The following is a 44,883-nucleotide window of genomic DNA, read 5'->3' as shown; positions in this document are numbered from 1 at the left end:
CTCCTTCCCCCCTCTCCTCCTCTCCTCTTTTTTGTTTTTTTCTTTTTTTTTTTTTCCCCCCCCCCCCCCCCCCCCCCCCCCCCGAACCCACGGACACGCGAGGGCGATCGCCTCAACGCGCGCTGGCGGCATACTGCCTTCGTCCCGTACGGATGGCCTGTCGGTCCTTCTCACTCGTACCGCCCCACACCCCGTACTCCTGACCGGAGTTCATGGCCCACCCCAGGCACTGTTCCATGACGGGGCAACGACGGCACACGGACTTGGCGTCCTCGGTCTGCGTGACGGCGGGGCCCGTGGTGCCGACGGGGAAGAACAGGTCGGGGTCCTCTTCCCGGCAGGCGGCGTCTTGTCGCCAGTTCACGTGGCAACTCCCTCGGTCGCGGTCGGATCGGCTTCTTCCTCTTCGCGTTGCCGGGAAGCCCCGGCGTATTCCTCATCCCGGGCGCCGACCGCGAACCGGGGGCGTCAGCCGTCCAGCAGACGACGCACCACCCTGCCGAAGATCAGCCGGCCCGAGCAGGCGATCAGTGGGTCGAACAGCCGCGGCAACCCATGGATGCGGAGGTCTTCTTCCCAGACCACCCGCGAACCCCCGCCGTGCGCGCGTACCTCCAGCTCGGCCCAGCCGGTGACCACCGAACCCCGCTTCTCCAGCCGGCAGCGGCCGGGGACGGCGGCGGAGGGGAGCTGCCAGCGGACGACGTCCATGGTGTCGTCGAAGCCGACGGGTCCCACCCCCGTCCGGGCCACGAACCTCGTCCCCACCCCGAGCCGGTGCGGCGTCACCACCACGATCCGCGTGCACGGGACATGCGCCGCGTGGTCCTCCCAGCGGGTGAGCCGGCGCCACGCGGCGTCAACGGACAACCGTGACTGGCGTTCGATCAGGAACGTGGCCATGACGGCATCGTAGGCGGCCACACCACGGCGGGCCGCCGGCCACCGCGGGCGAGTCCGGCGCCGAGGCGGAGGGACGGCCACGGGGTGCCCGCGTCAGCCGACGGCGGACTCCACCACGATCGCGACGGTCAGCAGCACCCCGAAGAAGACCGTCACGCCCCCGCAGCCGCCGAACAGCACCGTGCGCGCCCGCAGCCGCCGCCCCTCGGCGGCGCGGCGCCGGGCGAGCCGGGCCAGCAGACCGGCGGGGACGATGAGAGCCGTCACCGCGAGCCACCACCACAGGTAGACGTGCGGCGCCGCCACGTTCCCGCACCACCCGGCCCACGACCCCACGACGGCGATCACGGCTGCCGACACCACCGAGGCCGCGGCGGGTACCCACCACCAGGCCCCCGCTCCACCCCACCGCCCGCCCGCCAGGCGGGCCAACGCGACCGTGGGCATCACCAAAGTCAGCGCGAGGACCAGGGCCACCCCGGCCACGACCGGCAGAAGGACGGGCAGGACCGCGACGACGACCAGAGCACCGCTGTCCTCCCCGGGCCCGGGGTGGGCCGCTCCCCAGGACCACAGGGCGGCGGCCGCGAACCCCAGCTCGGCCAGCAACGCCGAAACCGTCACCCCGAGCCCATACGACTCGTGTCCGCCGATGCCCGCTGTCCCTGTCCGCACACCCCGATCATCCCCCGCCCCCGATCGCGCGTAGGTGCGGGGGCCGGGGCGCGGTGGTTCGATGTCAGCGTCGGGCCGAGGTATTCGCCTCCAGGTGCCGATCATGTAATGTTGTCGGCTCCAGTACGGAACGACCCAGGAGGTGAGACCCATTACCGCTGTAGCAGGCTGGGTGCTCTCATCTCACGGCTGTACGGTCCACTTGACACAGTGACCGGGAGAGCGCCCTTCGGTATCCCGAAAGGCTTCCCATGTCGGTCTCCCCGTCATCGCTCTCCCCTCTCTCCGGTCTTACCGATCTTTCCGGTCTCTCCCGCTCGGTCATCATCACCAGGCTCCGCGCCGGCGGCTGTGTCTTCGCCGAGGACGAGGCGGAACTGCTTCTCTCCACGGCACGGACCTCCGCCGACCTCGCCGCCATGGTGGACCGCCGGGTCGCCGGCCTTCCCCTCGAACACGTCCTGGGCTGGGCGGAGTTCCACGGCCTGCGCATAGCCGTCGACCCCGGCGTCTTCGTACCCCGCCGCCGCACCGAGTTCCTCGCCGAACAGGCCGTGGCCCTCGCCCGGCAGGCCACGGCCACCGCCGCCGGGACCGCCCACGGGGGCCGGGACCACAACCGTCCGCGCGCCGTCGTCGTCGATCTGTGCTGCGGCTCGGGCGCGGTCGGCGCCGCGGTGGGCGCGGCCCTGGACGAGGTCGAGTTGCACGCCGCCGACATCGACCCCGCCGCCGTGCGCTGCGCCCGCGGCAACCTCGCCGCGTCCGGTGGCCGGGTCTACGAAGGCGACCTCTACGACGCCCTGCCCACCACCCTGCGGGGCCGCGTCGACGTCCTCGTGGCGAACGCGCCCTACGTACCGACCGAGGCGATCGGCCTGCTGCCCCCGGAAGCCCGCCTGTACGAGCCCCTCGTGTCGCTCGACGGCGGCGCGGACGGGCTGGACGTCCAACGACGGGTGACCGCGGCGGCACCGCTGTGGCTGGCATTGGGCGGTCACCTGCTGATCGAGACGAGCGAGCGTCAGGCACCGCGAACCGTCGAAGCCTTCGCCGCCAACGGCCTGGTCCCACGCGTGGTCGACTGCGACGACCTCGACGCCACCGTCGTCATCGGAACCAGGCCCACCACCGCGTCCACGGAGGAGCGACGGCCCCGGTAGGCGTACCGGGGCCGTACCGCCCCACGAGCCGACCGGTACGGCCCCGGCCTCCGGTGGGTCAACCGCCGCTGCGGGCGCCACGGGCCCGCAGTGGCCTACCGCAACTCACCCGCGGGGCCGGCGGCGCCAGGCGCCGGTCAGTTGGGCGCCGACGTAGAGCGCCGAGAGGGTCGCGAGCAGCGGGCGCAGGAACATCACGTCGTCCGACGTCCAGCCCCAGACCGCCATCGTGATGCAGAGCGGCAGGAACAGCAGGCGCGGCGTCCACCAGTGCCAGGGCTTGCGCACGGTGTAGACGCGGTGGGGTGCCTGGCCGTCGGTGGCGGCCTTCTCCCAGTCGCCCATCGCGCCGGGGCGGGTGAGGATCCGGGCGTCGGGCAGCTCGGTGAGCGCCTCCGCGCGGGACCCGAAGGCCGCGGGCAGAGGCGGTATGCGCAGGGCCGTGAGGAGGTCCGCCTCGCGGCGCGGGGCGTCGTCGGAGCCGCGCAGCAGGGCGATGAGCGGACGGACGTCCGCGAGGTCGTAGGTGGTGGCCAACGCCTGGGCCGTGGCCGTCACCCGGTCGAGGTCGGGGACGGGGGCGGCCGGGTCCCAGTGGTGTTCGGCCAGTCGCTTGCCCTGGTGCACCAGGGTGAAGCCGTGCCGGTCTCCCGACCGGTGGACTATCAGGGCGGGCCACCGCTCCCGGGTGGTGAAGGTGCCCGCCGCGGTGAAGAGCCGGTCCCGGGTGTGTGGTGAGCCGCGGCGCGCGGGGTCGGGATGGAGCGCTATCTCCACCAGGGTGTGCCAGCCGTTGGCCGCCGTGGCCACGCGCAGGGGCGGCCCCGAGCTGAGGTTCGCCTCGGCGACCGTGTCGAGGGTCGCGGAGACCACGGCGAGGGAGCGGTGTTCCGCCGACGGGTAGGACCCGTCGGCGGTCCGCGTCCCGGCGGTCATCGCACCGGCCGGGCCGGGGGCGGGCACCGCGGCCGGCTGCGGGGGCCGGCCGAAGAACGGGGTGGCTCCCGCGACCCGCATCCGTACCCCGGTGCGGAATTCCAGGAACTCCTGACGCGGGTCCCCCACATAGGCCCAGGGAAACTCGGTGGCGTGCACGCCGATGGCCCGGAACTGCTCGAGCGACTCCGCCCAACGGCCCGCGTTCGCCAGCATCAGGGCCAGGTGGTTGCGCACGTCGGCGACCTCCGGGTCCCCCGCCTCGTAGTGCGCGACCATCTCCAGGGCCCGTTGGATCGCGGCGTCGATCCGGGCCGGGGCGATCGGCCCGTCCGCGACGGCGGAGGCCACGACGACGTACTCGACGGCTGCTTGCAGCGGCAGCGATCTCAGCTTGGACGGGGGCAGTGCCTGATCGGCCGCGCGCTCGGCGAACGCGAACATCTCCTCGTGCGAGCCGTACCACTTGTCGCACAGGTACTGCAGGGCCGTCGAGTGGCAGCCGAAGTGATGGGGGGAGCGGGCCGTGGCCTCCTCCCAGTAGCTGTCGAAGATCTCACGCGGGGCCTGGCAGCCGCGCGCGTGCGTGAGCGCGACCCGCCAGGGAACCGGGTCGGCGGGGTTGAGTTCGACGGCCGCCCCGATCACCGGGACGGCGTCCTCCAGCAGTGCGAAGAAGCCGCGGAACCGGTCCTCGCTCACCTCGTCGGCCCGCGCCGAGCTGCGGATCTCCCACGCCTGCTGGACGCACAGGTCCGCCTTCACCAGCATGGCGTCCGGGTCCCCGGGCACCGCCGTCAGCCAGGCGTCCAGCCAGCCGGGGTTGTGCAGCGCGAACGAGGCCAGGTCCGCGACGCAACGGTCGCGGCGCTCCCACCGCATGTCGAGGCGGGTGGCGGCGAGCAGGTCACGGGCCGCACCGAAGTCGCCGGAGGCGGCCGCGACGAGCGCGGAACGCAGCGGCGCGTCCGGGGCGTCGACGACGACGGCCTCGTCGGGCGGCAGCCCCACGCCGAGCGCGGAGGCGTGGCGCACCATGCGCGGATATGTGATCAAGGAACGCGGAGAGAACATAAGGTCCCTATTAAAGGACGTACTCCCGCATTCGCCCAATCACACCTCACAGGCGGCATCAGGACCGTTCTTCGCGGCGGCGGGGTGAGGACACCACCCCGGCGCGGGCCGCCGTCGCGCCCCGCGCCGGGACGGGCCGTGTCCTTCCCGTCGGCTGTGGACACCGGGGACCGGATGGACGGACAATCACCCCATGACGTCTCCCGATTTCCGTACGCAGGTGAGCCGGCGACCGTCGGAGGCGGAGCGGGATCGCGCGCTCGACGTGCTGCGGGCCGGCACCGGCGAGGGCCGGCTCTCGCACGACACGTTCATGCACCGCATGCAGATCGTCCTCACCGCCCGCAGCCGGTCCGAGATCGACGTCATCGTGGCCGACCTGCCGGCCCGCAGAAGCCTCTCGGACGCCATCGTCCGTGCGGTGGCGCGTTGTTCGGCCCTCGGGGTCCGGCTGCGCGAGGCATGGCACACGGCGCGCCTGCCCGGGCTGCGCCTCCCCGCGCCGGACACCGAGCCGTTGTGCATCGGCCGTTCCCCGCTGTCGGATCTGCGCTTCGACCATGACACGGTCTCCCGCCGGCACGCCGAACTGCGGTATCTGAACGACTCCTGGCGGCTGTCCGACCTCGGCTCGCGCAACGGCACGTACGTCAACGGGCTCCGTATCGCCGGCACCGTGCTCGTCCGCCCGGGCGACCACGTCGCCTTCGGCAGTCTTCACTTCCGCCTGTCCGCGTGAGCCCGCCCCGCGCGCCGGTCAGACGGGCGGCTTCCACAGCGTCAGCGTGCCGGCGTACGTGGGCGGGTCGAGGTCGCGTCCCGTCGGCGTCACCTCAGTGATCTTGAACATCGAGAGGTTCCCCTTCGAGGTGACCGTGCACAGCACGTCCCCCTCCTTCAGGACGCCCTCCTCGACGAGGCCCTTGCGGGTGAGTTCCGAGGGCAGCGGCGCGGTGTCCACCGCCTGACGGCACTCCTCGGGCGTCGTCCCCTTGCTCTTGGCCGTCGCCTTGCGGAACGACAACCACTGCGACATGTACGTGAGTTCGACATCGTGGTCGGGGATGTCACCCCGCGGTGACACCCTCGGCGCGTCGAGATCCACGCCCACCAAAGAATTGGCGGGAGTGGCGATGGTCAGCGGACGGTCGGTGAAGAGGGCCTCGTAGCGCTTGGGGGCCTTGGTGGCGGGCGCCGCGTCCGCGCTCTTGCCCTTCCCCTCGGGAGCGGGCCGTGCGCTCTGATGGGCGCTCTTGTCCGCCGCCTCCGCCGTCGACCCGGACGTGCCGTCACCGCCGGACAGCGCCCACGCGGTACCGGCCACGACGGCCAGCGTCACCGCGAGGGCGATGGCCGTCGGGGTCCGCCGCCGCCACAGGGGCGCAGGGGCCCCTGTCGCGGGAGATGCGGGCGGCGCGGACGGCACGGGCGGTGCGGTGTGACCCGCGCTCGCGGCCCGCGTCGGCGCGCTGTGCACGAAGTCACCGGGCCGGTGGCCGTCGGCGGGCGCCGACGCCTGCGTGGGTACATAGGTGGCCGTCCGCCGCGGCTCGCTCTCCGGCGGGGCCGACGGCTCCGGCTCCGCGCCCGTGAGCAGCAGTTCCACCTCGCGCTCACGTGCCGCCACGGCCGTGGTGACATCGGCCGGCAGCCAGCCGTCGAAGGCACGCGCCTGTCGGCCCGACGCCCGCTCGCACAGCTCCGCCAGCTCACCCGGCGTGGGCCGGGCCGCCGGGTCCGCGGCCAGACAGCGCTCCAGCACCGCCCGCAGCGCTTCCGGATAACCGGACAGATCCGGCGGCCGCTGGGCGGTGTTGGCGATCTGGGTGGCCACCGTCAGCGGACTGCCCGAGCCGTAGGGGTGACGGCCCGTGGCCGTCACGGCGGCGATGAGCCCGAGCGAGAACACATCGGTGGCGGGTGTGAGTTCGGCCCCGATGCCGTGCTCGGGCGACATGAACTGCGGGGTGCCGATGAAACCGCCACTACGCGTCAGCCGGGTGGCCTCCGCGGCGCGCGCGATGCCGAAGTCGATGACCCACGGGCCGTCCGCGCCGAGCAGGATGTTGCCGGGCTTGAGGTCACGGTGGATGACACCGGCGGCGTGCACGGCGTGCAGCCCCCGGGCCACACAGCCGACGAGCTGGAACGCGGCGGACAACGGCAGCGGCCCGTACGTCTTCAGCGCGTCGTCCAGCGGGAGCCCCGGCACGTACGCCGTGGCCAGCCACGGCTGCGCACCGTCGGCGTCGTGGTCCACGACGGGCACCAGGTGGTAGCCCCGCACCCGCCGCGCCGCCCGCACCTCCTGCTGGAAGCGGCGCCGGAACTCCACGTCGCCCGCGTACTCCCGGCGGATCATCTTGAGCGCGACCGGCTGGTTCCCGCGGCTGCGCGAGAGATAGACGGACCCCATGCCGCCTTCGCCGATCCGGGCCAGCAGCCGGTAGCCGGCTATCTCCCTCGGTTCGTCCGCTGTCGGCGGGCGCAGTGCGCCGGCTTCGCTTCCCTCGATGGAACCCACCCCCGTGTGATGCGGTCAGATTGAAGATCGTCATCCTAACGAACGGAATGACACCATCCGCCGCCGGAAGCGCGGGGCGGGACCGCCTTCGGGCCGCCGGGATCCGCGCCGACCGGTCCCCAGGTGGCCGGTCCAGAACGAGAGTCACAACGCCGATCATGACGCGGAGCCGGGGCCGTCCCACCGGATTTCGCCGGTGTGCCGACTCGGTGACTTGAGACGGGAAATCGCGGGCACCCGGTCGTGGACCGACCCATTCCGTCCGGCTCGCCGAGCCAGGACGCCGAGGAGGAGACGCCATGTCGCAGATCGAGGAATCCATCGAGGTCGCCGTCCCGGTCACCACGGCCTACAACCAGTGGACCCAGTTCGAGGAGTTCCCCCAGTTCATGCAGGGTGTCGAGCGCATCGAACAGCGCACGCCGACCCTCACCCACTGGGTGACGAAGGTCGACGGCGTCACCCGGGAATTCGACGCCGAGATCACCGAGCAGATCCCCGACGAGCGCGTGGCCTGGACCACCGTCTCCGGTGAGGTCCGCCAGGCGGGTGTGGTCACCTTCCACCGCCTCGACACGGCCCGTACCAAGGTCATGCTGCAGTTCGACCACGCCCCCGAGGGCCTCGTCGACACCGTCGGTGACAAGCTCGGCTTCGTCCGCCGCCAGGCCAAGGGCGATCTGGAACGCTTCAAGACGTTCATCGAGTCCCGTGGCTTCGAGTCCGGCCAGTGGCGCGGCACCATCGTCTGACCCGCCGGGTCAGGAACGACTTCGCGGACACGGGCTACGGCCGCGTCCCGGACACGGCCCACGGCCGGTTTGCACCAAGGAGGGCCGGGTACTCGACCGCTCGGCCTTCCTCTGGGCGGGCCGAGCCCACGGGTACGTGGTGATCAGGAGGAACGAATGGACCGGGGAAGCAGCAAGCACGGCGCCAAGCGCGATGACGAACTGAAGAAGGAAGTGGAAGGGCTGACCCGATCCGGGAGGCCGACACGCGCCCAGGAGTGGCGCGAAATCGAGACACCGGCCGCCGAGGAGATGCCGGGGGAGGAGGGGACCGCCCCGCCGGAGGGCAAGCGCGGCGGGTGAACGCCCCCGGGCCCCGGCCCTGACGACTTCAAGTCCCGGCCGTGCGCCCCCAAGCCCCCGGGCGGCCCCAGGCCCCCGGGCGGGGTGCGGCAGGGCCGGGCAGCCGGGCCTCAGAAGAGCAGCTTCTCCGGATGGAGAGGCAGGTCACGGACCCGCACACCCGTCGCGTGGTGCACCGCGTTGGCGATCGCCGCGGCCGTGCCCACGATGCCGATCTCACCGATGCCCTTGCTGCCCATGGGGTTCAGATGAGGGTCGTGCTCGTCGATCCAGTGCGCCTCGACGGAGCGGATGTCCGCACAGGACGGCACGTGGTACGAGGCGAGGTCCCGCTCGGCGAAGTCACCGAAGCGGGCGTCCAGGGTGCTGCCTTCGAGGAGCGCCATCCCCACGCCCATCACCATTCCGCCGATGAGCTGGCTGCGCCCGGTACGGGCGTTGAGGACGCGGCCCGCGGCGAAGACGCCCAGCAGGCGGTGCACCCGGACCTCGCCGGTGTCGGCATCGACCCGCACCTCGGCGAACTGCGCTCCGAAGGCGGACTTCGCGTGGCGTGGCTCGGACTCGATGTCGTCCGAGGTGTCGGCACCGGCGGTGAGACCACCGGGCGGGACCGTACCCCCGTGTTCACCCATCAGATCCGCCAGGGCCCGGCAGGCCTTGTGCACGGCCCACCCCCAGGAGGCGGTCCCGCAGGAGCCCCCGGCGAGCGGGGCGGCGGGCAGCGCGCTGCTGCCGATCTCGACCGTGACCCGCTCCATCGGCACGGCCAGCGCCTCGGCCGCGATCTGCGTCAGCACGGTACGGGCGCCCGTACCGATGTCCGTGGCGTTGACCAGTACGGAGAAGCGGCCGTCCGCGTCCACCCGCGCCCGCGCCGACGAGGGCGACACATAGACGGGGTAGCAGGAGGAGGCCACGCCGGTGCCGATCAGCTGACGGCCCTCGGCGCGCGAGCGCGGACGCGGGTCACGCTCGTGCCAGCCGAAGCGTCGCGCGCCCTCCCGCAGACACTCCACCAAGTGCCGGCTGCTGAACGGTTTCCCGCTGTCCGGCTCGGTCGCCGTGTCGTTGCGCACCCGCAGTTCCACCGGGTCCACCCCGGTGGCACAGGCGAGTTCGTCCATCGCGCACTCCAGCGCGTACATCCCCGAGGCCTCGCCGGGCGCCCGCATCCAGGACGGACTGGGGACATCGAGCGCGACCACCCGATGGGTGGTGCGACTGTGCGGTGAGAGGTACATGGTGCGCGAGGGGGCGGCGGCCTGTTCCACGAACTGCCGGACGGTGGAGGTCTGGGTGGTGACCTCGTGCGCGAGGGCGCTGATCGTGCCGTCCCCGCCCGCGCCGAGCCGTACGCGCTGGACGACCGGCGGGCGATGCCCGACGACCGCCGCGAGCTGCGGCCGGGGCAGCGCGAGTTTGACGGGCGTCCGCACGTGCCGGGCGGCCATCGCGGCCAGGACCAGCTGGGGGCGTGGCGTGCCCTTGGAGCCGAAGCCGCCGCCCACGTGCTCGGCGACGACGGTGATCCGTTCCTTGTCCATCCCGAAGAGTTCGGCCAGGGTCTTCTGGACGGTGGTGGTGCCCTGACTGGAGTCGTGCGCGAAGAGCCGGTCGTCCTCCCACCAGGCGGTCGTGGCGTGCGGCTCCATGGGGTGGTTGTGCAGACCCGTCATGGTGTACGTGGCGTCGACGCGCACGACGGCGGCCTCGTACGCCGTGTCGAAGTCACCGCGCTCGCGGCTGCCCGGAAAGCCGCCGTTGGCCTCGTCGGGGACGTACAGGCCCGGGTGGGACGCGGTCAGTACGGCGTCGTGGTCCTCGGCCGCGTAACCGACCTCCACCGCGGCGGCCATGGCGCGCGCGGCCTCCAGGCTCCGGGCGACCGCCAGCGCGACGTACCAGCCGCGGTGCGGCACCCGGTCGTTCTGCAGGACGAGCAGCGTGGCGTCGTCCACGTCCTTCAGCCGCGGGGCGTTCTCGTGGGTCAGGACGGCGAGGGCACCGGGCTCCCGCATCGCCCGGCCCGCGTCGACGGAGACGACCCGCCCCAAGGCGATCGTGGCGGGGACGGGCCAGGCGTAGGCGGTGCCGGGCGGGGTGTGTTCGGCGGCGTAACGCGCCGCCCCCGTGACCTTCTCGCGCCCTTCGACGCGGACGGGGCCGGGCGTGCTCGTGTCGCTCATGGGGCGGTTCCCTCGGTGACTGCGGCGGTGCCGTCGGCACCGGCGAGCCCGCTGAGGACGCGCACGGCCAGATCGCGCGCGAGACGCACCTTGAAGGCGTTGTCGCGCAGGGGTTCGGCGGCCGACAGCTCGGCGTCGGCCGCCCGGGCGAAGGACTCCTCCACCGCCCGGGCCCCGCGCAGCGCGCTCTCCGCCGTGCGGGCCCGCCACGGTTTGTGGGCGAGACCGCCGAACGCCAGCCGCACGTCGTGGACGGTGCCGTCCCGCACGTCGAGCGCCGCCGCGACGGAGGCCAGGGCGAAGGCGAACGAGGCGCGGTCACGCACCTTGCGGTAGGTGGACCGGCCCGTCGGAGGCGGTGGCAGCTCGACGGCGGTGACGAGTTCGGCGGGGCGGATGACGGTGTCCAGGTGCGGTGCGTCGCCGGGCAGCCGGTGGAAGTCCGTGAGATCGACCGCCCGTTCCCCCTCGGGACCCCGCAGCCGCACGACGGCGTCGAGCGCCGCGAGGGCCACGGCCATGTCGGACGGGTGCGTGGCCACGCAGGCCTCGGAATGGCCGAGGACGGCGAGGTCGCGGTGGACACCGTCACGCGCCGGGCAGCCGCTGCCGGGAACACGCTTGTTGCACGGTTTGCCGATGTCCTGGAAGTACAGACAGCGGGTGCGCTGGAGCAGGTTCCCGCCCGTGGTGGCGGTGTTGCGGATCTGCCCGGACGCGCCCGACAGCACCGCCTGGGACAGCGCCGGATAGCGGGTGCGGACGGCCGGGTGGGCGGCGAGGTCGCTGTTGCGGACGCCCGCGCCGATCCACAGGCCGCCGCCCGCCGTCTCCCGGATCTCCGCGAGCGGCAGCCGGCTGACGTCCACCAGGAGACCGGGGGAGACCACGCCCAGCTTCATCAGATCGACGAGGTTCGTGCCGCCGCCGAGGAACACCCCGTCGGGGCTGTCGGCCAGGGCGGTGATCGCCGCGTCGGCATCGTCGGCACGCGTGTAGGCGAACGGCCTCACCGGGTCACGTCCTCGATCGCGCCGACGATGTTCGGGTACGCGCCGCACCGGCACAGATTGCCGCTCATCCGCTCGCGGATCTCGTCGGGGGAGAGGGGGACGGGCGGGCCGGAGGGACCGGCCGTCAGGGGGGTGACGTACGACGGGTGGCCCGCCGCCGCCTCGGAGATCGCCCCGACCGCCGAGCACAGCTGCCCCGGCGTGCAGTAGCCGCACTGGAAGCCGTCGCGGTCGACGAACGCCCGCTGGAGCGGATGCAGCGTGTCACCGTCGGCCAGCCCCTCCACGGTGGTGATGTCCGCGCCGTCGTACGCGACCGCCGGCAGCAGACAGCTGTTGGCCCGCCGTCCGTCGACCAGCACGGTGCACGCCCCGCACTGCCCGTGGTCGCACCCCTTCTTGGCACCGGTGAGATCCAGGTGCTCGCGCAGGGCGTCGAGTACCGTCGTCCGGTGGTCGAGGGCCAGCCGCCGGGGAACGCCGTTGACCCGCAGGGTCACCGTCGAGGAGGTGGACCGGTCGGGGTCGCCGGCCCGGGCCGGACCGGTGGACCGGTCGGGGGCGGGTGGTGTCACCACGGTGCCTGGCCTTTCGCTGGGGTCCCATCAGCACCGTGACGAGGTCCCCGGTTCCCCGGCGCCTAAACGCACCGGGGCGCGACGGCACCCGTTCGGCCCGCCCGCACCCAGGTCACTTGGCCCAGCCGCGGAAACGGCCTAGGCCGCGTCCGCGGCGGCCCGCAGCGCGGCCACGTCCAGCTTCTTCATCCCGAGCATGGCCCTCATCGCCCGCTGGGAGCGTCCCGCGTCCGGATCGGCCAGCAGCTCCTCCAGGGCGGCGGGGACGACCTGCCAGGACAGCCCGTATTTGTCCTTCAGCCAACCGCACGGGCCCTCCTCGCCCCCCTCGGAGAGCCTGGCCCAGTAGTAGTCGACCTCGTCCTGACCGGCGCAGTCGATCTGGAACGAGACGGCCTCGTCGAACGTGAACTGGGGACCGCCGTTGATCGCGGTGTACGCCTGGCCGTCGAGCACGAACTCGACCGTCATGACGGTGCCGGCCGGCCGTGGGCCGGCCTCGCCGTAGTAGGAGACACGCCTGATCCCGGAGTTCGGGAACACCGAGACGTAGAACTCGGCGGCCTCCTTGCCCTCGGTGTCGAACCAGAGACTGGGGGTGATCCGGGGCATGACGTCCTCCTGAGTCCTCGTCGGTGTCGCGGGCCCGGTGCCTGCCCTCACGGTGGCACCGGACGGCCCCCGTCGCTACCGCGCGTGGCAGCGGGAGATCACTTCAGCGCGCTGCGCTGGTGCCACTGCTCCCAGTTCTCCTGCCACACCTCCAGGCCGTTGCCGACATCCGTCTTCTTGGTGCTGGTGGTGCCCTTGACCTCGACGGTGGAGCCGATGGACAGGAAGTCGTAGACCTTCTTGGCGTCACCGGTGGTCATGCCGAAGCAGCCGTGACTGTTGTTCACCACACCGACGGAGTTGTTCCAGGGCGCCGAGTGCAGGAAGGTCCCGGAGGCGGTCAGATGGGTCACCCACTTCGAGTCCAGCATCCACTCGTTGCCGTGACCGATGGTGGCCGAGTCCATGGTCTCCGCCGCGTTCTTGCTGCGCACCGTGTGCACGCCGCCGCGCGTGGGGTCGGTGGGGGAGCCCGCGGAGCCCTTGATGTCGCCGACGGGCTTGCCGTTCTCGTACATCGTCAGGGTGTGGCCGGGGACGTCGATGACGGCCTTGCGGTCGGCGCCTATGGTGAAGCCGAAGTTGTAGTTCCGCGCGAACCAACCGCCCTCTCCGGAGTCGATCCCGGACAGCGAGCCGTTGACGGAGACCTTGGTCCCGCTCGGCCAGTAGTCCTTGGGTCGCCAGTCGATCCGGTCCTGGCCGGACCAGTCCTTGACCCATCCCCAGGAGCCTTCCACCTTGGGCGTGGTGGTGACCTTGAGGGATTTCTCGATCTCGGCCCGCTTGCTCTCGTCCACCGGCTTGTCGAAGAGGATCGACACCGGCATGCCCGTCCCCACGGTCTGCCCGTTGCTCGGCGTGTTGGTGAGCTTGTTGACCGCGGGGGCCTGCCGTGTGGTGAAGATGGCGGTGGAGGAGGACTCCTTGCCCTTGCCGTTCTTGCCACCCTTCGCCGTGGCCCGCACGGTGTAGGTGGTCTGCGGCCCGGCCTTGCCGTCCGAGGCCCACGAGGATCCGTCGGCCGCCAGCCGCCCGGTGACCTCGTTGCCCTTGTCGTCCTTGACTTCCACCCGGGTGAGCCGTCCGCCGTCCGCCTTCACCGCTATCGGCGAGCCGAGTGCGACGTCCTTGCCGCCCGCCGGGCTGACGGTGATTCTGGCTTCCCCTCCGGCATCGGAACCGGAGCCACCGGAGCCCCCGCACGCGGTGAGCAGCATGGAGCCCGTGAGAGCGGAAACCAACAGAACGGAGCGACGGCTCGATCCGAGGTGCACGTCAGTCGACCTTTCCAGCAACAGGAACAAGGCGGCGGGCCACAGCCTCGGCGGCCCGCCAGCGCGGCGGCTGACGCCGTCCACAGCTCTACAGATGAGCTGCGGGCTTGTGCGGTTGCATGAGGAAAGAACGTTTGTGCGGCGGAACGTCCGACTCCGGCTATCTCGGGGGCCGACGGCGTCCGGTCACCGACGGCCGACGGCCGTCATACCCGCTACGCGGCGAACTCCGTGAGGTCGATGGCGTGGACGACCAGCGGGAAACCGTACGCGGGAGGGGTGATCTCGCGCTCCCGCGCCATGCCCAGTTTGCGCAGTACGTTCCGGGAGGCGTCGTCGCCCGGCCGGGACAGGGCGATGACACGGTCGAGGCCACGCTCCTGCAATGCGAACTCCAGCGTCGCCTGGGCCCCTTCGGACGCGTACCCCTGCCCCCAGAACTGCCGTCCCAGGCGCCAGCCGATCTGGACCTCGTGCTCCAGACCGGGCAGCGCGTCGGGCACGGACAGGCCGACACATCCGGCCAGTTCACCGGAGGCGAGCAGCTCGACGGCGAACAGCCCGAAGCCCTCGTCGTCCCACTCCTCCTCCCACCTCTCGATGTCCTCGGCCGTCTCCTCCAGATCCCGGACCGAGCCGTCACCGACCCAGCGCATGACCTCCGGGTCGGCGTTGATGTCGGCCATCGGGCCGAGATCGTCCTCGCGCCAGCGGCGGAGCATGAGTCGGGGCGTTCGAATCTCTGTCACGGCGATCATCCTGCCGACAGGAGGCGGACAAAGCCAACCGGGACGCGCCACCCTCACCGGAAGCCGGCCCCGTCCCGCCTTCCCCCCGACCCGTGGGCAAGCGCGGCCACCCGCGTATTTTCCTGGAGATCCGACACCTCATGCCCACCTCCTTCAACCAGTCCGTCATCGAGGAGTTCCGAGCCAACGACGGAAAGGTCGGCGGCCCCTTCGAAGGCGGCGACCTCCTCCTTCTCACCACCACCGGCACGCGGTCGGGAGCGAAGCACACCGTTCCGCTCGGTTACGTCCGCGCCGAAGGCATCCTCCTCGTCATCGGCTCCGCCGCCGGCGCGCCCCGTCACCCCGCCTGGTACCACAACCTGCTCGCCCACCCGCTGGTGCGGGTGGAACTCGGCACCGAGACGTTCGAGGCGATAGCGGTGCCCGCCGAAGGCACCCGCCGTGACCGGCTGTTCGAGCAGGTGACCCGGGTGGCACCGGGATACGCCGCCTACCAGGCCGGCACCGGCCGAACGCTGCCGGTCATGGCACTGGAGCGCCCCGGGCTCGCCCCCGGGGAGGGACCGGACGAGATCGCCAGCCTCGCCGACAAGCTCCTGGAGGTCCACACCTGGCTGCGCGCACAGCTGCGGCACGTGAGCGCCGAGGTCGACGCCCACTTCGCCGCCCGGGCGGCCCACACCGGGCCCGGAACGCCTCCGGTGCCCGGGCTGGCGCTGCAGATCCGGCAGCACTGCCTGGCGTTCTGCCAGTCACTGGAGTTCCATCACACCAGCGAGGACGCGTATGTCTTCCCCGCGCTCGCGAGCCGGCACCCCCACCTGGCCGCCGCGCTGGACCGCCTCCGGGACGAACACCGCACGGTCGCACACCTCCAAGGCGAGCTGGCCGCCTTGCTGGCCGACATCGACGGCGCCGTCCCCGTGCGCTTCCGTACCGAGCTGAACCGTATGGCGCGCGAACTGACGGCACACCTGGACTACGAGGAGGAGTCGCTGATCCCCGTCCTCGCCGAGATCCCGTTCCCACCGGCCCCACCGGCCGCCACGGCCTCCTGACGGATGGCCGTCACCCCAGCGGGTGCGCCGCCCGGAAGCCGTGCAGATGGATGAGGACATGGTGCCCCCTGCCCAGGGCGAACGGGCGGTAGGGGTCTCCGGGCGGCCCGATGTCCCGGGTGGGGCGGGCCCGCGACGACCACTCGCGGGCCGCCAGGGGCGCGGTCCGCAGGTCCACCAGGAAGTCGCGGTGCCGCGTCCGGCGGCCCACCCGCTCCAGGGCCTCCTCGCTGCTGCCCGCCCTGGGCGGCCCGTACGTGTCGGTCCGCCACTTCCCGTCGTCGCCCGGCACCGTGGCGGTGCCGCTTCCGAAGGTCGTGCCCACACTGAGGTAACCGTCGTCACCGAGCAGCTTTCGCAGGTAGGCGCCTTGGGTGACGGGGTAGTGGGCGGGATCGTAGGTCTCATAGGCGGTATGGCCGTTGTGCGCGGCCAGCAGGACCTTGTGACCGGTGTGCCGGTACCACCAGGCGGTGTTCCTCGCCATGAGTTCATCGCGGTACCGCATGGCCTCGGGCTGCTTCGCCGGGTCCTTGAGGTCGAAGGCCAGCAAGGTGGCCGTCTGCTCGATGACCCGCGCGTGCTGCACGGCCCAGTCGTGGGCCGTGCGGTCGCCACCGGGGCGCAGCCCCTCCAGGAGGCGCACGGCCTGCCGGGCCAGGCCCGCCAGCCGGCGGCGCTCGGCGATCGGCAGTGCGCTGAAGTCGGCTTCGGCCGCATGGGCCCACAACGCGTCGTAGAGCCCGTCGAACCTCGCCCGCAGCGCCGGATGCCGTCGGCCGACGTACCCGAGGACCCGCTCGAACAGCAGGTCGTCGATGCGCGGGTAGGCCAGGTCGTTGCCCATGAACCGCACCGGTGTCCTCGGGTGGCGCACGTTGTGCTCACGCATCCACGTGATCAGGTCCAGATACTCGCGGACGTGCCACGGCCACTTGCCCTGCCCGAACTCCGTCTCCATGATCGCGCGCGGATCGCCGGTGCCGTGCCGCACGTAGGCGTCGAGCCGCAGCCCGGCGCCCCAGCCCGCCTCCAGCGCGAAGGTGGTGAACCCCTTGTTCTCCACCAGGTACCGGAACACCCGGTGCTTGAGGGTGACCAGCTCGTGCGACCCGTGCGCCACCTCGCCGAGACCGACCACCGGCACGTCACCGATCATCGCGCCCAGCGGACGCAGATCGCCGAGGTCGCCGGAGGGCTCCGTCGACCGCAGCGGCCGGCAGGCACGGGCCAGCGCGGCGACGGCCGAGCCGGCCCGGTCGTCCGGCGGTGCCACGGCCCGCGCCGGCGGAGCGGTGACGGACAGCCCCAGGGCGGGCAGTGCGGCGAGCAGCGACCGTCGTGAGACGGGTGACATACGGGTTCCCCCTACGGGTGGGGCCGGGCGAGCGGTGCGGAAACAGTTTTCCCCGGCCGCGCCGCACCGGCGATCCCGCCACCACCCGCCTCGATGGTGGGGACAGCCCCACCGGGGAGCGTCAGCTCGGCTTGAGCGCCCGGATCCGATGGTCGAGTTCACGCTGGTAGAAGTCGATGAACCCCTCCGGGTCCGGGCCGGCGTTCTGCATGACCAGATGGTCGAAACCGGCGTCGACGTACTGCTGCGCGGCCTCGACATAGCGGGCCGGGTCGGGGCCGCAGGCGAACTGTTCGAGGATGTCCTCCTCGCGGACGGTGGTCGTCGCGGCGGCGAAATTGGCCGGGTTGGGCAGCTCGCTCATCACCTTCCACCCCGTCACGGCCCAGCGCGAGGTCTCCAGCACGGCTTTGGCGGCGGTGTGCTCGTCGGGCGCCCACGCCATGGGCACCTCGGCGTAACACGGTCCGCTGCCACCGGCCTCGCGGTAATGCCGGACGAGTTCCGGCTTCGGCTCGGTCGCGAACAGCCCGTCCCCGAGTTCGGCGGCGATGCGGGCCGCGGCCGCCCCGCCGGCCGCCACCGGGATCAGCGGCAGTTCCTCCGGCAGGTCGAAGACCCGCGCGTCCTCCAGGCGCAGGTGCTTGCCCTCGTAGGAGCGGTAGCCACCGCGCCACAGCGAGCGGATGATCTCCAGGGCCTCCCGCAGCATCTCGTGGCGCACCGGCACCGAGCCGGGGAATCCCGGTCCCACGACGTGTTCGTTGAGCCGTTCCCCGGACCCCACGCCGAGGGTGAAGCGGCCGTCGCAGACCAGGGCGAGCGTGGCGGCGGCCTGCGCGATGATCGCCGGGTGGTAACGCACCGTCGGACAGGTCACGCCCGTCACCAGACCGATCCGCTCGGTCTTCACCGCGATCGCCCCCAGCACCGTCCAGGTGAACGGCGAATGACCCTGGTTGTCCAGCCAGGGATGGAAATGATCACTCATCTCCACGAAGTCGAACCCGGCCCGCTCGGCCGCTACGGCCTGCCGGATCAGCTCGCCCGGTCCGAAGGACTCCGTCGCCAGCTTGTAGCCGACCTTCATCTGCCTCACTCCTTTGGCTCGTGTCATGTCGATGGGTCGCCGTCGCCCTGACACGTTCCCCGAGCCGCGCGCGGTATGGGCCGGGCGCCGCTCATGGCCGGGCGAGCCCCCCGGCCGTCGCTGCTCGCGCCGGCCGGGGGCGGGGGAGGAGCGGGTGCCTAACGGCCGTTGCCGTCCTTGTGCGTGTCGTGGCAGGTGCCGCCGTGGACGAGTTCGAGGTGCATGACGACGGTGGGCCGGAGCTTCTTCGCCAGGTGCCGGACCTTGTCGTTGTGGCCGTACTTCAACTCGTGGTCGATCAGGCCCAGTGTCTTCTCGTGCCCGGCGGCCTGTGCCTTGAGCCACGCCATGTCGTACGCCTTGGTGTGGGCCTTCGTCCGCAACTTCGCGAGCTGCTTCTTCTGCTCGGCCGTGGGGGAGCCGGGCAGGGAGACGTCCAGCTTGTCCGCCACCCTGCGGACCTTGGCGTCCATCTTCGTGTGGTCGTGGACGAGGACCTTGGCGACCCGCTTCACACAGGACGTGGTGGCGTTCTTGCCGGCGTCCATCGCGGTGGCGATCTCGGCCAGGTTCCCCTGGTGCGCGGTGCGCAGGAAGGTGTCGTCGGCCGAGCTGGTGCGGGGACAGGTCGCCAGGGCGGGGCTGATGGCCGTACCGCTCGCGGCCAGTACCGCCACGACGGTGGCCAGCTGGTGTCGCATACGCATGGGTTGCTCCGTTCGTTCTCGGGCTGACGGCCACGCGCGTGAGGATGTATGCCGGGCAGGCCGCCGTGTGGTGCCGGGTCCCACGGAACGCTGATGCGGCGGCCCGGCCACAACATGCCTGCCACCGAGCCGGGCCCGCGCGCGCAGCATCCCGCGAACGGCGCAGCGCCCGCACCCGGCTGGCCCAGCCGACGGCGCCCGCGGCCGGCCGGGCCGGTCACCGGGCGACGTCTACGGCCCTCCCCGCACCCGCCCGCACGGCCGGGCGGCCGGCGGGTGCGGCGCCGTTCCTGGGGCGGCTCAGTCGCGGTCGACGTGCTCGCGCAGGATCTTGCGATGGGCCGCGTCCACGTCGAACGTGGTCTTGTTCCAGTCGCCGGTCGTCACGACGTCGACGGACCAGATGCCCGCGCCGCTGTCCGTGTCGTCGAGTTCGACGGAGGTGACCGTGCCCTTGGCCCGTCCGACGGCCGTCGCGGCCGCGTCCCGCGGCGACACCTTCGCCTTGCCCAGCAGGGTGGTCAGCTCCCGCCTGTCCCCGTCGTCCTGGTCCGCCTTCACCCCCGACTGCAGGACCTTGCCGGAGACGGCGTCGACACGGACGACATGGGCGGTGCCGTCCGGGGCCGCCACCTCGGTGTACCACTGCGGACCGGCACTGCCCGAGCGCTTCAGTTCCACGGAGACCAGCCTGCCGCCGGGGACCTTCTCCGTCGCGGCGTCCACGGCACGTTCGTAGCCGACCTTCGCCGCCGGCACCAGCGCCTTGCGCTCGGCCTGATCCTGGGTGAGCCCTCCGGTGGCCGTCGACGCGCCGGCGGACGGCGTCGAGGACGTGGCGTTCCCCCCGCCGCCGCTCCCGCCGTCGTCCCCGCATCCCGCCACCAGGGCGAGCGAGAGGGAGAGCCCGCACAGCACGCCGACAGCGCGACGGAGCCCTGCGCGCGGGCCGCTGTGCACTTCGGATTCGGATGTATCGTCCATGGGCACACGTCTTGCCCCGGTCCGCCCCGATCATGCCCCCTCGCGCCCGGAATCACCCGAGGGGCGAACGGGGGAGGAGCGGCACGGGCGGGCCCCACGGACCCCGCCCCGGCCCAGGAGCGCGGACTCATCCCGCGTTGTCGACATGGAGGCGCACTTGCTCCTCCAACCGCTCCAGACTCCGTTCCAGCGCGGTGCGCACGGCCTCTTCCCCGGGGTCGTGCCGTTCGTCGAAGAAGGACAAGTGCACCGTCACCTCGCTCGCGCCCCCGCCCGCACCGGTCACCTGGAGCCACCCGGCATAGCCGGCGTCGTCCCGGGTCCCCCACTCCACCCGCAGCCGGTCCGGCCACGTCCGGAACAGCGCGGCCGCGTCCTCGCCGGTGCGGTCCTCGTGCACCGTCACCTCCGGGAGCCCCCGCGGGGCGTGCACATGCAGGTCCGAGGGCAGCCAGCTGTCGAGCCGGCTCACCATGGCCGCCTGGTCGAAGACATGCTCGGGCAGCGCGGGCATCGTACGGGAACGCTCGTATTCGCTCATGCCACACCCATCGTCGGTCCGAAACCCTCCATGACCCGCCTGCCCCGTCGGCGGCCCCCGAGGCGTGAAACCACCCGTTCGCCCCGGTCCGTCCATCCTTCGGCCCGCACCGGTCACGGCCGGATTCGTGACGCGACCGTCTTCCTCGCGCGGAAATGTAGGCGATACTGGCCACCGGCAGAAGCTGGGGGCGAGTCCATGGATGGGCCACATACGGTGCGGTCGGGCGGTGACGCGCCACGGCAGGGCGCTCTCGACATCCGTCCGTGCGCGGATCAGTCGGGAATGTCCGCTTCCGGCGAGATCTGCCTGACGACGCAGACGGAGTGGGAGGGCGCGTTGGAGCGTCTGCTCGCCCGCGGCGGAGACGCCTACCTGGAGCTGTCGGCCGTCACCTTCGTCGACGTCGCGGGCGCCTCCGCCCTGGCCCTGGCGGCCCAGCGGATCGGCCGCGCCGGAAGACGGATCGTCGTCCACGAACCACCGCCGTCGCTACGTCGTGCGTTGGAGATGTTCTGGTCCGATCTGACGATGATCGAGGTGACGGGGTGACGGGCGTGACAGTCAGCGGTGAGGCGTTCGTACACCCAGCCCTCTTCTACCGTGGCGATACCGAATACCTGGCCGCCACCGTGCCCTTCATCCGGGACGGACTGGCCGCGGGGGAGCCGGTGGCCGTGGCCGTTCCCGAGAGGAACCTCACGCTGCTCCGCGACGCCCTGGGCGAGCAGGCCGGCTCGGTGCGCCTCATCGACATGCAGCAGGCCGGGCGCAATCCGGGCCGGATCATCCCCCGCGTCCTGCGCGCCTTCGCCGATGCCCACCAGGACCGTCATGTGCGGATCATCGGCGAGCCCATCTGGGCCGGCCGCACCGCGGACGAGTACCCGGCGTGCGTGCAGCACGAGGCGCTCATCAACTACGCGTTCACCGGCCGAGACGTGACCATCCTGTGCCCTTACGACACCGGCCGGCTGTCCGCCGCCGTGCTCGCCGACGCCGAGGCCACCCACCCCGTCGTCAGGGACGGCGGCCGGGAGCGGGCCAGCGACGCCTACGCCCCCGACCGCGTCGTCGCCCGGTACAACGAGCCCCTGTCCCCACCGCCCGGGGTGTCCGCGTTCACCTTCGACGCCAAGAGCCTCCCCGACGCCCGGCACTTCGCCGCCGGGCTCGCGGCGGGCTTCGGGCTGCCCGACGGCCGGCACAGCGATCTGGAACTGTCGGTGGCGGAGCTGACCACCAACAGCGTGGTGCACGGCGGCGGTAGTGGCACCCTGCGGGTCTGGGCCGAGGGCGAGCACCTGGTCTGCGAGGTCGAGGACCGCGGACACATCAGCGCCCCCCTGGCCGGCCGCTGTCCGCCCCCGCCGTCCCAGCCCGGCGGCCGGGGGCTGCTCATGGTCCACTACGTCAGCGACCTGGTCCGCACCCACACCCACCCCCAGGGCACCACCACCCGCTTCTACCTCCGGCGCTGACCGGCCACGACGCGAGCAGCGTCGGTAGGTGGCAGCAGCGGTGTCCTCGCGCGCGTCCCGGTCGGTGCGTCGCACGTCGCCCGTGGAGCGGGCCGTGGCCGTGCGGGGCCGCGACCGTGCGGGGCGGTCACCCCGGTGTTCTCCCCACCGTTCACAGCCGCCCCGGGCTGCCCCTACCGGCGTTCATATGATCACTCCGGTGCTGCGGCGACGACCCCGCACCCACCCCGTGGCGGCGCGAGCCCCAGAGGCGCCAGCGCCATGCCGTGCGCGCCGTGCGCACGAGCAGTGCGCCGCGCGCTGGATCATGCACACGGGGTGTCTTTTCCCCTCGCGTCCCCCTCGTGCGTCCCACAAGGCGACCCCCGCTGCAGATTTCCCCGAGGAGATCCACTGCGACCCTACTGTCTGGACATGGGACACACCGCCTCGGGACCGGCACATCCCGCCGGATACCGCGAACTCGTCACCCGTCCCCTGCTGATCTGGGCGGCGGTCATGACCACCGCCCGACTGCCCGTCGCCATAATGCCGCTGGCCTGCGTCTTCCTCGTCCGCGAGGAACCCGGGGGCTACGCACTCGGCGCGTTCCTCGCCGCGGCGTTCACGCTGGGCGAGGTCGTGGGCGGGGCTATCCTCGGTCCACGGCTGCGCCCCAAACGCGTCGTCGGCCAACTGGCCTGCGGACTGGGCGGCGGAGCCGTCGCCTTCGCCGCGCTCGGCATGCTGCGGGGCGCCCATCCGGTGCTCCTGGCAGCGCTCGCCGCTCTCGCGGGCGCCGCCCCCGCCGCGAGCCCCGCGGGTCTGCGCACGCTGCTCACCACCCAGGTGCCCGCACAACTGCGCCCCCGCGTCCTGAGCGCCGAGACCATGCTGGCCTACACCACCTCGGCCGTCGGCCCGGCACTCGTGAGCTGGCTGGCTCTGGACTTCGCCTTCTGCGCCCCCTTGTGGGTGGCCGCCCTGCTGGCCTTCACCGCGGCCAAGGCGCTGCGCGCTCTGCCGATGCGCTGGGAGTCCGAAGAGGTGGTCCGCACCGGCCCCTCCCTCCTGCGGTGCGTGCTCCCCGCCTGGCCCGCCTATCTCGCGGGAGCCGCCGCCCTGATCCTGTTCGCCCTGTCGGAACTGGCATTGCCCGCGCTGGTGGAGGAGTGCGGCGCGCCCATCGGCTGGGTGGGGCCCATGCTCACCATGCAATCGGGCTTCGCCGTGCTGGGCGCCATGGTCTACGGGCTGCGGCGCTGGCCGGGCCACCCCCAGCGGCAGGGACTCGTCCTGGTGCTCGGCATCGCGTGCTGTGTGATGTCCGCGGCCCTCGGCCACTGCCTCGCGGCCATCGTGGCCGCGCTGTCGGTCGCCGGCCTGCTGTACGCCGGCGCCCAGGTCACCCGGCACATGGCGGTGCGCGAGAGACTGGAGCCCGCCGCATTGGCCGCCGGCTACTCGGTGATGGGGGCGATCGCCGCCATCGGCTACGCGGGCGGCGCGACCCTGGCGGGCGCCATGCTCAGCTCCACCACCCCCACGTTCACCCTCCTCACCGGGGTGGCCGTCGCCTGCGTCCTCCTCGCCATCGGTGCACTGGGCGACCGGCGCCGCCGTGACCCGCCCGCCCAGGAGTTCACCGCACCGGATACGGAAGAGCCGAGAGTGCCACGCCAGGCGCTGGGCGGTTCCCCGGACACCGCACGGACCCACCACGACCCGTGATCCGGGGCGGGGCGCGCGGTGACCGCGACCGCATCACGTGCCGAGCAGGTCGAGGATGTCGTCGGCGTGCTCCTCTTCCTCCTCGAGGATGGACTCCAGCAGTCGGCGCGTGGTGGGGTCGCGGTCACCCAGCCAGCGGACGATCTCCTGGTAGCTGGAGATGACGATCCGCTCGGCGAGCAGATTGTGCTCCAGCATCTGCTTCAGATCGTCCGGTGACGGGGTGGTGTAGTCGGTGTGCGCCCGCCGGGCCAGCGTCGCCGGATCGAAATCGGGCTCGCCCCCGAGCTGGGAGACGCGCTCCGCCGCCCTCATGGCGTGCTGCATCTCCTGCGTGGCGTGCTCGGTGAACTCGGCGGCCACCTGCGCCCGGTCGATGCCGGTCGCCGAGATGGCGTGCCGGGTGTAGCGCAGCCAGCACACCATCTCCGTCGCGATGACGTCGTTGAGGATATCGATCACGCGTTCGCTGTCGACGCCGTACGAGTCGGTCACGGGTCCCGCCTCCATCTTCCGCCGTGCGTCCTCGCGGATCCTGGTGACATCCAGCACGAAGTCGTCGCTCATGCCCGGCCCTCTCTGTTCGCGTCGCGCCCGGCTTCCGGCGCTCGGGAAGAAGAGGTTCCCCCGGGGCGGGGCACCGCCACGCGGGCCGCCCCAAGATGACCGGTTCGCCGCAACGGAAGGCGCCGTGTCAGTCGCGCGGGGGGACCTTGTGGGCCACCGCGGTGACGTGGAGTTCCCCGTGGTCGACGATGTCGTCCAGCGCGATGGTGCGGTAGGTCGTGGCGCCGGGCGGCGTCACCCGCAGATGGCCGGCGCGCCGCGCCTCGGTACCGGAGTGGGTCCAGGCGACGTTGGCCTGCGCGGCCTCGCCCGGACGCAGCCGGACGACCTTGTTGCCGGGGTCGTCCGCGTACCAGGTGCTGCCCCGCACCGTGCGGGTGGGCAGCGGGGCGTGCCGGGCGTTCTCCAGGCCCAGCCCGGGGTAGCCGCGCAGCGCGCAGGGACGGCCGGAGGTGTTCCGCAGCTCCAGCGTGCCGCCGGCGTGGTTCATCCCGCCGCCGAGCCGGTCGTGGAAGGAGATCCGGAGGTCGGAGGTCTTGCAGGTGGCGACCGCGTGCGGGGCGGCGGTCCCCGCCGGGGCCGCCTGCGCGGCCCCCGCCCCGGCCGTCATGAGGAGCACCGTGCCGATCGCGGCGGCGGTGTGGACGAATGTGGTGGTCTCGCGACGTATCACTGGTGTGTCCTTTCCACGGACGCCGGACAAGCGTTGCCCGGGTGAGACCCGGCGCACGCCGGGCCAACTGGCCGCCTACCCGCGGGCGCACGGGCGGACACGGCCGGGCGGCACCGCGCGCCGGCCGTCACGCCGAACGCGTCTCTCCCGCCGCACGGTGCGCCGTCGACCGGCTTTCCGCACCGCGCCGGGGCTACCGCAGGATTCCCTCCAGGAAGTCGCTGCTGAGCCGGGCCACCACGGTGATGTCGAGCTGGTACATGACGTACCGGCCGCGGCGGCGCGTGACGATCAGGCCGGCCTTCCGCAGCACCGCCAGATGGCGGGAGACCTCGGGTGCGCTGATGCCGAGGATGACGGCCAGCTCTCCCGTGGTGTGCGGGGCCCGGGCCGTGTTGCGGCACAGCTGTATCCGTACGGGGTGGGCCAGGGCTTCGAGCCGCAGCGTGAGCAGCTCCACCGAAGTGGGCGCCGGGAGTTCGGGTCCGCCGACGGGGTAATGGACGACCGGACGCCACCCGGGCCGGTGCAGGATCATCAGATGCGGCCAGCCGAAGTGGGACGGCACGAAGGTGAGACCCGCCCCCACCTCGGGATCCACCGCCGTCGCCTGCCCCTCCGACAGCTTGTCGGCCCGGATCCGCCCGCCCCCTTCCTCCAGGATCAGGGCCGTCGAGACCGCGCTCAGTGCGTGCCCGAGCCCCTTGCGCCGCAGCAACTCCGTCTTGTGCCGGGCGTCGGCGGCCAGCTTGCCCCGCACCCGGTGCCAGGTGTCGGCGAAGAAGGCGGAGTCGCAGTCCTCGACGAGACGACGCATCCACACCCGCACCGAGCCGGGGGCCCGCAACAGCCGTGCGGTGAACTCCCTTTGCTGGGGACCGCGGGCCGCCGCCAGATCCAACGCCCGCGCCCGCGCCACGGGGTCGCCGAGCGGTGAAGCGCCGCCCGTGTCGTAGGAGTCGAGACTGCAGAACTCCAAGGCCGTCGCGACGAACTGCTCGTCGTCCAGCCGGTCCATGAGAGCCAGCTCCTCGGCGAGCGTCGCCCGGGTCCTGCCGTCACCACCACGCACACCCGCGAAGGGCATGAAGAGATCGGAGAACGTATTGCGCCAGAGGAAGTCGGCTTCGCGCAGGCGCCCCGCGAGACCGGGCTCCAGCGAGGCGGCCGTGGCGGTGGCCCAGCCCGCCAGCCCCGGGTGGTGCCCGGGCTCGGACAAGGTGTGCAGGGCGAGGCCCAGCTCGGCAAGCGGGGACAACTCGAAGACGATGTCCGTGGTCGCCAGACCCGCGATGTCGATGAAGACGCTCATGCCACCATGGTGCCTGCCGCCGTCCCGCACCCCTGACGTGCGGCCGCCCCCGGATCCCGGACCGCCGCGGTGCCGCCCCGGTTTACGGGTAGACGTCCCGAAGACGCACCCCGCTCGGCCTTCCGACAGTGATGAGGGGACGACAGATGACCGTCGCGAAAACGAGTGTGCTGGTCCTGGACTGCGCCGAACCCGAGGCGTTGGCGGAGTTCTACGCCACGCTGCTGGACGCGCGGACCCAGCCGGGAGCCGACCCCGATTTCATCGAGGTCGTCGGCCTCGACGGCGCATACCTGGCGATCCGCAAGGATCACGGCCTGGCGCCGCCCAGTTGGCCACGACCGGACGATTCCCAGCAGGCACACCTCCGTATTCTCGTCGCCCGGGACGACATGGACGAGGCGGAACGCGAAGCCATAGGCCTCGGCGCCCGGCCGCTGGACACGAAGAACAACGGCGGCCCCGACGATGTGCGCATCTACTCCGACCCGGCCGGGCACCCGTTCTCCCTGGCCGCGCGCCGGGACCGGCCCAAGTGCTGAGCCTGGCCCTGGCCCGCGTGGCCGCCCCGCTGGTCCCGTCGCCGTCACGGTCACTCGTGGGGACGCCGCGCGTGCCGGCCGTGGCCCGGTTGGAACATCGACTGCAACCGCCCGAACAGCCCCCGGTCGGTGCGGGCGCCTTCCGTCTCCCGGACCGGATGCCCACCGGGGGCCGGACCGACGGGAAGTGACGGGCCGGTCGCGGCCGGCGGGGTGGGCTCCAGCTCCCGCCCCGTCGGCACCGAGGGCACGCGCTGGTGCCCGGTGGCGGGCGACGGGCTCCGCGGCGGCACCAGCAGTGCCCACCCGTACACCGTGCGGGGTGTGCCCTGCGGGGGAACCGCCGCGCCGGCCCCGGGCGAAGGCCACGGATGCGGCCACGGCACCTCGGGCTTGCCGAGACCGTATGGATGGGCGTATTCGAGCGAGTCCACGGGCGAGGCGGCGAATCCGGTGGAGCCGCCGTAGCCACCGTAGGAATCGGTGTCGTAGGTGACGGGGGAGTCGTACGGGGTGGGCCCGGTCATGGGGCTGAGGTGGCCGGCGGCCGAGGCGACCGTGGCCTCGGCCTCCTTGAGGGTGGCGAGGGCGTGTGCCTGGGAGGTCTCCGCCCGGGCCGTGGTGAGTTCGCTCTGCAACGAGGCCACCCGGTCCTGCAGCCGTCGCACCTGGTCGGCGTTGACACGCAGGTCCGTCCGCAGTCGCTCGGCCTCCCGCAGCGCGGTGGACTCGTGCAGCCTGACGCGCTTCAGCTCGACCTGGAGCCGCTCGGCGTCGCCCGTCCGCCGGAGGGCGAGGGAGGTACCGCGGGCCGCCCGCTGATCGGTCTCCCGTAATTCCCGCCGCAGCGCCCGCACTTCCTCCTCGAGCGCGCTCGTGTACGCGTGGCGGGCCGCACCCTCGTCCTCCGCCAGGTACTCCTCGTACCGCGCGGGTTCGCTGTCACGGAGGGCGGCGAAGTAGGCACACATCAAGGCCTGCCGGCCCCCGGGGGAGAGGCCCGGGCCGTCGGGCAGCAGCGCGAGCAACCGATCGATCTCGGCCCGCCCCGGCACGCGCGCGCCCCGGGCGACGGCGGTCAGCGCGGCCGGTGAGACCGTATCGGCCGGTGCGCCGGGGAAACGCATCCGCAGCGTGCGGCTGACGGCGTCGAGGTCGGTGCCCAGCCGGGCGACGACCGTGTCACGGAACGCCGAGGCGAATGCCTGTACGGACTGGGGGAGGGGGCGGCGCTTCTCCTGGTCCGCCTGCGTCCACAGGGCCTTGATCTCCGACCAGACCTCGTCCTCCGGCCGGCGCTCCTCCCCGCCGCCCCCGCTCATCCGCAGCAGCTGCAGGACGACGGCGTGCAGGGTGTCAGATCCTGTCAGACTCCGGCCGGTCAGGATCTCCCCGACGGTGGTGTGCGAGGCGGTGGCGGGCAGCGAGTTGTCCCGATTGACGGCCTGGGAGATCGTGCGGTACGAGGGGGTGCCCGCGGCCTCGCGCAAGGCGCACATCGCGTCGCGTAGCCGGAGCAGGGCGCTGTCCGGCCCCCGCCCACCCCGCGTCTGTGCGGGCATAGCCGAGGCTCCCTGCTGTCAGATCGTGTCAGAGGAAGTCGATCGTCCCATATCCCGGTGAACCGCCGGGGATTATCTGACAACTCTCCGCACGGCAGATGCGTCAGCCCCGCCGGGCCCGGGTGTCGACTGGAGGGGCCGACGGTGTTCGCCGCCGGTTTCGCTACGACCGGGCCGCCGCAGACCAGCGGGCAGCAGGAGCGGCGGCCCGGTCCCCACCCCGACGAGGGGCGTCATGAACCACTGTAAAGAGCACGACTTCCGCGACCGCCTTCATGGCCAAAGCCGCCACCGTGCGGCACCGGTGCGCTACCGTGCCCGCCACGCGGTCATCGCGCTGACCTTCCTCGTGGCGGCGCTTCCCGCCGTCCCCGCCGCCGGGGCCGCTACCCGGGCCACCGCCCAGGCGTCCCCGCCGGCGGCCATCCCGTCGGCGCCGCCCGCCACCCGTCCGCCCGCCCGGTCCGACGGGGTGTCCGGGGAGGAACTGTGGCGCTCCAGCCTGCCGCCGTTCCTCGCGTCCCTGGGCTCGGGCACCGTGCTCGCCGTCACCGGGTGGGGCATCAGGCGGATCGTCACGCGCCGGTCCGCCCCGTAGGACGGCTCCCGGGGCCGGAGGAAACGACCGGCGCGGGTACCGGTACTTCCGGCCCCGGCCGTGCCTGTGTCAGACCCGCTGCTCGCTCTTGACGGCCGCCGCCGGCGCGGCACGCGGCGGCCGGACGGCCAGGGCCAGCACGGGGACGATCGCGAGCGCGAGGACGGCCCCTCCCACCCCCAGCACCGGGAATCCGCTCGCCGCCACGACGAGGCCCGATGCCATCCCGCCGGTGGCACCGGCGATGGCGATGCCCACGTCGACCGTGCCCTGGGTCGCGGCACGCCGGGCGAGCGGCACCGCGTCCGTGACGATCGCGGTGCCGCTGAGCAGACCGAAGTTCCACCCCAGGCCCAGCAGGACGAGGGCCGCCGCGAGCGCGGCCACCGAGTGCGGCGGTGCCACGGCGGCGAGGACTCCGGCGGCGAGGAGCGTCAGGCCCGACATGGCGGCGACCCACAGCCGGCCCAGGCGGTCGACGAGCATGCCCGTGAGCGGGGACGGCATGAACATCGCCGCCACATGGAGGGCGATGACGAGGCCGGCCGCCTGTGTGCCGTGCCCGTGGGCCCGCATATGGACGGGCGTCATCGTCATGATCGCGATCATCACGAGCTGGGTGACGACCATGACCGCCGCACCGGTGGCGACGGCGCGGGTGTCCGTCCGGGCGGCGGGAGTGTCACCCGCGCGGCCGGCGTCACCCGGCGCCCCGCCGGCCGCCGCGAGGTCACGCGCCAGCAGCAGCGGGTCCGGGCGCAGAAAGGTGCCCAGCACGGAGGCGGCCGCCGTGAACGCGAGGACGGCCAGCATGAAGGGCCCGGCGAGACGGGGGATGCCCCACGCCTGGGCGACGTCTCCGGTGGCGCTCACCAGGAGGGGCCCGACCACCGCGCCGAGCGTGGTGGCGAAGAGCACGGTACTCACCGCACGGCCCCGGCGCGAGGGCGACGCGAGGTCCGCCCCCGCGTACCGGGCCAGCAGATTGGTCGCCGTGCCCGCCCCGTAGACGAAGAGGGAGAGGAACAGCAGGTACACGCTGTCGACGACGGCCGCCGTGACGACGCCGAGACTGCCGAGCGCGCCGACGCCGTACCCCAGGGCGAGCCCCGGCCGCCGCCCCCAGCGCTGGCAGAGGCGCCCGACCCCCATGGCACCGAGCGCGGCCCCGGCGGTGAACAGCGCGCTGGGCACCCCGGCGAGGCCGGTGGAGCCGAGCATCTCCTCGGCGAGCAGCGCGCCGACGGTGATACCGGCGGCGAGCCCCGCACCGCTGAGGATCTGGGAGACGACCAGGACGGTCAGGACCCGCCGCTGCTGCGGGACTTCCGGAACGGCACGGGCCCCGGCGGAGCCGGCGGCCCCCGGACCGCGGTGCGTGGCCGCCTTGCCGGACCGAGCGCTCACGATGTCTTTCCCCGTCCCCCGGTGTGCCAGTTCTTCCCGGACGCCACGCCGGGTGGTGCCGCGGGCGCCGTGGCCCCGCCGGCGAAGCGAACGCACACGGCGTGCGGCTCAGGCCGCTCCCAGCGGTTCGAGCGCGGCGATCTCCTCCAGTGACATGTCCAGCCGCTGGTGGAGGAAGCGCACGATCGTCCAGTGCGGCAACGCCCCCGCGTCGAAGGGCCCGAACTCCCGGCAGTACAGCGGGATCCAGCGCAGGGCTTCCTCGATCGCCTGCTCACGGCCGGGCTCCCGCTGGTAGTCCTCGTAGCCGATGCTCCGGTGATGGATGAAGAACCGGCCGGGCAACTTCTCCTCGCACAGCTCACGGTACTCGCGCGTCTGCAGAATGAGGTAGTGCCATATCTCGTCGATGTCCTGCTCGACGGGCAGGAAGAGCCCGCCGAGCCGCTCGCGGTGGCGTGAGATGAGGTAGAGGTACCGCAGACACTCGATGACCTGGCGCTCGACGTGGTCCGGCGCGGCGGCGGTCTTGGCGGTGAAGTACGTTACCACCTCGTCGTGGAGTCGGCTGCCGAGGAGGTCCTTGAGGGCCTCGGCGGAGACAGTCGGCTGTGGGGTGGTCACACCATGCTCCCGTCGGGTCGGTCAGAGGTCGTGCGCGAGCCAGGCGTACTTGCCGGACTTGCCGATGGCGATGTGGGTGCGGTGCTCGGCGCGGCACCGGCGCCCGGTCAGTTCACCGACGCCGTGCTCCAGCGCGGCGGCCTCGTCCGGCTCCAGTGGTGCGCCGTGGAACGTCGTGTACCGGAGCACGGCTTCCGCCTCCCCGGTGGGCCGGAGCTGGTGGAGGAAGACGTGGGGTGACGCGGCACCGACGCGGTCGTCGAGGTCTCCCTGTGCGACGGGCCCGTCCGGCGCCGGCAGCAGTTCCTTCTCCCGGCCGCAGAACCGGGAGATCTTGGCCGGGTCCGGCGTGCCGTCCACGGTGCGTACGCAGTCCCCCGAGCGGTAGCGGACCAGCGGCATATGGGGATTGCGCACACTCGTCACAATGAGGTTGAAGAGCTGACTTCCCGGGGCCACCGGAAGCAATTCCACCTGCATCTCGTCGAGGTACGGCCAGTACCGGCCGTCGCGGTCGCTGTAGTAGAGGTAACCCAGCTCCGTACTGCCGAACAGGTCGATGACCGGGCAGTCGAAGTACCGCCGGAGAAAACGGCGGACGTTCACCGGAGTGTATTCGTAGGCGTGGATGATGCTGGCGGGCTGCGGAAACCGGTCCCACAGGCCCCACTCGTCCACCTTCCGTACGAGGTGTGCCAGGTGGTAGCCGGAGCAGTCGAGGTGGTACCAGCCCCGCGGATGGGCCTGCCGCGCCGTACGGATCTCGGCGAGCATGCGCTCGGCCTCGTCCCGCTCCCAGAGTGCGGGGTCGAGCCGTAGGTTGAGGTAGCGGGTGCGGGCGTCGAGCCGCCGGTCCTCGGGCCCCGGTACGGGGTCCGGTTCGGCGCCGCGCTTCCTCGCGTTGACGCGGGCGACGTGTTCGGTGGCCAACACCGTGGTGAGGGAGACCCGTTGGCAGCCCTGCTCCCATGTGGCGGCGATGTCGGGATGCTCGCTCCACAGCCGGTAGTAGGAGTCGAGCAGAAAGTACGGGGGCCGGATGATCTGCATCCGGGCGTGGTTGGTGCCCGTGGACAGCACGAACTCCGCCTCGCCGGCCGCGAGTGCCCGCGCGAGCCGGGGTGTCATCCAGTTGTCCGGGAAACCCCGTGCTATCTCGGGCTTCTCGAGTATGGGGAAGTGCCCCCGCTCGATGGACCGTTGGTAGATCGGTATGTCCCTGATCCGATCGATGACATCGGCTGTCGGCTGACCGTTCATTCTCACCCTCGGGGTCTGCTCGGGGAACGGGAGCCCCGTGGACGACCGGGGCCGTGTGCCGGGGGAGCGGGCCGCGGTCGCGACCGAAGCGGACGGGCTCGCTCCACCGGGTTCAGCGGACGGTCCTCAGGAGATGCAACCGGCCTTGGGGGCCGCGCTGATGCAGCCGGACTTGGCCACGCTGATGCAGCCGTCCTTCGCGGCGCCGCGCGCCGAGTTGGCGGCGACCCAGCCCTTCCAGACGTTGTCCTGGGCCATCTTCTTGATGAGCTTGTCCATCTCGACCTCCGAAAACGGTGACGTATGCGACGGGGGGCCTGCTCTTTTGTCGCCCCGTCAGACCGTAAAGGCATTCCCAAGAGAGTGTCAACGTTGAGTAAGGTGATGATCGCTTCCCTGTTGGCCGGCAGACGAGTTGACGTCGTGGGGCGGATGGCCGTGAGGCGGGGGCGTGGCGTGGCGGAGAAGTGGTGCGGGGGGCCGTCGATGGCGCGAAGTGACCCCAGGGGCGCACGCCCCCAGGACGCGCCGCCGACTGCGCATCCAACAACCAGTTAAACGCATTATTGAGCTGCCTCAGCGTGCCAAGCTAAGGTAACGTACAGGCAAAAGACGGTTGTGGCCGCAGCGCGGAACCGCGCATATGGTCGTCGGTGCTCCGGCCGCGGCGTGGCTTTTATGACGCGTGGTCAACCATGCACGTGCTCAATAAAGTTCGTGTTCACGCGACGCGGCACGCGTTCAAAGAAAGCAGCGCAATTCAACCAAGTGGGGAAGCCGGGACCATCAGGCCGCCTCCGGACCGCACGCTCTTCCAGCGCGACACCCCTGTGGTGGAAAACCCGTGCGGCGCTGAGCACGTACTCCAATGCTGACCTTGAACACACCGTGCCCGAATACCGCGGGCACAGGAGGCGGGCCAACATGAAGTCCCTGATAGCCAATGCGCGATCATTCGCCACCCACGTGACCCGACGTGCCGAGGAATTCCGTGCCCTGGAAGCCGGCCAGCACCCGGAAGCGTTGTTCATCACCTGCTCGGACTCGCGTGTGGTGCCCTCGCTGATCACCGGTGCGCGCCCCGGTGAGCTGTTCGAGCTGCGGACCGCGGGCAACATCGTCCCGGAGTACTGCGGTCACCACCCCGCGGGCGAGACGGCCACCATCGAATACGCGGTGCGTGTGCTGGCCGTCCGCACCGTCATCGTCTGCGGACACTCCCACTGCGGCGCGGTCGGAGCCCTCGTGCGCGGTGACGACCTCTCCGGCGCGCCGGCGGTGCGGGGCTGGCTGGAGCGCGGCGCGTCCGCCGAACTGAAGGCATTCGCCGACGACCGTGACGACCCGGTCGTCGCCGTCTCCGCGCAACGCCACGCCCTCGCCCAGCTCGACCGGCTGCGCGCCTACCCCTGCGTCGCCGAGCGGCTGTCCGACGGCCGGCTGACCTTGCACGCCTGGTACTACGAAGTCCACACCGGGTCCGTTCTCGCCCATCGCACCACGGGCGGCGAGGCGGCGTTCCGGCCCCTGTGACCCGCGGCTCCTCGCACACGGTCGCACCAGCTCATCCTTCCCCACCTCACGTGAGGAACCCATGCGCTCCCTACCCCCTTCCGAGGTCCTGCGACGGGACTTCACCGCCTCCCTCGTCGTCTTCCTCGTCGCCGTACCCCTGTGCGTCGGCATCGCCGTCGCCTCGGGCGTGCCCGCCGAACTCGGCCTGGTCACCGGTATCGTCGGCGGGCTCGTCGCCGGTCTGCTGCCCGGCAGCTCCCTCCAGGTCAGCGGCCCGGCCGCCGGACTGACCGTCCTCGTCTACGAAGCCGTCCAAGTTCACGGGATCGGCACCCTCGGCGTCATCGTCCTGACCGCCGGGCTCGTGCAACTCATCCTGGGCCTGCTGAAGTTCGGCCGCTGGTTCCGTGCCATCTCGGTCGCCGTCGTCCAGGGGATGCTGGCGGGAATCGGGCTTGTCCTGATCTTCGGCCAGTGTTACGCCATGGCCGATCTCAAGGCACCCGGCACCGGTCTCGACAAGATCACCGGGCTTCCGGCGCTGGTCGCCGACATCGCCGCGGACGAGCAGTCACTGATCGCACTCGCCATCGGATCCGGGACCATAGCCGTCCTCGTGTTCTGGAAGCGCATGCCGCAGCGGCTCTCCGGGGCGCTTCCCGCGCCCCTGGCCGCCGTGGCCCTCGCCACCACCGCGACTGCGGCCTTCTCCCTGCCGATCGCCAAGGTCGAGGTGCAAGGACTGCTCGAATCGATCCAGCCACCCGCTCTGGACGACTTCACCGGCCTCGGTGGGATCGCTCTGCTCGGCACCGTCCTGGCCTTCACCCTCATCGCCTCCGCCGAAAGCCTCTTCAGCGCGGCAGCGGTCGACCGCATGCACGACGGCCCGCGGACCGACTACGACAAGGAACTCATGGCCCAAGGCGCCGGAAACGCGGTGTGCGGATTCCTCGGCGCCCTGCCCATGACTGCGGTCATCGTCCGCAGTGCCGCCAACGTCCAGGCCGGCGCCCGCACCAAGGCCTCCCGGGTCCTGCACGGCGTATGGCTCCTGTTGTTCGCCGCCCTGTTCCCCGCCGCGCTCGGGGTCATCCCCCTCGCCGCCCTCGCCGGTGTGCTGGTGCACGCCGGGTGCAAGCTCGTCCCGGTCCGCGAACTCCTCCCGCTGTGGCGCGACCACCGGGGTGAAGCGGTGGTGCTCGGCGTCACCGCGCTCGCCATCTTTACCACCAACCTTTTCGAGGGCGTCCTGCTCGGTCTGCTGCTGGCCGTCGCCAAGACCGCGTGGGCCATCTCCCACGTCCATATGAACGTCAAGGACCCCGGCACCGGCCCCATCCATGTGCGCCTGACCGGAAACGCCACCTTCCTGCGGCTGCCGCTCATCCTCGACACCCTCGAAGCGCTCCCCAAGGACCGCCCCATCGAAATGGACCTGTCCGGACTCCGCCACCTCGACCACGCCTGCCAGACCGCCCTCACCAACTGGGCCGACCGTCACAACGAGGAAGGCACCGAGCCGGTACGGATGAGCGGGCGCGAACACGGCCAGGTGTGAACGACAGGGCGCGCCCGGCATCCAGCACGGGCGCGCCCTCCGCTCGGCGGCCTAGAAGCTCCGCCAGCGCACCATCGCCAAGGAGAACAACCCGAACAGTGCCAGCCCGACCGCGACCACGGCCAGCAGCCACGGGCCGACGGGAGTGTCGGCGAACGTGCGCAGCGTGTCGTCCAGCCCCTTGGCCTGATCCGGGTCGTACGTGACGGCCGCCTGGATGGCGAAACCGCCCGCCGCCGCGAACACCAGCCCCCGGCTGACTCCGCCCGCGACGCCGAGGACGTCCACGACCCGGCGCGTGGCGGGGGACATCTGTGCCTGCTTCAGATGCCGCCGGTACTTGCGCATGACCGCTCTGACCGTGATCCAGACACCGGCCGCCGCCACCCCGGCCCCCGCCACGGCCACCAGGGCCTGCCCGCCCGGCCAGTCCAGCACGCGCGCGGTGACGTCCCGCGACTGCTCGTCGGTCGAACCGGCACCGCTGCCCCGCTCACCGGCCGCGAAGGCGATCACCGAGCCGGCGGCGATGGAGTAGAACACGAAACGCACAGCGGACAGCAGCCGTTTGCGGGCCTTCGAGCCGTCGGCACCGGCCCCGCCGAAGACCGCCTCAGACAACCGCCACAGGGCCATGCCGATCAGCCCGACGCCCACCGCCCAGACCAGCACCCGGCCGAAGGGCCGCTCGGCCAGCTCCTGCACCGCTCCACCGCGGTCGGCCTGCTCGCTGCCGTCGATGAGGGCGATCCGCAGCGCGAGCGCGGCGATGAGGAGATAGAGCACCCCCCGCGCCGCCAGCCCCGCACGGGCCGCCACGGCCACACCCGTCCCGCGGGCCGCTCGTGCTTCGCCGCCGTCCGGCCACCATCTCATCGTCTCGTCCTTCGCGTCAGACCCCGCCCACACGGCTCAAGGGATGACCGTCTGCCCCGCGGGAGCCGGGGAGAAACGACCGTGGGCCGTGGCCGGAGCCCGCCGCCCGCCCCGCGAGCGTCGCGGCGGCATCTTCAGGATCACGCCCGGACCGATTCCCGGCACGCCGGGCGCGGGACGGGCGGCGGGGACACTAGGCGCCCCGGCTGCTCGCGGGCCGGGGATCAGCGCCCGCTGCGCGGCGGTTGTCCTCAATCGCCGGACGGGCTGGTTTTGGCTGAGCCCGTCCTCATCAGCCCGTCCGGGCGGGGTTGGGCTGAGCCCGGCCACTTCAAGCCCGTCCGGCGTTTGAGGACGCGCCCGCGGGGCGCTCGCCGGGATCCGCCGGCCAGTCGGCGGCTGCCCGAGTGCGCGCCACCCGCCCACCGCGCGTTCACCCGGGCGGTCATCGCGTTGAAGGTGCGCACCGCCGACGCGGCCGCGGCCCGGGGCACGGGCCTCCCGCGTGCCCCGGCGCGCCCTTCCGTGCCCGCCGCGATCCGGGAGCGGCGCCCAGCACCAGCGCGATGATCCCCAGGACCAGCGGCAGCGGGCCCGCGCGACTGGGGCGCGTGGTATACCGAACGCATCTGACCGAGGTGGGAGCACCGGGCCGTCGCGCACCGCGCGGCGGCCTTCGCCCACGCGGTCGTTCGACACGCGGGCCGACCGGCGCGGTGCTCCGGTGACGCCCGGAGCACCGCGCGGGCGATCGGCCGCGCGGCGGACGGCCGCACGGGTGCCCGCCACCTCGGCCGCCCCCCAGCGTCCGGAGGTTTGATGAACAGGCAGTCACATCCGCAACGCCCCTACGACGTCGTGCTCTTCGGAGCGACCGGCTTCGTCGGGCAGCTCACCGCCGAGTACCTGCTCGCGCGGGCACCGCGAGGGTGCCGGTGGGCGCTCGCCGGGCGCAGCCGGGAGAAGTTGGAGCGGCTGCGGGACCGGCTGGCCGCGCTCGACCCGGCACGTGCCGCGGAAGTGGCCCTGGTGACCGCGGACGCGGGCGACCGGGCCGCGCTGCGCGCGCTCGCCGAATCCACCCATGTCGTCGCCTCGACCGTCGGCCCGTACATCTGGTACGGCGAGGAACTGGTGGCCGCGTGCGCGGAAGCCGGCACCGATTACACCGACCTCACCGGTGAGCCGGAGTTCGTGGATCTGATGGGGGTGCGCCACGACGCGCGCGCCCGGGAGACCGGCGCGCGGATCGTCCACGCCTGCGGTTTCGACTCGATGCCGCACGATCTCCTCGCGTACTTCACCGTCCGGCAACTGCCGGAAGGAGTGCCGCTGACGGTCGACGGATTCGTACAGGCCTCGGGGATCATCTCCGGCGGGACACTGACGACGTCCCTGACGATCGCCGCGCGACAGCGCCAGGCGAAGGCCGCGGCCCGGGAGCGGAGCCGGCACGAGTCGCGGTCGGCCCGGCGCCGGGTACGGGCCCCGCTGGGGGTGCCGCGGTTCAGCAAGGAGACGGGCACGTGGGCGCTGCCGCTGCCGACGATCGACCCCCAGATCGTGCGACGTTCGGCCGCCGCGCTGGAGCGGTACGGTCCCGACTTCCGCTACCGCCACTACGCGTCCGTCAAGACGCTGCCCATGGCCCTGGGCGCGCCGATCGGGTTGGGGGCGCTGGCCGTGGCGGCGCAGGTGCCTCCCGTCCGGTCCTGGCTGATGAACCGCTACGAGCCGGGAAAGGGACCGGGCCCCGAGCGGCGGGCCCGCGCCTGGTTCCGGGTGCGGGCCGTGGGCGAAGGGGGCGGCCGACGCGTGTTCACCGAGGTCTCGGGCGGTGACCCGGGTTACGGCGAGACCGCGAAGATGCTGGCCGAGGCCTCGCTGTGTCTCGCACTGGACGATCTGCCGGCCACCTCGGGGCAGGTCACGACGGCCACGGCCATGGGTGACGCGCTGATCGAGCGGCTGGGCGTCGCCGGCATCCCGTTCCGGGTGCGTCACACCGACTGACGACCGCCCGGCTCGGCCGGTGCCGAAAGTGCCGAGGGCGCCGGGGTACGCGAAGGGAGGGGTGGTGGCGCGGCAACCTCCGGCGAAATCAGGCGCGTTGAGCGGCATCAACGCGGGCGGCACGGGCATACGGGAGGGTGCCGGGCTCCGTCGCAGTGGCCGGAGCCGGCCAGGACCGGGAGGTGGACGATGATCTGGTGGGGGTGGCTGATCGTCGCGGCCGTGATGCTGCTCGTGCTGGCGGTCGTGGTGGCGGGCGTCCAGGCACGCAGGCGGGCCGGCACGGTGATCGCGGTGCAGCGAGGACGCCGGTTCCACAAGGGAGGGAACCGGTGAACACACTGTTGCTGGCATCGGAGTTGACCAAACGGCCGGTGGTCACCCTCGGCGGGGAGGCCGTGGCGCAGATCAAGGACACCGTCTTCGACGGCCCCGCCGGGCAGATCACCGGCTTCACCCTCAACGGGCGGGGCCTGCTGGCCGGTCCCCTCAAGCAGAGCCTGCCCTGGTCCGCCGTGCACGCCCTGGGCCATCACGCCGTGATGATCCCCGGCCGGGACGTACTGACCGAGCCGGCGGCGGTCGTCGCCTCCGGCGAGGCAGCGGGCGGCGGGGTCCTGGGCGTGCGGATGCTGACGGACGAGGGCACCGACGCGGGCACCGTGCTCGACGTGGTCGTCGACGCCGACGGCCGGGTGGCGGGGTTCCAGGTGGCCGCCATCGAGCCTCCCGAAAACCGTCGCCGCACCGTGTTCATCCCCCGCGGCGAGGGGCTCGCGGTCTCCGGCCAGGCCCTGGTCGTCCCGGCAGAGGCATGCCGCTTCGTGGCCGACGACCTGCCGAGCTTCACCGCCCAGGTCGAGATCTTCCGCACCCGGCAGGCCGCCGCCCGGCAGAGCGGGATCGGCCAGGAGGGAAGGGAACGCGCATGATGATGTTGTTCTCCCAGGCCCGCGGCCTTCCGGTCGTCACCGTTGGCGAGGCCACCGAACTGGGCACCGTCGACGCGCTGACGATCGACGCCTCCGCGCGGTCCGTCAGCCACGTACGTCTCTCCGGCTCCCGGGCCAAGGGGCATCCGGTCCTGGCCTGGAACCTGGTGCGGACGGTCGGCCAGGACGCGGTCATCGCCCACTCCGCCCCCGACGGCGAAGCGGCTTCCGCCCACGCCCCGGCGCACCAGGAACCCCTGGGCAGCCGGGTGCTGACGGACCTCGGTGACGAGCACGGAACGGTCAAGGACATCGCCTTCGACCCCACCACCGGCCACATCCACACCCTCTACACCACACTCGGGCCCGTACCGGGAGCACGCCTCGTAGGGCTCGGCGACTACGCCCTCGTGGTCCGCGCCCACTGACCGGCCACGACCGCCCCGACGGGCACTCAGATCAGCCCGAGCGGAACGGCCTTCCGCACCGCGTCGGACAGGCCGGTGAAGAGGCCGAACTCGGCGTCGCCGACGTACTTCGCCGGCACGGTCACCTCGACCCATGCCTCCCGCTTCTGTGCGCGGGAACCGAAGTTCCGCCCCCGTACGCGGGCCGTGCGACGCGCCCGCCGCATCACGCTTCCTCGCCGGTTTCCGTGCCCCCTCAGGGCGTCCGACCCGCTTCGTGCAGCTCGTGGACCGCGCGGAGCCAGAGGGCGGGCAGGCGTTCGGCGTGCGGTAGGCGATCGGTGTGGGCCAGGTACAGATAGGCCGTGTCGTGATAGCCGGTGAGCAGGCTGTAGCAATGATGGCCGGGCGCGACCGGGCCGACTGTCACCGCGTGGAGCACCGGTGCGCCCCGGAAGGACAACGGCTCGGCGCTCATCCGCAGATTGCTCGCGGCCATCACCCCGCAGCGCGGGCGCAGGCTGCGGTGGGCGACCCAGGAGGCAAGGGGGAACGACAGCCGGTCGTACGCGGCTTGGGCGGCGGCGCGCCGGCGGTCGGAGCGCAGCAGGGCGGTCTGCCGTGTCACGGCCCGAAGGCGCCGGCCCGGATCCGGCTCGGAGCAGGGCAGCACCACCCGTTCCGAGATGACCCGGTTGCCGATGAGCGGGGAGGGCGGCCCGAGGTGCCGGGTGGACACCGGCATCCGTACCGGCAGGTCTTCCGGCCCGCCACCGGCCACCGCACGGGATTCGGCGCGGATCTGCTGCCAGTACCGCAGCGCCCCCGCCCACCCCGCGAGGTAGACGTCGTTGACCGTGGCGCCCGCGGGGTGCCCGGCCGCGCGCAGCAGGGACAGCGGAAGCCGTGCGAAACCGAAGCGGGGGATGCGGCCGGGCCTGTCGTCCGGGGCCGGCCACGCGACCGGCGTGCGGTACCCGCGGAGCAGGTCGGCGGCGGCGCCGGTGGCGGCCGTCGCGGAGACGTCCGCCGCGGCGGGCCCCGCCGGTCCGGGAGCCGGACCGGGGGAGGGGCCCCCGGAGCGTCGCGGTTGAAGGCCGAGCAGCTCGGCGACCACGCGCGTGGTGGCGACGCCGTCCAGGAGGGCGTGGTGGGTCCGGAAGAACAGCGCGTAGTGTGCGGCGTCCTGCGGGCTGCGGACCAGCCACAGGTCCCACGGCGGCCGGCGGTCGGCGGGCAGTGGCCGCGACCACAGCGGTTCCAGCAGCCCCGGCCAGTCGGTAATGCGGTCCACTGTCGCCTGCCGCACATGATGGTGTGTTTCCGGCCGGCCGACATGCTCGAATTCCCGTGCACCGCGGTAGGGGACCGGCCAGCGCCGTGTCAGTGCCGTGACGTTCTCGATGCGGGGAGCGAGCCAGTCACGGAGTTCCGCGACGTCCGGTGGCCGGCCGGCGAGGGTGAGGAGGCAGCCGACCAGGGGCGGGAGGCCGCCCGTCCCCGAGAGGTAGTGCGCGTCGGCGGGGCGGTACGGCACGCCGGCCGGCCCGGAAGCGGTATCGGACAGCAGCACCGGTGTTCTCCTCGCGCACGGCAACGTCGGCCACCCGGCGGGCCCCGGGGGCTGCCGTGCCCACGGACGGCGGTGGAACGTGGGAGGAAGCTAACATCGCCGTGACGGGCCGTCAGGGAACGGCAGAGGCCCACGTCGCTCGACCCCGACGGGATTCACCCGGTCGCCCCTTCTCGCCGCCCGCCCCCGCCCGGATCCGACCACCGGTACGACGCGGCTGATGTGGCGCAGGACACACCGCCGTTCCGCCGGCATGGCCCCGAGCGGAACGTACCGACGCCATCGCTCCCGGCGCCGATCGCACCGAAGCCTCAGGCGGCGCATTGTGTTACCGAATCAAGAAACGATCACATACCCGAAAAGCGGAACTTCGTGCGAAGATTCCGTCCCCCGGTCCGTCCGGACGGGGTGACAAGGGGAAACACAGTGAATCCATCCACGTTCAGATCCGCGGTCGGTGCGGCACTGACGGTGGCCGTCTCGGCCGTGCTCCTGCCCGCCTCCGCGGCGAACGCGGCGACGAACAGCACGCCGGACAGCGCCACGGCCGCGTCCTTCGGCCGCATCGCCGACGCCGTCCTGACCGAGCGTACGGCGGCCCTGCTGGACACCGGGTCGACGCGACGGGCGCCGCTGCTGCTCGACAGGAACGTGCGTCTGTCGACCGGTCTCGCGCGGGCGGAGGACACCGCGCTGTCCTCGCTGCGCACCCGTAAGTCCCGCCTCGCCGCCCTGGGCGAGGCGTACACCGCCGCCGAGACCAAGGTGACCACGGGCAAGCCGCGCGTCAAGAACGGGCGGGCCACGGTCGAGGTCACCGAGACCACGACGCTCACGTACAAGAAGATCCGCGGTGACGAGCCGGCGACGACCGGCTTCCAGGCCCACCACGAGATGAACTTCGCCGTGGCGCCGGGCGGCAAGTGGGAACTGACGGGCATCAAGCCCAAGGACGACGGCCCCCGGGCGATCAACCAGCCCGTGACGGCTGCCGTGGCGAGCGTGGGAGCCCCGCCCAAGGGCACGCCCGCCGCCACGTCCTGGCCGGCGCGGTCGGTGCCGAAGACCTCGGGTACCTACGACTACCGGGCCATGGCCGCGTACGCGGAGAAGTACTGGAAGAACTACAACCCCGCCTACCGGAAGTTCAACGACGCCGGCGGTGACTGCACCAACTTCATCAGCCAGGCCCTGAAGGCGGGCGGCTGGAAGAACGACTCCGGCACGTACTCGGACTACCGCAACTGGTGGTACGACTCCTCGAACCAGACCATATCCTGGGTCGGCGCCAACGAGTGGTCGTGGTTCACCCTTTCCTCCAAGCGGGCGACCAACCTCTCCAACGTGTACCAGCTGGAGGTCGGTGACGTCCTCCAGATGGACTTCGAGCGGGACGGTTCGAAGGACCACTCCATGATGACCACCTACCGCAGCAGGAGCGGTGTCCCGTACCTGACTTACCACTCGACCAACACCTACCGGAAGTCCGTGGCGAGCATCGTGGCTTCCAACCCCGGTTCGGTCTACTTCGCCTACCGCACCTGACCGTGCCTGGAGGAGGGCCGTTACCGCCCGCCTCACACCTGTGGGCCCCGCCGTGAGGCGGGGCCCACTGTGCGTTGCGCGCGCCTCTACCGGACGGCGCCTTCGCGCACGTCACCGAGGTCCCGCGTGTAGGAGATCCCCGGCCGGCCGCCGAGGCGGACCTCGCCGGTGGGCACGAACCCGGTACGGGCCAGAACGGCTCGGGAGCCGGCGTTGTCGACCGTCGTGGCGGCCCGCAGGGCGGTCAGACCGTACGCGGTGGCCGCGAGGGCGCACGCCCACCGGACCGCGGTGGTGGCCAGGCCCCGCCCCGCTGCCTTCTCGGCTATCCGGTACCCGAGTTCGGCGCGGCCGTCCGCCACGTCGACCAGGTTGATCCGCCCCAACACCTCACCGTGGTCGTCCACCAGCACATGGAAATGGATGAGTCCGGCGCCCTGCTCCGCGAGCAGAGCGCTGTGCCGTGCGTCGAAATCGGTGAAGTAGTCGTCACCACGGTCCGGGACCGAGGCGGCGAAATAGGACCGGTTCTCCCGCTCGAACGCGAGCAGGGCGGCGGCGTGGCCAGGACGAAGGCGCTGGAGGGAGGGCATGGGGCAACGGTACGCACCACCCCAGTCCCAGGGGCCCCCGGCTGCCGGCCCGCCCGGCCCGCCGTGCGGGTGCGTCCGTCCCTCACCGGTCCTGGCTGAGTGTGTACAGCTCCTGGAACAGCCCGCCGGCCTTCAGGAGTTGGTCGAAGGACCCGTTCTCCGTGATGCGTCCGTGTTCCATCACGACGATCCGGTCAGCGATCTTCGTGTTGTCGAGGCGGTGGGTGACGACGATGGTGATGCGGTCGTCGGCGATGTTCTTCAGCTCCTGGAAGATCCGGTGTTCGCCGCGGGCGTCCATCTCGCTGGTCGGCTCGTCGAGCACGAGCACGGCCGGCCGCCGGTACAGCGCTCGCGCGCAGGCGATGCGCTGCCATTGGCCACCGGACAGATCGCTGCCGCCCCACAATTCCCGGGCGAGCAAGGTGTCCAGCCCGTCGGGCAGCTCCTCGACGGCCGCGCGCATCCCCACCTCGTCGATCGTCCGCCACACCCTCTCGTCGTCCCAGGTCACCGGCTGGCCGAGGGTGATGTTCTCCCGGACGGAGAGCGGCCAGTGCGCGAAGAACTGCGTCACGACACCGGTGCGCTCCCACACGGTGTCGGGATCGGCCTTGGCCAGGTCGACGTCGTCCCAGCACACCGTGCCCTTCTCGGCGGTGAACAGCCCGGTGAGCAGCCGGGTGAGGGTGGACTTCCCCGACCCGTTCTCGCCGACGACCGCCACGACCTCCCCACGGTTCAAGGTGAGCGACAGCCCGTCGACGGCGGGGCGGGTCTTGCCCGGGTAGGAGTACGACACCTGGTCGATCCGGATCCGCTCCGGGCACACCGGGGCCACGGCCGTGCCGCGCCGGGGGGCCAGCGAGCGCGCCTTGTCCACGAAGCGCCGCCAGTCCCCGAGGTACAACGTCGTCTGGAACAGGCTGGTGGCGTAGTGCACGACGTTCGACAACGCCAACAGCGCGGTGCGGACCGCGACGACGGCGGTCGCGGAGACGGCCAGCGAGACCCGTCCGGTGACGGTCAGCCACACGAGCATGGCCCACGCGCCCAGCAGGCACACGCCGCCGATCGCGGAGGACAGCAGGTTGATGCGCAGCATCCGGGGTGCGGCGCCCATGACCTTGGCGTCGATACGGGCCGACATCGTGCGGTACCAGAAGATCAGGTACGAGCGCATGCTGTTGCCGCGCACCTCGTCCGCCAGCCTGGAGGTGGTGACGTGCCAGCGCATCATGCCCTTCACGTTGCGGCCGGAATTCGTCGCGAAGTGCACCTGGTACTCGACCTTCGCCTCGGCCACCGCGCCCGCGCCCGCCGGCAGCACCGCGAGGACGAGGACGGGCAGCATCAGGGGATGGAGCACGGTGAGCACCCCGCCGGCGGCGACCAGGCGGATGAGCGAGGACATGAACAGCTGCGCGTCGTAGAGCATGCGGTCGACGCGCACGGCCCCGGACTCGGCGGCCTCGTGCTCGTCGGCGAACACCGGATCGTTGAAGGCGGACAGCTCGACCGAGCACATCGCCTCCACCAGTGCGACGTCCGCCGACGTCACGAGCCTGGGTTTGAGTCGTTGCTCGGCCCACTGCGCCAGCGCGT

Annotated in this window: 46 protein-coding genes (1 of these 46 cut by a window edge); 17 read left to right on the top strand and 29 right to left on the bottom strand. The window is 72.1% G+C overall.

Going from position 1 to position 44,883, the window contains the following annotated elements; all coding sequences use genetic code 11:
• Positions 1-112 precede the first annotated feature (112 nt).
• The 3 genes from ACZ6MA_RS05935 to ACZ6MA_RS05925 form a co-directional block, all read right to left on the bottom strand.
• Positions 113-364, bottom strand: coding sequence for a WhiB family transcriptional regulator (locus ACZ6MA_RS05935; protein ID WP_469431421.1), 252 nt, complete (start codon positions 362-364; stop codon positions 113-115).
• Positions 365-468: 104 nt separating this feature from the next.
• The gene (locus ACZ6MA_RS05930; RefSeq protein ID WP_469431419.1) at positions 469-903 is read right to left on the bottom strand and encodes an SRPBCC family protein; all 435 of its coding nucleotides are present in this window, start codon (positions 901-903) and stop codon (positions 469-471) included.
• Between the two features lie 93 nt (positions 904-996).
• The gene (locus ACZ6MA_RS05925; RefSeq protein WP_469431418.1) at positions 997-1,578 is read right to left on the bottom strand and encodes a hypothetical protein; all 582 of its coding nucleotides are present in this window, start codon (positions 1,576-1,578) and stop codon (positions 997-999) included.
• Positions 1,579-1,829: 251 nt separating this feature from the next.
• Here ACZ6MA_RS05925 and ACZ6MA_RS05920 point away from each other — a divergent pair, with 251 nt between their 5' ends.
• Positions 1,830-2,741, top strand: a complete 912-nt coding sequence (locus tag ACZ6MA_RS05920) for a putative protein N(5)-glutamine methyltransferase (protein WP_469431416.1) — start codon at positions 1,830-1,832, stop codon at positions 2,739-2,741.
• A gap of 105 nt (positions 2,742-2,846) precedes the next feature.
• On the opposite strand, the gene ACZ6MA_RS05915 is transcribed toward ACZ6MA_RS05920, so the two are convergent.
• Positions 2,847-4,715 carry a hypothetical protein gene (locus tag ACZ6MA_RS05915; protein ID WP_469431415.1) on the bottom strand — a complete coding sequence of 623 codons (1,869 nt, stop codon included), beginning with the start codon at positions 4,713-4,715 and terminating at the stop codon, positions 2,847-2,849.
• A gap of 229 nt (positions 4,716-4,944) precedes the next feature.
• Between ACZ6MA_RS05915 and ACZ6MA_RS05910 the strand changes: the two genes are divergently transcribed.
• Positions 4,945-5,490 carry an FHA domain-containing protein gene (locus tag ACZ6MA_RS05910; protein ID WP_469431414.1) on the top strand — a complete coding sequence of 182 codons (546 nt, stop codon included), beginning with the start codon at positions 4,945-4,947 and terminating at the stop codon, positions 5,488-5,490.
• A gap of 18 nt (positions 5,491-5,508) precedes the next feature.
• Here the strand turns inward: ACZ6MA_RS05910 and ACZ6MA_RS05905 are convergent, their stop codons facing one another.
• Positions 5,509-7,275, bottom strand: a complete 1,767-nt coding sequence (locus ACZ6MA_RS05905) for a serine/threonine-protein kinase (RefSeq protein ID WP_469431412.1) — start codon at positions 7,273-7,275, stop codon at positions 5,509-5,511.
• 299 nt (positions 7,276-7,574) lie between these two features.
• Here ACZ6MA_RS05905 and ACZ6MA_RS05900 point away from each other — a divergent pair, with 299 nt between their 5' ends.
• Positions 7,575-8,027, top strand: a complete 453-nt coding sequence (locus ACZ6MA_RS05900; protein ID WP_469431411.1) for an SRPBCC family protein — start codon at positions 7,575-7,577, stop codon at positions 8,025-8,027.
• Between the two features lie 156 nt (positions 8,028-8,183).
• A complete protein-coding gene (locus tag ACZ6MA_RS05895) occupies positions 8,184-8,369 on the top strand; it encodes a hypothetical protein (protein WP_469431409.1) in 186 nt (61 codons plus the stop codon).
• Between the two features lie 110 nt (positions 8,370-8,479).
• On the opposite strand, the gene ACZ6MA_RS05890 is transcribed toward ACZ6MA_RS05895, so the two are convergent.
• The 6 genes from ACZ6MA_RS05890 to ACZ6MA_RS05865 all read right to left on the bottom strand — a co-directional run bounded on the left by ACZ6MA_RS05890 (position 8,480) and on the right by ACZ6MA_RS05865 (position 14,787).
• Positions 8,480-10,558: a xanthine dehydrogenase family protein molybdopterin-binding subunit gene (locus tag ACZ6MA_RS05890; protein ID WP_469431408.1), complete on the bottom strand. Its 2,079-nt coding sequence runs from the start codon at positions 10,556-10,558 to the stop codon at positions 8,480-8,482.
• Positions 10,555-11,571: an FAD binding domain-containing protein gene (locus ACZ6MA_RS05885; RefSeq protein WP_469431406.1), complete on the bottom strand. Its 1,017-nt coding sequence runs from the start codon at positions 11,569-11,571 to the stop codon at positions 10,555-10,557. The genes ACZ6MA_RS05890 and ACZ6MA_RS05885 overlap by 4 nt, the downstream gene beginning before the upstream one ends.
• Positions 11,568-12,071, bottom strand: coding sequence for a 2Fe-2S iron-sulfur cluster-binding protein (locus ACZ6MA_RS05880; protein WP_469432254.1), 504 nt, complete (start codon positions 12,069-12,071; stop codon positions 11,568-11,570). Before ACZ6MA_RS05880 ends, ACZ6MA_RS05885 begins: the two co-directional genes overlap by 4 nt.
• Positions 12,072-12,287: 216 nt before the next feature.
• Positions 12,288-12,761, bottom strand: coding sequence for a VOC family protein (locus ACZ6MA_RS05875; protein WP_469431404.1), 474 nt, complete (start codon positions 12,759-12,761; stop codon positions 12,288-12,290).
• A 98-nt stretch (positions 12,762-12,859) separates the two neighbouring features.
• On the bottom strand, positions 12,860-13,981 hold the full coding sequence (locus ACZ6MA_RS05870; RefSeq protein ID WP_469431403.1) for a L,D-transpeptidase family protein: 1,122 nt from the start codon (positions 13,979-13,981) through the stop codon (positions 12,860-12,862).
• Positions 13,982-14,253: 272 nt separating this feature from the next.
• On the bottom strand, positions 14,254-14,787 hold the full coding sequence (locus ACZ6MA_RS05865; RefSeq protein WP_469431402.1) for a GNAT family N-acetyltransferase: 534 nt from the start codon (positions 14,785-14,787) through the stop codon (positions 14,254-14,256).
• Positions 14,788-14,927: 140 nt separating this feature from the next.
• On the opposite strand from ACZ6MA_RS05865, the gene ACZ6MA_RS05860 reads away from it, so the two are divergent.
• Complete coding sequence (locus ACZ6MA_RS05860) at positions 14,928-15,848, top strand: nitroreductase/quinone reductase family protein (RefSeq protein ID WP_469431400.1); 921 nt, start codon at positions 14,928-14,930, stop codon at positions 15,846-15,848.
• A 10-nt stretch (positions 15,849-15,858) separates the two neighbouring features.
• On the opposite strand, the gene ACZ6MA_RS05855 is transcribed toward ACZ6MA_RS05860, so the two are convergent.
• The 5 genes from ACZ6MA_RS05855 to ACZ6MA_RS05835 form a co-directional block, all read right to left on the bottom strand.
• Positions 15,859-17,205, bottom strand: a complete 1,347-nt coding sequence (locus ACZ6MA_RS05855) for an erythromycin esterase family protein (protein WP_469431398.1) — start codon at positions 17,203-17,205, stop codon at positions 15,859-15,861.
• Between the two features lie 121 nt (positions 17,206-17,326).
• On the bottom strand, positions 17,327-18,295 hold the full coding sequence (locus ACZ6MA_RS05850; RefSeq protein ID WP_469431397.1) for a TIGR03557 family F420-dependent LLM class oxidoreductase: 969 nt from the start codon (positions 18,293-18,295) through the stop codon (positions 17,327-17,329).
• A gap of 158 nt (positions 18,296-18,453) precedes the next feature.
• On the bottom strand, positions 18,454-19,002 hold the full coding sequence (locus ACZ6MA_RS05845) for a DUF4142 domain-containing protein (RefSeq protein ID WP_469431395.1): 549 nt from the start codon (positions 19,000-19,002) through the stop codon (positions 18,454-18,456).
• A gap of 300 nt (positions 19,003-19,302) precedes the next feature.
• Positions 19,303-19,986 carry a PepSY domain-containing protein gene (locus ACZ6MA_RS05840; RefSeq protein ID WP_469431393.1) on the bottom strand — a complete coding sequence of 228 codons (684 nt, stop codon included), beginning with the start codon at positions 19,984-19,986 and terminating at the stop codon, positions 19,303-19,305.
• 127 nt (positions 19,987-20,113) lie between these two features.
• Positions 20,114-20,527 carry an SRPBCC family protein gene (locus ACZ6MA_RS05835; protein WP_469431391.1) on the bottom strand — a complete coding sequence of 138 codons (414 nt, stop codon included), beginning with the start codon at positions 20,525-20,527 and terminating at the stop codon, positions 20,114-20,116.
• Between the two features lie 285 nt (positions 20,528-20,812).
• Here ACZ6MA_RS05835 and ACZ6MA_RS05830 point away from each other — a divergent pair, with 285 nt between their 5' ends.
• The 3 genes from ACZ6MA_RS05830 (at position 20,813) to ACZ6MA_RS05820 (ending at position 23,718) form a co-directional block, all read left to right on the top strand.
• Complete coding sequence (locus ACZ6MA_RS05830; RefSeq protein ID WP_469431390.1) at positions 20,813-21,079, top strand: STAS domain-containing protein; 267 nt, start codon at positions 20,813-20,815, stop codon at positions 21,077-21,079.
• Entirely contained in the window at positions 21,076-22,008 is a 933-nt protein-coding gene (locus tag ACZ6MA_RS05825; protein ID WP_469431388.1) for an anti-sigma factor RsbA family regulatory protein, read from the top strand. The genes ACZ6MA_RS05830 and ACZ6MA_RS05825 overlap by 4 nt, the downstream gene beginning before the upstream one ends.
• 414 nt (positions 22,009-22,422) lie before the next feature.
• On the top strand, positions 22,423-23,718 hold the full coding sequence (locus tag ACZ6MA_RS05820) for an MFS transporter (protein ID WP_469431386.1): 1,296 nt from the start codon (positions 22,423-22,425) through the stop codon (positions 23,716-23,718).
• A 33-nt stretch (positions 23,719-23,751) separates the two neighbouring features.
• On the opposite strand, the gene ACZ6MA_RS05815 is transcribed toward ACZ6MA_RS05820, so the two are convergent.
• From ACZ6MA_RS05815 to ACZ6MA_RS05805, 3 genes are all read right to left on the bottom strand, one after another.
• Positions 23,752-24,285, bottom strand: a complete 534-nt coding sequence (locus ACZ6MA_RS05815) for a ferritin-like domain-containing protein (RefSeq protein ID WP_469431385.1) — start codon at positions 24,283-24,285, stop codon at positions 23,752-23,754.
• Positions 24,286-24,412: 127 nt separating this feature from the next.
• Positions 24,413-24,958, bottom strand: coding sequence for a DUF4232 domain-containing protein (locus ACZ6MA_RS05810; RefSeq protein WP_469431383.1), 546 nt, complete (start codon positions 24,956-24,958; stop codon positions 24,413-24,415).
• 193 nt (positions 24,959-25,151) lie between these two features.
• Positions 25,152-26,270, bottom strand: a complete 1,119-nt coding sequence (locus ACZ6MA_RS05805; protein ID WP_469431381.1) for a DUF5937 family protein — start codon at positions 26,268-26,270, stop codon at positions 25,152-25,154.
• A 146-nt stretch (positions 26,271-26,416) separates the two neighbouring features.
• On the opposite strand from ACZ6MA_RS05805, the gene ACZ6MA_RS05800 reads away from it, so the two are divergent.
• Positions 26,417-26,812, top strand: a complete 396-nt coding sequence (locus tag ACZ6MA_RS05800; protein ID WP_469431379.1) for a VOC family protein — start codon at positions 26,417-26,419, stop codon at positions 26,810-26,812.
• 50 nt (positions 26,813-26,862) lie between these two features.
• Here the strand turns inward: ACZ6MA_RS05800 and ACZ6MA_RS05795 are convergent, their stop codons facing one another.
• On the bottom strand, positions 26,863-28,374 hold the full coding sequence (locus tag ACZ6MA_RS05795) for a serine/threonine-protein kinase (RefSeq protein WP_469431378.1): 1,512 nt from the start codon (positions 28,372-28,374) through the stop codon (positions 26,863-26,865).
• 235 nt (positions 28,375-28,609) lie between these two features.
• Here ACZ6MA_RS05795 and ACZ6MA_RS05790 point away from each other — a divergent pair, with 235 nt between their 5' ends.
• Positions 28,610-28,972, top strand: coding sequence for a hypothetical protein (locus tag ACZ6MA_RS05790; RefSeq protein ID WP_469431376.1), 363 nt, complete (start codon positions 28,610-28,612; stop codon positions 28,970-28,972).
• A 69-nt stretch (positions 28,973-29,041) separates the two neighbouring features.
• Here the strand turns inward: ACZ6MA_RS05790 and ACZ6MA_RS05785 are convergent, their stop codons facing one another.
• From ACZ6MA_RS05785 to ACZ6MA_RS05770, 4 genes are all read right to left on the bottom strand, one after another.
• Positions 29,042-30,277 (bottom strand): MFS transporter, encoded by a 1,236-nt coding sequence (locus tag ACZ6MA_RS05785; protein ID WP_469432253.1) that lies wholly within the window; start codon positions 30,275-30,277, stop codon positions 29,042-29,044.
• Positions 30,278-30,487: 210 nt separating this feature from the next.
• A complete protein-coding gene (locus tag ACZ6MA_RS05780; RefSeq protein WP_469431375.1) occupies positions 30,488-31,003 on the bottom strand; it encodes a glycine-rich domain-containing protein in 516 nt (171 codons plus the stop codon).
• Positions 31,004-31,024: 21 nt separating this feature from the next.
• Positions 31,025-32,263 (bottom strand): hypothetical protein, encoded by a 1,239-nt coding sequence (locus tag ACZ6MA_RS05775; protein ID WP_469431373.1) that lies wholly within the window; start codon positions 32,261-32,263, stop codon positions 31,025-31,027.
• Positions 32,264-32,389: 126 nt separating this feature from the next.
• Positions 32,390-32,542: a hypothetical protein gene (locus ACZ6MA_RS05770; RefSeq protein ID WP_469431372.1), complete on the bottom strand. Its 153-nt coding sequence runs from the start codon at positions 32,540-32,542 to the stop codon at positions 32,390-32,392.
• Positions 32,543-33,187: 645 nt separating this feature from the next.
• Between ACZ6MA_RS05770 and ACZ6MA_RS05765 the strand changes: the two genes are divergently transcribed.
• Both ACZ6MA_RS05765 and ACZ6MA_RS05760 read left to right on the top strand, forming a co-directional pair.
• The gene (locus ACZ6MA_RS05765) at positions 33,188-33,796 is read left to right on the top strand and encodes a carbonic anhydrase (protein WP_469431370.1); all 609 of its coding nucleotides are present in this window, start codon (positions 33,188-33,190) and stop codon (positions 33,794-33,796) included.
• Between the two features lie 61 nt (positions 33,797-33,857).
• A complete protein-coding gene (locus ACZ6MA_RS05760) occupies positions 33,858-35,339 on the top strand; it encodes a SulP family inorganic anion transporter (RefSeq protein ID WP_469431369.1) in 1,482 nt (493 codons plus the stop codon).
• Between the two features lie 51 nt (positions 35,340-35,390).
• Here ACZ6MA_RS05760 and ACZ6MA_RS05755 read toward each other — a convergent pair whose 3' ends face one another.
• Entirely contained in the window at positions 35,391-36,215 is an 825-nt protein-coding gene (locus ACZ6MA_RS05755; protein WP_469431368.1) for a DUF1206 domain-containing protein, read from the bottom strand.
• Between the two features lie 819 nt (positions 36,216-37,034).
• Between ACZ6MA_RS05755 and ACZ6MA_RS05750 the strand changes: the two genes are divergently transcribed.
• The 4 genes from ACZ6MA_RS05750 (at position 37,035) to ACZ6MA_RS05735 (ending at position 39,588) form a co-directional block, all read left to right on the top strand.
• Complete coding sequence (locus tag ACZ6MA_RS05750) at positions 37,035-38,228, top strand: saccharopine dehydrogenase family protein (RefSeq protein ID WP_469431367.1); 1,194 nt, start codon at positions 37,035-37,037, stop codon at positions 38,226-38,228.
• Positions 38,229-38,417: 189 nt separating this feature from the next.
• Entirely contained in the window at positions 38,418-38,564 is a 147-nt protein-coding gene (locus ACZ6MA_RS05745) for a hypothetical protein (RefSeq protein WP_469431365.1), read from the top strand.
• Positions 38,561-39,160, top strand: a complete 600-nt coding sequence (locus ACZ6MA_RS05740) for a PRC-barrel domain-containing protein (protein ID WP_469431363.1) — start codon at positions 38,561-38,563, stop codon at positions 39,158-39,160. Before ACZ6MA_RS05745 ends, ACZ6MA_RS05740 begins: the two co-directional genes overlap by 4 nt.
• Entirely contained in the window at positions 39,157-39,588 is a 432-nt protein-coding gene (locus ACZ6MA_RS05735) for a PRC-barrel domain-containing protein (RefSeq protein WP_469431361.1), read from the top strand. Before ACZ6MA_RS05740 ends, ACZ6MA_RS05735 begins: the two co-directional genes overlap by 4 nt.
• A 26-nt stretch (positions 39,589-39,614) precedes the next feature.
• Here the strand turns inward: ACZ6MA_RS05735 and ACZ6MA_RS05730 are convergent, their stop codons facing one another.
• On the bottom strand, positions 39,615-39,794 hold the full coding sequence (locus tag ACZ6MA_RS05730; protein ID WP_469431360.1) for a hypothetical protein: 180 nt from the start codon (positions 39,792-39,794) through the stop codon (positions 39,615-39,617).
• Between the two features lie 29 nt (positions 39,795-39,823).
• A complete protein-coding gene (locus tag ACZ6MA_RS05725) occupies positions 39,824-41,140 on the bottom strand; it encodes a wax ester/triacylglycerol synthase domain-containing protein (RefSeq protein WP_469431359.1) in 1,317 nt (438 codons plus the stop codon).
• Between the two features lie 426 nt (positions 41,141-41,566).
• Here ACZ6MA_RS05725 and ACZ6MA_RS05720 point away from each other — a divergent pair, with 426 nt between their 5' ends.
• Entirely contained in the window at positions 41,567-42,685 is a 1,119-nt protein-coding gene (locus ACZ6MA_RS05720) for an amidase domain-containing protein (RefSeq protein ID WP_469431357.1), read from the top strand.
• 86 nt (positions 42,686-42,771) lie between these two features.
• On the opposite strand, the gene ACZ6MA_RS05715 is transcribed toward ACZ6MA_RS05720, so the two are convergent.
• Both ACZ6MA_RS05715 and ACZ6MA_RS05710 read right to left on the bottom strand, forming a co-directional pair.
• Positions 42,772-43,278, bottom strand: a complete 507-nt coding sequence (locus ACZ6MA_RS05715) for a GNAT family N-acetyltransferase (protein ID WP_469431355.1) — start codon at positions 43,276-43,278, stop codon at positions 42,772-42,774.
• Positions 43,279-43,360: 82 nt separating this feature from the next.
• Positions 43,361-44,883, bottom strand: the 3' portion of a protein-coding gene (locus ACZ6MA_RS05710) for an ABC transporter ATP-binding protein (protein ID WP_469431354.1). 376 nt of this gene lie beyond the right edge of the window; 1,523 of the gene's 1,899 nt are visible here — the last part of the coding sequence; its start codon lies beyond the right edge, outside the window; it ends in the stop codon at positions 43,361-43,363.

The sequence above is a fragment of the Streptomyces sp. NPDC042259 genome, from assembly GCF_055582085.1.
The sequence above is the reverse complement of the archived record's forward strand: the minus strand, read 5'-3'. Positions and strand labels throughout refer to the sequence as shown.

Excerpts from the sequence above, each read along its gene's own strand:
- ACZ6MA_RS05735 (WP_469431361.1), top strand. The coding sequence starts at position 39,157 with ATGATGATGTTGTTCTCCCAGGCCCGCGGCCTTCCGGTCGTCACCGTT.
- ACZ6MA_RS05775 (WP_469431373.1), bottom strand. The coding sequence starts at position 32,263 with ATGAACGGTCAGCCGACAGCCGATGTCATCGATCGGATCAGGGACATA.
- ACZ6MA_RS05755 (WP_469431368.1), bottom strand. The coding sequence starts at position 36,215 with ATGAGATGGTGGCCGGACGGCGGCGAAGCACGAGCGGCCCGCGGGACG.
- ACZ6MA_RS05855 (WP_469431398.1), bottom strand. The coding sequence starts at position 17,205 with ATGTCACCCGTCTCACGACGGTCGCTGCTCGCCGCACTGCCCGCCCTG.
- ACZ6MA_RS05930 (WP_469431419.1), bottom strand. The coding sequence starts at position 903 with ATGGCCACGTTCCTGATCGAACGCCAGTCACGGTTGTCCGTTGACGCC.
- ACZ6MA_RS05915 (WP_469431415.1), bottom strand. The coding sequence starts at position 4,715 with ATGGTGCGCCACGCCTCCGCGCTCGGCGTGGGGCTGCCGCCCGACGAG.
- ACZ6MA_RS05840 (WP_469431393.1), bottom strand. The coding sequence starts at position 19,986 with ATGGACGATACATCCGAATCCGAAGTGCACAGCGGCCCGCGCGCAGGG.
- ACZ6MA_RS05765 (WP_469431370.1), top strand. The coding sequence starts at position 33,188 with ATGAAGTCCCTGATAGCCAATGCGCGATCATTCGCCACCCACGTGACC.
- ACZ6MA_RS05805 (WP_469431381.1), bottom strand. The coding sequence starts at position 26,270 with ATGAGCGTCTTCATCGACATCGCGGGTCTGGCGACCACGGACATCGTC.
- ACZ6MA_RS05845 (WP_469431395.1), bottom strand. The coding sequence starts at position 19,002 with ATGCGTATGCGACACCAGCTGGCCACCGTCGTGGCGGTACTGGCCGCG.
- ACZ6MA_RS05910 (WP_469431414.1), top strand. The coding sequence starts at position 4,945 with ATGACGTCTCCCGATTTCCGTACGCAGGTGAGCCGGCGACCGTCGGAG.
- ACZ6MA_RS05795 (WP_469431378.1), bottom strand. The coding sequence starts at position 28,374 with ATGCCCGCACAGACGCGGGGTGGGCGGGGGCCGGACAGCGCCCTGCTC.
- ACZ6MA_RS05835 (WP_469431391.1), bottom strand. The coding sequence starts at position 20,527 with ATGAGCGAATACGAGCGTTCCCGTACGATGCCCGCGCTGCCCGAGCAT.
- ACZ6MA_RS05770 (WP_469431372.1), bottom strand. The coding sequence starts at position 32,542 with ATGGACAAGCTCATCAAGAAGATGGCCCAGGACAACGTCTGGAAGGGC.
- ACZ6MA_RS05820 (WP_469431386.1), top strand. The coding sequence starts at position 22,423 with ATGGGACACACCGCCTCGGGACCGGCACATCCCGCCGGATACCGCGAA.
- ACZ6MA_RS05745 (WP_469431365.1), top strand. The coding sequence starts at position 38,418 with ATGATCTGGTGGGGGTGGCTGATCGTCGCGGCCGTGATGCTGCTCGTG.
- ACZ6MA_RS05730 (WP_469431360.1), bottom strand. The coding sequence starts at position 39,794 with ATGCGGCGGGCGCGTCGCACGGCCCGCGTACGGGGGCGGAACTTCGGT.
- ACZ6MA_RS05750 (WP_469431367.1), top strand. The coding sequence starts at position 37,035 with ATGAACAGGCAGTCACATCCGCAACGCCCCTACGACGTCGTGCTCTTC.
- ACZ6MA_RS05920 (WP_469431416.1), top strand. The coding sequence starts at position 1,830 with ATGTCGGTCTCCCCGTCATCGCTCTCCCCTCTCTCCGGTCTTACCGAT.
- ACZ6MA_RS05830 (WP_469431390.1), top strand. The coding sequence starts at position 20,813 with ATGTCCGCTTCCGGCGAGATCTGCCTGACGACGCAGACGGAGTGGGAG.
- ACZ6MA_RS05815 (WP_469431385.1), bottom strand. The coding sequence starts at position 24,285 with ATGAGCGACGACTTCGTGCTGGATGTCACCAGGATCCGCGAGGACGCA.
- ACZ6MA_RS05860 (WP_469431400.1), top strand. The coding sequence starts at position 14,928 with ATGCCCACCTCCTTCAACCAGTCCGTCATCGAGGAGTTCCGAGCCAAC.
- ACZ6MA_RS05875 (WP_469431404.1), bottom strand. The coding sequence starts at position 12,761 with ATGCCCCGGATCACCCCCAGTCTCTGGTTCGACACCGAGGGCAAGGAG.
- ACZ6MA_RS05895 (WP_469431409.1), top strand. The coding sequence starts at position 8,184 with ATGGACCGGGGAAGCAGCAAGCACGGCGCCAAGCGCGATGACGAACTG.
- ACZ6MA_RS05800 (WP_469431379.1), top strand. The coding sequence starts at position 26,417 with ATGACCGTCGCGAAAACGAGTGTGCTGGTCCTGGACTGCGCCGAACCC.
- ACZ6MA_RS05850 (WP_469431397.1), bottom strand. The coding sequence starts at position 18,295 with ATGAAGGTCGGCTACAAGCTGGCGACGGAGTCCTTCGGACCGGGCGAG.
- ACZ6MA_RS05760 (WP_469431369.1), top strand. The coding sequence starts at position 33,858 with ATGCGCTCCCTACCCCCTTCCGAGGTCCTGCGACGGGACTTCACCGCC.
- ACZ6MA_RS05715 (WP_469431355.1), bottom strand. The coding sequence starts at position 43,278 with ATGCCCTCCCTCCAGCGCCTTCGTCCTGGCCACGCCGCCGCCCTGCTC.
- ACZ6MA_RS05900 (WP_469431411.1), top strand. The coding sequence starts at position 7,575 with ATGTCGCAGATCGAGGAATCCATCGAGGTCGCCGTCCCGGTCACCACG.
- ACZ6MA_RS05790 (WP_469431376.1), top strand. The coding sequence starts at position 28,610 with ATGAACCACTGTAAAGAGCACGACTTCCGCGACCGCCTTCATGGCCAA.
- ACZ6MA_RS05890 (WP_469431408.1), bottom strand. The coding sequence starts at position 10,558 with ATGAGCGACACGAGCACGCCCGGCCCCGTCCGCGTCGAAGGGCGCGAG.
- ACZ6MA_RS05870 (WP_469431403.1), bottom strand. The coding sequence starts at position 13,981 with ATGCTGCTCACCGCGTGCGGGGGCTCCGGTGGCTCCGGTTCCGATGCC.